This is a genomic window from Colwellia sp. MB3u-55 (assembly GCF_014076785.1).
GTDB lineage: Bacteria > Pseudomonadota > Gammaproteobacteria > Enterobacterales > Alteromonadaceae > Colwellia_A.
Genome location: NZ_JACGUS010000072.1, coordinates 1 through 57671, shown reverse-complemented (window position 1 = coordinate 57671; position 57671 = coordinate 1). Strand labels below are relative to the sequence as shown.

47 protein-coding genes (1 of these 47 running past the window's edge) are annotated in these 57671 nt (G+C 37.9%); 20 read left to right on the top strand and 27 right to left on the bottom strand.

Features of this window, described 5'->3' with window-relative positions; genetic code table 11:
- The 3 genes from recB to H4J66_RS03555 all read right to left on the bottom strand — a co-directional run.
- Positions 1 to 2425: the 5' portion of an exodeoxyribonuclease V subunit beta gene (gene recB / locus H4J66_RS03565; protein ID WP_182170689.1), read on the bottom strand. 1142 nt of this gene lie to the left of the window's left edge; 2425 of the gene's 3567 nt are visible here — the first part of the coding sequence; its start codon is at positions 2423 to 2425; its stop codon lies beyond the left edge, outside the window.
- Positions 2422 to 5889 (bottom strand): exodeoxyribonuclease V subunit gamma, encoded by a 3468-nt coding sequence (gene recC, locus H4J66_RS03560; RefSeq protein ID WP_259368632.1) that lies wholly within the window; start codon positions 5887 to 5889, stop codon positions 2422 to 2424. The genes recB and recC overlap by 4 nt, the downstream gene beginning before the upstream one ends.
- Before the next feature lie 101 nt (positions 5890 to 5990).
- Complete coding sequence (locus H4J66_RS03555; protein WP_182170684.1) at positions 5991 to 6320, bottom strand: hypothetical protein; 330 nt, start codon at positions 6318 to 6320, stop codon at positions 5991 to 5993.
- A 276-nt stretch (positions 6321 to 6596) separates the two neighbouring features.
- Between H4J66_RS03555 and H4J66_RS03550 the strand changes: the two genes are divergently transcribed.
- Positions 6597 to 7631: a succinylglutamate desuccinylase/aspartoacylase family protein gene (locus H4J66_RS03550; RefSeq protein WP_182170681.1), complete on the top strand. Its 1035-nt coding sequence runs from the start codon at positions 6597 to 6599 to the stop codon at positions 7629 to 7631.
- A 114-nt stretch (positions 7632 to 7745) separates the two neighbouring features.
- Here the strand turns inward: H4J66_RS03550 and H4J66_RS03545 are convergent, their stop codons facing one another.
- Both H4J66_RS03545 and H4J66_RS03540 read right to left on the bottom strand, forming a co-directional pair.
- Positions 7746 to 8366 carry a LysE family translocator gene (locus tag H4J66_RS03545; RefSeq protein WP_182170678.1) on the bottom strand — a complete coding sequence of 207 codons (621 nt, stop codon included), beginning with the start codon at positions 8364 to 8366 and terminating at the stop codon, positions 7746 to 7748.
- Between the two features lie 54 nt (positions 8367 to 8420).
- Positions 8421 to 8831: a hypothetical protein gene (locus H4J66_RS03540; RefSeq protein WP_182170675.1), complete on the bottom strand. Its 411-nt coding sequence runs from the start codon at positions 8829 to 8831 to the stop codon at positions 8421 to 8423.
- 331 nt (positions 8832 to 9162) lie between these two features.
- Here H4J66_RS03540 and ccoN point away from each other — a divergent pair, with 331 nt between their 5' ends.
- The 11 genes from ccoN (at position 9163) to ttcA (ending at position 19387) form a co-directional block, all read left to right on the top strand.
- Entirely contained in the window at positions 9163 to 10587 is a 1425-nt protein-coding gene (gene ccoN / locus H4J66_RS03535; RefSeq protein WP_182170672.1) for a cytochrome-c oxidase, cbb3-type subunit I, read from the top strand.
- A gap of 10 nt (positions 10588 to 10597) precedes the next feature.
- Complete coding sequence (ccoO, locus tag H4J66_RS03530; RefSeq protein WP_182170669.1) at positions 10598 to 11242, top strand: cytochrome-c oxidase, cbb3-type subunit II; 645 nt, start codon at positions 10598 to 10600, stop codon at positions 11240 to 11242.
- 5 nt (positions 11243 to 11247) lie between these two features.
- Positions 11248 to 11442 carry a CcoQ/FixQ family Cbb3-type cytochrome c oxidase assembly chaperone gene (locus tag H4J66_RS03525; RefSeq protein WP_070377255.1) on the top strand — a complete coding sequence of 65 codons (195 nt, stop codon included), beginning with the start codon at positions 11248 to 11250 and terminating at the stop codon, positions 11440 to 11442.
- Positions 11435 to 12397: a cytochrome-c oxidase, cbb3-type subunit III gene (gene ccoP / locus H4J66_RS03520; protein WP_182170666.1), complete on the top strand. Its 963-nt coding sequence runs from the start codon at positions 11435 to 11437 to the stop codon at positions 12395 to 12397. Before H4J66_RS03525 ends, ccoP begins: the two co-directional genes overlap by 8 nt.
- Positions 12398 to 12560: 163 nt before the next feature.
- Entirely contained in the window at positions 12561 to 13055 is a 495-nt protein-coding gene (locus tag H4J66_RS03515) for a FixH family protein (protein ID WP_182170663.1), read from the top strand.
- Positions 13056 to 13145: 90 nt separating this feature from the next.
- Entirely contained in the window at positions 13146 to 15554 is a 2409-nt protein-coding gene (locus H4J66_RS03510) for a heavy metal translocating P-type ATPase (RefSeq protein WP_182170661.1), read from the top strand.
- Between the two features lie 29 nt (positions 15555 to 15583).
- Positions 15584 to 15796: a cbb3-type cytochrome oxidase assembly protein CcoS gene (gene ccoS / locus H4J66_RS03505; RefSeq protein WP_182170658.1), complete on the top strand. Its 213-nt coding sequence runs from the start codon at positions 15584 to 15586 to the stop codon at positions 15794 to 15796.
- Positions 15797 to 15801: 5 nt separating this feature from the next.
- Positions 15802 to 16479, top strand: a complete 678-nt coding sequence (locus H4J66_RS03500) for a sulfite exporter TauE/SafE family protein (protein WP_259369049.1) — start codon at positions 15802 to 15804, stop codon at positions 16477 to 16479.
- A 38-nt stretch (positions 16480 to 16517) separates the two neighbouring features.
- Positions 16518 to 17237, top strand: a complete 720-nt coding sequence (gene fnr / locus H4J66_RS03495) for a fumarate/nitrate reduction transcriptional regulator Fnr (protein ID WP_070376707.1) — start codon at positions 16518 to 16520, stop codon at positions 17235 to 17237.
- Between the two features lie 149 nt (positions 17238 to 17386).
- Positions 17387 to 18313, top strand: coding sequence for a universal stress protein UspE (gene uspE, locus H4J66_RS03490; protein WP_070376706.1), 927 nt, complete (start codon positions 17387 to 17389; stop codon positions 18311 to 18313).
- A gap of 111 nt (positions 18314 to 18424) precedes the next feature.
- Entirely contained in the window at positions 18425 to 19387 is a 963-nt protein-coding gene (gene ttcA, locus H4J66_RS03485) for a tRNA 2-thiocytidine(32) synthetase TtcA (RefSeq protein ID WP_182170655.1), read from the top strand.
- A 108-nt stretch (positions 19388 to 19495) separates the two neighbouring features.
- Here ttcA and H4J66_RS03480 read toward each other — a convergent pair whose 3' ends face one another.
- The 13 genes from H4J66_RS03480 to H4J66_RS03420 all read right to left on the bottom strand — a co-directional run bounded on the left by H4J66_RS03480 (position 19496) and on the right by H4J66_RS03420 (position 35145).
- Positions 19496 to 20344 (bottom strand): glucosaminidase domain-containing protein, encoded by an 849-nt coding sequence (locus H4J66_RS03480; RefSeq protein ID WP_259368636.1) that lies wholly within the window; start codon positions 20342 to 20344, stop codon positions 19496 to 19498.
- Positions 20345 to 20401: 57 nt separating this feature from the next.
- On the bottom strand, positions 20402 to 21190 hold the full coding sequence (locus H4J66_RS03475) for a hypothetical protein (protein ID WP_182170649.1): 789 nt from the start codon (positions 21188 to 21190) through the stop codon (positions 20402 to 20404).
- An 83-nt stretch (positions 21191 to 21273) separates the two neighbouring features.
- The gene (locus tag H4J66_RS03470; protein ID WP_220463190.1) at positions 21274 to 21837 is read right to left on the bottom strand and encodes a DUF1415 domain-containing protein; all 564 of its coding nucleotides are present in this window, start codon (positions 21835 to 21837) and stop codon (positions 21274 to 21276) included.
- Complete coding sequence (locus H4J66_RS03465) at positions 21830 to 23608, bottom strand: ABC transporter ATP-binding protein/permease (RefSeq protein ID WP_182170646.1); 1779 nt, start codon at positions 23606 to 23608, stop codon at positions 21830 to 21832. The genes H4J66_RS03470 and H4J66_RS03465 overlap by 8 nt, the downstream gene beginning before the upstream one ends.
- Before the next feature lie 403 nt (positions 23609 to 24011).
- Complete coding sequence (locus H4J66_RS03460; RefSeq protein ID WP_182170643.1) at positions 24012 to 25505, bottom strand: methyl-accepting chemotaxis protein; 1494 nt, start codon at positions 25503 to 25505, stop codon at positions 24012 to 24014.
- A 17-nt stretch (positions 25506 to 25522) separates the two neighbouring features.
- Complete coding sequence (locus H4J66_RS03455; protein ID WP_182170641.1) at positions 25523 to 26272, bottom strand: ABC transporter substrate-binding protein; 750 nt, start codon at positions 26270 to 26272, stop codon at positions 25523 to 25525.
- Between the two features lie 153 nt (positions 26273 to 26425).
- Positions 26426 to 27160: an ABC transporter substrate-binding protein gene (locus H4J66_RS03450; protein ID WP_182170638.1), complete on the bottom strand. Its 735-nt coding sequence runs from the start codon at positions 27158 to 27160 to the stop codon at positions 26426 to 26428.
- A gap of 9 nt (positions 27161 to 27169) precedes the next feature.
- On the bottom strand, positions 27170 to 27850 hold the full coding sequence (locus tag H4J66_RS03445) for a TorF family putative porin (RefSeq protein ID WP_182170635.1): 681 nt from the start codon (positions 27848 to 27850) through the stop codon (positions 27170 to 27172).
- 407 nt (positions 27851 to 28257) lie between these two features.
- Complete coding sequence (locus H4J66_RS03440; protein ID WP_182170632.1) at positions 28258 to 29589, bottom strand: HAMP domain-containing sensor histidine kinase; 1332 nt, start codon at positions 29587 to 29589, stop codon at positions 28258 to 28260.
- 47 nt (positions 29590 to 29636) lie between these two features.
- A complete protein-coding gene (locus H4J66_RS03435; RefSeq protein WP_182170629.1) occupies positions 29637 to 30305 on the bottom strand; it encodes a response regulator transcription factor in 669 nt (222 codons plus the stop codon).
- A complete protein-coding gene (locus tag H4J66_RS03430) occupies positions 30299 to 33358 on the bottom strand; it encodes an efflux RND transporter permease subunit (RefSeq protein WP_182170626.1) in 3060 nt (1019 codons plus the stop codon). The genes H4J66_RS03435 and H4J66_RS03430 overlap by 7 nt, the downstream gene beginning before the upstream one ends.
- A gap of 36 nt (positions 33359 to 33394) precedes the next feature.
- On the bottom strand, positions 33395 to 34498 hold the full coding sequence (locus H4J66_RS03425; RefSeq protein ID WP_182170624.1) for an efflux RND transporter periplasmic adaptor subunit: 1104 nt from the start codon (positions 34496 to 34498) through the stop codon (positions 33395 to 33397).
- A 65-nt stretch (positions 34499 to 34563) separates the two neighbouring features.
- Positions 34564 to 35145, bottom strand: a complete 582-nt coding sequence (locus H4J66_RS03420) for a TetR/AcrR family transcriptional regulator (protein WP_182170622.1) — start codon at positions 35143 to 35145, stop codon at positions 34564 to 34566.
- A gap of 144 nt (positions 35146 to 35289) precedes the next feature.
- Between H4J66_RS03420 and H4J66_RS03415 the strand changes: the two genes are divergently transcribed.
- The gene (locus H4J66_RS03415) at positions 35290 to 36348 is read left to right on the top strand and encodes an alkene reductase (RefSeq protein ID WP_182170619.1); all 1059 of its coding nucleotides are present in this window, start codon (positions 35290 to 35292) and stop codon (positions 36346 to 36348) included.
- Positions 36349 to 36404: 56 nt separating this feature from the next.
- On the opposite strand, the gene H4J66_RS03410 is transcribed toward H4J66_RS03415, so the two are convergent.
- On the bottom strand, positions 36405 to 36698 hold the full coding sequence (locus H4J66_RS03410; protein WP_182170616.1) for a hypothetical protein: 294 nt from the start codon (positions 36696 to 36698) through the stop codon (positions 36405 to 36407).
- A 109-nt stretch (positions 36699 to 36807) separates the two neighbouring features.
- Between H4J66_RS03410 and H4J66_RS03405 the strand changes: the two genes are divergently transcribed.
- Complete coding sequence (locus H4J66_RS03405) at positions 36808 to 37563, top strand: ElyC/SanA/YdcF family protein (RefSeq protein ID WP_182170613.1); 756 nt, start codon at positions 36808 to 36810, stop codon at positions 37561 to 37563.
- A 186-nt stretch (positions 37564 to 37749) separates the two neighbouring features.
- On the opposite strand, the gene H4J66_RS03400 is transcribed toward H4J66_RS03405, so the two are convergent.
- Together H4J66_RS03400 and H4J66_RS03395 are read right to left on the bottom strand one after the other, a co-directional pair.
- Positions 37750 to 38511, bottom strand: a complete 762-nt coding sequence (locus H4J66_RS03400; protein WP_220463188.1) for a Nif3-like dinuclear metal center hexameric protein — start codon at positions 38509 to 38511, stop codon at positions 37750 to 37752.
- 31 nt (positions 38512 to 38542) lie between these two features.
- Positions 38543 to 39289 carry a class I SAM-dependent methyltransferase gene (locus H4J66_RS03395; protein WP_182170610.1) on the bottom strand — a complete coding sequence of 249 codons (747 nt, stop codon included), beginning with the start codon at positions 39287 to 39289 and terminating at the stop codon, positions 38543 to 38545.
- Positions 39290 to 39360: 71 nt separating this feature from the next.
- Between H4J66_RS03395 and gloB the strand changes: the two genes are divergently transcribed.
- The 4 genes from gloB to H4J66_RS03375 all read left to right on the top strand — a co-directional run bounded on the left by gloB (position 39361) and on the right by H4J66_RS03375 (position 44845).
- Entirely contained in the window at positions 39361 to 40191 is an 831-nt protein-coding gene (gloB, locus tag H4J66_RS03390) for a hydroxyacylglutathione hydrolase (RefSeq protein WP_310650618.1), read from the top strand.
- Positions 40192 to 40283: 92 nt separating this feature from the next.
- Positions 40284 to 42002: a LysM peptidoglycan-binding domain-containing protein gene (locus H4J66_RS03385; protein ID WP_182170607.1), complete on the top strand. Its 1719-nt coding sequence runs from the start codon at positions 40284 to 40286 to the stop codon at positions 42000 to 42002.
- Positions 42003 to 42212: 210 nt separating this feature from the next.
- A complete protein-coding gene (gene asnB, locus H4J66_RS03380; protein ID WP_070376687.1) occupies positions 42213 to 43877 on the top strand; it encodes an asparagine synthase B in 1665 nt (554 codons plus the stop codon).
- 167 nt (positions 43878 to 44044) lie between these two features.
- Positions 44045 to 44845: a hypothetical protein gene (locus tag H4J66_RS03375; RefSeq protein WP_182170604.1), complete on the top strand. Its 801-nt coding sequence runs from the start codon at positions 44045 to 44047 to the stop codon at positions 44843 to 44845.
- Between the two features lie 68 nt (positions 44846 to 44913).
- Here H4J66_RS03375 and H4J66_RS20595 read toward each other — a convergent pair whose 3' ends face one another.
- From H4J66_RS20595 to H4J66_RS03355, 4 genes are all read right to left on the bottom strand, one after another.
- Positions 44914 to 48696 (bottom strand): AAA family ATPase, encoded by a 3783-nt coding sequence (locus tag H4J66_RS20595; RefSeq protein ID WP_182170602.1) that lies wholly within the window; start codon positions 48694 to 48696, stop codon positions 44914 to 44916.
- On the bottom strand, positions 48693 to 50003 hold the full coding sequence (sbcD, locus tag H4J66_RS03365; RefSeq protein WP_182170599.1) for an exonuclease subunit SbcD: 1311 nt from the start codon (positions 50001 to 50003) through the stop codon (positions 48693 to 48695). The genes H4J66_RS20595 and sbcD overlap by 4 nt, the downstream gene beginning before the upstream one ends.
- Positions 50004 to 50037: 34 nt before the next feature.
- On the bottom strand, positions 50038 to 50553 hold the full coding sequence (locus tag H4J66_RS03360; RefSeq protein WP_182170596.1) for a shikimate kinase: 516 nt from the start codon (positions 50551 to 50553) through the stop codon (positions 50038 to 50040).
- 277 nt (positions 50554 to 50830) lie between these two features.
- Positions 50831 to 53992 carry a TonB-dependent siderophore receptor gene (locus tag H4J66_RS03355; RefSeq protein WP_182170593.1) on the bottom strand — a complete coding sequence of 1054 codons (3162 nt, stop codon included), beginning with the start codon at positions 53990 to 53992 and terminating at the stop codon, positions 50831 to 50833.
- Positions 53993 to 54461: 469 nt separating this feature from the next.
- On the opposite strand from H4J66_RS03355, the gene H4J66_RS03350 reads away from it, so the two are divergent.
- Together H4J66_RS03350 and H4J66_RS03345 are read left to right on the top strand one after the other, a co-directional pair.
- The gene (locus H4J66_RS03350; protein ID WP_182170590.1) at positions 54462 to 55952 is read left to right on the top strand and encodes a M28 family peptidase; all 1491 of its coding nucleotides are present in this window, start codon (positions 54462 to 54464) and stop codon (positions 55950 to 55952) included.
- Positions 55953 to 56262: 310 nt separating this feature from the next.
- Positions 56263 to 56448 carry a hypothetical protein gene (locus tag H4J66_RS03345; RefSeq protein ID WP_182170587.1) on the top strand — a complete coding sequence of 62 codons (186 nt, stop codon included), beginning with the start codon at positions 56263 to 56265 and terminating at the stop codon, positions 56446 to 56448.
- A gap of 68 nt (positions 56449 to 56516) precedes the next feature.
- Here the strand turns inward: H4J66_RS03345 and H4J66_RS03340 are convergent, their stop codons facing one another.
- On the bottom strand, positions 56517 to 56990 hold the full coding sequence (locus H4J66_RS03340; protein ID WP_182170584.1) for a glycine zipper 2TM domain-containing protein: 474 nt from the start codon (positions 56988 to 56990) through the stop codon (positions 56517 to 56519).
- Between the two features lie 30 nt (positions 56991 to 57020).
- On the bottom strand, positions 57021 to 57623 hold the full coding sequence (lpoB, locus tag H4J66_RS03335) for a penicillin-binding protein activator LpoB (protein WP_070376678.1): 603 nt from the start codon (positions 57621 to 57623) through the stop codon (positions 57021 to 57023).
- Between the last annotated feature and the right edge of the window lie 48 nt (positions 57624 to 57671).

Below are 57671 nucleotides of genomic sequence, written 5' to 3'. Positions count from 1 at the left end.
TATAACAACGTTTTTCTGCTCGGGTTACAGCAACGTATAATAGCCGAATTGCTTCAGCGTAAGCCTCATTAGCCATTGACTCCTTAGCATGGTCTGAGCCGTCTAAACTTAATTTGAGCTGGTGGTTTTCATCATGATACTCAATAAAGGTCACCGAGCTTGCACCGAACTTAAGTGGGTCTTTATGACGGGTGGCAAAAGGAACAAACACCACAGGGTATTCTAAACCTTTTGAGCCATGCTGGGTAATAATGCGTATTAAATTATCATCACTTTCTAAACGTAACTCGGCTTCAATTTCTGGGTCGTCAACCCGACTTTGTTGTTCAAGCCAATAAAGTAATTCTTGTGGTTGACGGTGTCGTTGACTGGCTGTTTGCAGTATTTCAAATAAATGCAATAAATTGGTTAAAATGCGATCTTGGTTTTCATCGGCGATACAAAAATGATCATGCATTAATTTTAATGCCATCGAAATAAAACCTTTATACAACCATTCATTACGTAGTTGCTCAAAATCAAATTTCAATGCTTGCCAAGCTAGTTCATTTTCTTGTAATTCACGATATTTTTCAGGATGATAGTCGAGTAAATCACAGGCAATGGCAGCACTAAAGTAGCGTTCATTTTCAACAAACAAGATCCCTTTTAGCAGCTGTATTAATTGCTCTGTTTGCTCACTTTTCATTAAGTTAGCGCGATTACTCATAAAGACTGACGCTAAATTAGCCTGTTCTAATGCTTGTTTTATATCACGTGCTTCAGCGCCATCACGCACTAAAATAGCAATATCTTTTGAGCTTAATTTATCGTTATTTTCGTTTGTAGGCGCGGCAAGTAAATTGATAATTTCATTGGCACACCAAGTGGCCATCACTGGGCGAAAACTTTGAGCAACCGATTTTTTTGCTTCTTCATCAACAAAATGCACAAATTGTAAGGCGTTATCGGTAACTGTTTTATATTTAATAAGTGCTGGCGGTGAAGCTTTTACCGGAACATAGGGAATATCGTAACCAAACACCCGACTATTCCCTTGAGTAACATCAACTTTATCAGTGATCGCTTCGCCGTAAAATAAGCGGTTATAGCCAGCGATCATCGCTGGTGTTGACCGCCAATTCGTATCCATTAACCACTGGTGGTCACAATCTTTTCGGGCAGATAAATATGCAAAAACATCGCCCCCTCGAAAACCATAAATCGCTTGCTTGGGGTCGCCTATCATGTATAAAGCGGCCGTACTTTGGTGATAATATATGGCTTCTAGTATCGAAAATTGTAAGGGATCGGTATCTTGGAATTCATCGACTAACGCCACCGGATATTGTTCAAATAGGGTTTGTGCTAGGACTTGTGCGTTATTGCTTTTCGCTTGTAAGCAATTGGCCAAGGTTGAAATAAGATCGTCAAAACTTAAAATATTGGCGGTGCTTTTTTGTTCTGTGATATTGGCACGTATTTGATAAATACCTTCGCGGACAATAACCAGTGCCTTGGCTTTTTCAATCTTTTTAGCCAGGGATTTCAATTCAGCTTTAACCATTTTTACGGGTTCAAATACCGCTAACAGTTCAATTTTACCTACCGAGCGCGCGTAACGCTTGCCATCAATAAAACCATCTGGCATTTTTTCATCCGCAACACGCAGATCTTTAGCAAGTCGATGTAACCATTGAATTAATGAGTCAAGCTCTTGTTGACGTTTTTCACGTTCACTGCCTTTTTTAACATCAATAAGGTACTGAGTCAGCAGTGGTATGTTGTTCTCAAGGTTATAAACCGCTTGCTGTACTAATTCGGTAAATAACTGCTCTATTGCAGCAACATTGACGACATCAAGCGCATTATGTTTACTAATGGCTTTAGAAAATTGGCTGAGAAAATTTAACGGATTTGGCCAAAACTGCATCACTTGCTTGAAGTGTTCAGGGCTATCTTTTGCCAATACTCGATACCAATCTTGGCAAGCTTGTAGCACTAAATCTTGGCAATTAGTTTCCATTTGCGCGTTAAAGGCGACACCACTAGCAAAGGCATGTTGGCTTAATACCCGTTTACAAAAACCATGTATGGTTAATATTGCCGCTTCATCTAAATATAACAATGCTTGGCGCAAACGTATCTTTGCCGACTTTTCATCAATGTGCTGACTTATCGCGCTAAAGAACTCATCGCTGACAATTAACTCGTCCCAATGGTTAAGCGCTTGGCGAATAAAACTATCGATACGGCCACGTAGTTCTTCGGTCGCATCTTTGGTAAAGGTCATTACCAGTATTTGTTCAACGGGTAATTGCTTTTCGAGTAATAGCCGTAAATACAAGCGAGTGATATTAAAGGTTTTACCGGTACCGGCACTGGCTTCAATTAAGTGCTTACCCTGCAACGGGATCTGATGAGCAATAAGATTATTCATCTTCATTTTATTTGCTCCTGAGCTTGCCACATCGGTTGATAAAGTGCGATGAATGTTGATTGGTACTCGGAAAATTCAGGACATTGCTGCCAGAAATAGTGCATATAAGGGTCTTGTCCTAGGGGTTTTACCACGCTAAGCATACTGCCACTGTCAGACCATATTTTTTCAAAACTACTTTGCGTAAAAGCTTTAGCTTTAAAGAATTTTTCAATCAATTCAGTATTAAGTAATAAAGCTTGCTGTTGCCCTTTAATATAGGTCTCAACAATAAAAGCGAGTTGTACGTGGGCATTGTCTATTTTACTAAAACGGTACTGTGTTGGTTTTTGATTTTTGGTATCAAAATAAAAACCTTTAGTGACATTCACCTGCGCAAGCATATTTTGCTCTTCGGTTAAATGAGCCGCATTTAAGTTCGAGGTATTTGCTTGCCAGCACTGCATAATAATTTGATGTAGATAAAGGCCAAACAAGTCTTTGCCTTTTGCCGAAGAGCTGCGATAAAACATTAAGCTGTCCGCTTGCACCGGGAAATTAGCACTGAGGGTAAAATGACTGTTATTGGTAAGCACCACATCAAGCTCGGTATTGATAAACGTTATCGGTAAGCTGTCGTTGGTTAATTGGCTTTGACTTTGAATGAACTCACTAAAGGTTTCACTGTCATCACGCCAGCGCTCTAGACTATCATGGGTACTGGGTAAATCAGGAAAAACGCCACTCACCCCTGCCGCACTTACCGCAGAAGAGATCTCATCTTCGCTGCTACCCACGAGATAAAGTGCTAACAGCTGTTGGCGTAACAAATAACTCTGCAAGAAGTTTTCACTGAATGGCTCAGTATCATCAAGTTGTGTTTCGTGGTTTTCAAAGAACAACTGTAAGTGTCGTTGAGCAAAGGCTTTTGCCGGATGCTGAAAAAAGCGGATCAGTTCATTAATATCGACAACTTGCGGCTCATCATCAACAATGCTCGTATGTGGCAACAATAAAACATCGCTTTGTTGGTTTTTTTTAGCTGATTTAAGTTTCAACCAATTAGGGTCAAAGCTTTTAAATTTGCCTAAATAATTATACTCGCTGAATGCTTGCATCGGTAATTGTTTAATATCTGAAGATCGATCACCATTATCATTTTCTTCATTGCCAACCTCAGCATTATGTAATTGCCAGCCATAGCCTGCTTCTAAATATTCCATCAATTCTTTGAGGACAACCGAAGGCTGTTTTTCATTATTATTACGAATATTACGGCCTTGATAGCTTAAATATAATGCCTTTCGCGCTGATATAATGGCTTCTAAAAACAAGTATCTGTCGTCACCACGACGCGATCTGTCACCCAATTCGCTTTTACTACTCGCCATAAGATCAAAACCTAGCGGTTGGCGTTGTCGAGGAAATTCGCCATCGTTCAAGCCTAAAATAGCAATCACTTTAAAGGGAATACTGCGCATCGGTAACATCGAGCAAAAGGTGATTTGCCCAACCATAAATTGCCGACCGGGATCGGGCTGACTAAAATGATTTGTCAGAAAGTCACGTACCACACTCAAACTGATATTGGGCTGATAATTAGCATGTTGACAGTATTCGGCCAAAGAGCCAATTGCTTGGTCAATAACGTTAAAGGCCATTTCGTCGGTTACTTCAAAAAGACTATTTAACATCGTTAATAAAAATTGTTGCCACTGATTGGCTGATTTATCTTGGCCAAGTTGCTGAGAAAAATACTGTAATTGCTCGATAATCAACATTAACTTACCCAGTAAAATGGCATCGTTGCCCTCGACATGGGGTAAATACAGCTGTTCATCTACGTATATTGAACGGTCAGAAAAAGCAAAGCCACGCATTAATCGCGACAAACCTTGTTGCCAGGTAAAAGCATTATTAACTTCGAGGCTATGCAAGACCTGTTGCTTATGTTGCTGGTCAACGCCCCAGTGCACACAAGCTTGCTCAAGCCAAGCAGACATTTTGTCTAGCTCTTCAAGACTGATTGAAAATTTATTTTGCATGGCAGGTAAACGTAACATGCCAATGATTTGGGAAACTTGAAAACGACTATCGGGTAAACTCAGTAATTGGGTAAAAGCGGCCACAACGGGCTCTGCATCTTTGCTGACCCGGTCGGCAATAGAACAAGGTAATGGCGGGATTTTATCCGCTAAGTCTTGCCAGCCTCGTGCAAATACAGCACTAACATAAGGGGCGTATTGTTCAACTTGTGGGCACATCACTAATACATCTTTGGGTGTTAAGGTTTTATCATCATTGAACTGATGCAGTAACCAGTCGTGCAAGCCTTGCACTTCACGTAATGCGCTGTGTGCGCTGGTAAAAACAATCGAGTTATCTTGTTGGTTTTTGGCGGTGCTTCTTTGATCAGTTAACGTCAAAATGTCTTGTTGAACTTGCTGCAAAACCGATATATTTGCTGCTCCATCACTTTGTTCAACCGCATCAAAAACTTCAATATTTACCGTTGAATAATCGTTAAGCAAGGCCATAAACTCGCGGCCCTGTTGACCTAAATTAGCCAGCAAAGGGTTACCAACATTTACGGTAATGTCATCGTGCCCGACGACCCATTTTGAGAGTAAATTAATCGCTTGTTTTTCTGATTGTATATCGCCCCAATAATCAAAACAGGGATTAAGATGGAAAAAATGTACATCAAGATGTTCACTTATCGCTTCAATAAATGATAACCACATTGGCGCCATCGCATTGATACCAAAAAAAGATAAGCGCGGTGGCAATAAGTGCTTTTTGCTAACAATATTTTTAATGGCTTTATTGACTAACTCAAGTGGATTATAACTTTGCTCTTGCGTTAACAATTGCCATAATTTTGCTTGCCATTTTTCAACGGCTAACGCTTGTTCTTTGTTAACAAAACTTTGGCTGCTCTTACCTTGATGCCAATCATTAATCCACTGCGGCCTAAAAATCAAATATTGCTCATATAAATCAGCTAATTGACAAGCAAGTTGATAGCGTTTTAAGGTTTGCTGTTCGGTAAAGATTCTTGGCTTGTCTTGCTTTATTTTTTCAGATTCACCAACAGATCTATTGGCTAAATCATCTTCATCAATAGTTGCCCCTAACCAGTATTGGCTTGCACTGGAAAAATCAGGGTCTTGTATAACAACAGCACTGCCAAGTAATTGATCTATTCGCCATGAAAGCACTTCACGAGAGAACGGCGATTGGTCGGGTACATCTTCATCGCTGGCCATGCTTCTGACCAGTTTCCATAAAAACTGTGACGGCAAGGCATAACTGATATTCATGCTGATACCGCGTTGCTGGGCTAACGACATATTAAGCCAATGCTGCATACCGGCATTTTGCACAACAATCATTTCTTGGCTGAAAATAGGAAGTGGTGAAACCTGTTGGATTTTATCGAGAAGTGCTAATAAACTTTCCATTTTATTAGCCGGATAAAGATAGAACAATATGAAAGCCTTAGGTGCAATATTTTCTGCCTAAATTTAAGCATAACAATACCAATAAAGCTATAAAAATCAGCTAAGTTATTGTGGTAAAACAGCTATTTTTATTGAATAAAGTCTAGATGCCTTTGAAAATATTCACCTAAAAAAGGCACTGAATATTTTTCACCTAATATTGCATAATAGATAGCCATTAACCAGATAACAAATACAAAAATACTGACTGCCCAACCTATAAGAGGAATAAAAGACAAAAGCGTAAAAGTTAACACTAGGCCTAAAGATTGTTTTAAATGAAAAGTAGAAAAACTTGACCGATTACCACTATACAGCAGTATCGCAATACACCAACCAATAACGGTAAAGTAACTGATCACCGCGGCAAACTTTGCCATGTCGAAATTCGATTTACTCGGTATATGAAAATTTCCCATAGCCAAATACTCAAATGAAGTCATACATTAAGATTAGTTAAAAAAATGCCTTTCAACAAACATATAAACGATTAACTTTTATTAGTTTGCCTTAAATAAACACTTTCCATAAAAATATTTGATGTTTTCCTTATCATTATTGACCTTAATCAACAAAGACTTACCCCAAGTTGTGACATGCTAATTCATTGTACCGCCTTAGATAGACACTTTTCTGACAAAGTTAGATATCTCTACTGACTACCACTTACACAAACAGGATATTGGGCATAGCTAATGGACATAGATTTTGACGAAATCACCTATTTAAAAAATCCAGGTTCTCTTTTACTAAAAGCCGATTGTATACAGTTTTTAATGACATTGACCGGGCCTACAGTGATTGATATTACCGGCAGCGATCAAGGTAAATTTCGGGTATTTACCACACTATTGCATGGCAATGAACCTTCTGGGTTAATTGCCATGCATCGTTGGTTAACGGCTAATGAGCAACTCCCTGTGCCAACAACCAATGTCCGCTTTATTATTTGTTCGGTTGAGGCCGCTAATATTTCGCCGTTATTTAGTCGGCGTTACCTTGATGGCGGTAAAGACATTAATCGATGTTTTTCTGGTGATAAAATTCCAGATTGTGGCTTTTGTCAGCGAGCTTTACTAATAGAGAAAGCTATAAAGGAGGTGAATCCAAAACTTCTCGTTGACTTGCATAATTGTGCTGGGTCTGGACCTGCTTTTGCTGTAGCACCGATGATAACGCCAGAAGTATTATCAATAACGTCTTATTTTTGCCAGACCCTTATATTATCGGGTTTGCAATTGGGAACATTAATGGAACGAAAGTTTGATTGTCCAATGATCACGGTAAAATGTGGCGGTAGTAAGGACGAACAGTCCCATCATGTTGCTTACCAAGGTTTAAAACAGCTGACCTTAAATAAACAAGCTAAAACCTTTCAACAAAATAGAGCGGTTGATATTATTTATCGACCATTACGCTTGGAGTTAAAACCACACACCCCTTTAACTTATGGCGATCACGATGAGGGCTTTAGTGGTGTTTGTATAAAATCAAATATTGAACAACTTAACTATGGTATTTCTCGAAAAGATCAAATGTTAGGCTGGGTTGATGACAAAGGACTTGATAATTTTGTTCTCATTGACGAACATGGAAATAATGTTATTGATGGCCATTTTAGCTGTCGTAAAAACATTTTAAGCTGTGCCGTTGATTTACGCATTTTTATGGCAACAGAAAATAAAAACATCGCTTTAAATGATTGTTTATTTTACGTGATAAAAGTTTAGTCAATGCCCCTAAGATTAAAGGATAAGGTTTGTTTGGAGCTGGATAATAAAAACAGTGCCCTAATAAATAGGGCTAAATAGTTCCAAAAGTGATGATGCTCTTTTTGACAAAGACTAACCTAGTGCTAACCAAAACCCTACCCCGGCCATAAGTGTTCCTGCTATTCGATTCATAAGTTTGACGTTATCTCCCTTCGAGAGAAAAATTCTCAGCGTTTTACCACCACTTGCATATAACATCATACAAGTAAATTCTGAAACCATGATCACACCAACTAAAACCATTAACTGAGGAGTTATTGCCAATTGAGTATTAATAAACGGTGGTAGAAGTGAAACCATAAAAGCCCACCCTTTAGGATTTGAAATAGCGGTGAACAAACCTTGATTAAATAAGGTAAGTCGACCTATATTCGCAGGCTCTTGGGCACTGCTTAGCGACATTCGCCCCTTTGATAACCACATTTGAACACCAACATAAACCAAATAGGCTCCGCCGATATATTTTACTACAGCAAAGACATCAGGATATTTAAGCATGACTGAAGCAACACCAACAACCGCTGCAATAGCGACAGCAGCAACACCAATCAGTTCTCCAAGCATCATCCACAAGGTTCTTTTTACACCAATACTCATGCCGAGTGTTAGGGCTAATGTCATACACATACCAGGGGTAATACTGACAAAGAAGAATGTTGGTATAAATATAACTAAAGTGGTGTAATCAATCATCAGGGTAATTATTTAAGTAAAGTTTGGCGTAGCTTATCAGAAGATATAATTGAACTAAAAGCGACTCGACTGAAAATCGATAAAAAAGCTTGTTTGTTGTTTATCATTATTCTCTGATTTTTTTTCTACTGTTAGCCATAACCGCCAAACCATATTATTTTCAGAGCAGCTACCTAACATTGTTTCTGCAACAAAATAATTTTGCTCAGTGGTGATGTCTTTACTAAAGAACAAGGGTATTTTACCCATAAACATTGTTTTTCCTTCCATGTAGCCAACGACACTATATAAATCTTTAGGGGAAAAGTTATCATTAAGCAAATGATCTTTTTTAAGTTCAACCCGTATACTAAAAGGGTGTTCTGTTAGCACTTTCCCAACATTAAACTTAACTGAAATCTTGCCAAAAATGGTTTTCGCTTCACAGATGCTTTGCGAAGTTAAACATTCAAATGGCAAACTCACTTGTTGAGACTTTTTTGGGGCGTCACAGCTGACAATGCTGACTAAAAAAAAAGCGATAAATAGCCTTTTATAATTTAAATTTTTAATGGGACAGTCTCTCTTTGATGCTTTATGTATATTAATCGTACTAAGCTTTAAAATATTATTGATCTACAACAAATTTCACTGCATATTCTAATGACTTTTCGATGCAATATTATTACTATATACGTGAGATTTTTTATCGCTAGATGAAGTTTATATTTTCAATTGTAACTTATCATTTGCGCTTAGTTTTTTTAATCATAAAAAATCGTTTTACGTTAACAATTATAACTGCGGAAACCATAACATGTCTCAAAGTAATGCGTCATCAGTAGACTACAATTTTGATGTTGTACGTCAATTTACTGTAATGACAGTAATATGGGGAATTTTCGGTACCCTTGTTGGTGTTCTAATTGCAGCTCAATTAATTTGGCCTGCGTTGAATTTCGAAACACCTTGGTTAACCTACTCCCGTCTTCGTCCACTTCACACTAATGTAGTTATTTTTGCATTTGGTACAAGTGCCTTATTTGCTACCTCTTATTATGTGGTTCAAAGAACCTGCAAAACAGCATTGTTTGGTGGCAAACTTGTTTCATTTACCTTTTGGGGCTGGCAATCAGTTATTGTGCTCGCTGTTATCACGCTTCCTATGGGCTACACCTCAAGTAAAGAATATGCTGAATTAGAATGGCCAGTTGATATTTTAATTGCCATTGTATGGATAAGCTACGCTATAGTCTTCTTTGGGACACTCGTTAAACGTAAAACATCGCATATTTATGTTGCTAACTGGTTCTTTGGTGGTTTTATACTAACTGTTGCGGTATTACACATTGGTAATTCAATGGTAATTCCTGTTTCTATGATGAAGTCTTACTCTATCTACTCAGGCGCTATTGATGCGATGATGCAGTGGTGGTACGGACATAACGCCGTTGGCTTCCTATTAACCGCTGGTTTCCTAGGTATGATGTATTACTTCGTGCCCAAACAAGCTGAACGTCCAGTTTATTCTTATCGTTTATCTATTGTGCATTTTTGGGCATTAGTTTCTTTATACATTTGGGCTGGCCCACATCACTTGCATTACACGGCACTACCTGATTGGGCTCAGTCTGTTGGTATGGTGATGTCTATCGTATTATTCCTGCCTTCTTGGGGGGGGATGATTAACGGTATTATGACGCTTTCTGGCGCATGGCACAAACTTCGCCATGACCCGATCCTTCGTTTCTTAATTGTTTCATTGTCTTTCTATGGTATGTCTACCTTTGAAGGTCCTATGATGGCAATTAAATCTGTAAATGCACTTTCTCATTACACTGACTGGACTATTGGCCATGTGCATTCTGGTGCTTTGGGCTGGGTTGCTATGGTGTCAATTGGCGCTATGTACCATTTGATTCCGGTGCTATTTAATCAAGGTCGCATGTACAGTATCAAATTGATCAACGTACATTTCTGGCTACACACAACAGGTATTGTTCTCTACATAGTTGCTATGTGGATTTCAGGTGTCATGCAAGGGTTAATGTGGAGAGCGGTTAATACCGATGGTACGTTAACTTATAGCTTTGTAGAAAGTTTAACTGCATCATATCCATTCTACTTTATGCGTTTTGTTGGTGGTCTATTCGTTGTGGCTGGTTTCTTATTGATGGCTTACAACATGTTCAAAACTATCTATGCTGAAGACGAAAGTCTAAAGCCCGTAGCCATAGATTAGGAGGCTAACGATGAAAAATAAACATGAAAAATTTGAAACAAATGTTGGTTTGTTTGCTATTTTCACTATTCTCGCAATAAGTATTGGCGGCTTAGTTGAAATAACACCGTTGTTCTTTCAAAAAGCAACGACAACACCGGTTGACAACCTCAGACCTTATACCGCTTTAGAAATGGAGGGTCGTGATATTTATATCCGTGAAGGTTGTAATGTATGTCATAGCCAAATGATACGACCTTTTCGCGCTGAAACAGAGCGATATGGGCACTATTCAGTTGCTGGTGAAGGCGTATGGGAACATCCATTCTTGTGGGGTTCTAAACGCACAGGTCCTGACTTAGCTCGTGTTGGTGGTCGTTATAGTGATGATTGGCATCGTGCACATTTACTTGACCCTCGCTCAGTAGTTCCCGAGTCAAATATGCCTTCGTTTAGCTGGTTAGCTGAAAACAAGTTAGATGGCAAGTTAACCGAGAAGAAATTAGCTACTTTTAATTTCTTAACGCGTAATCGCAGCCATAAAGATGAAGAAGGTAATCGTATCCCGTTATATTCAGCTGCAGATTTAGCCGGTGCTAAAGAGGCTGTTAAAGATAAAACGGAAATGGAAGCTCTTATTGCTTATTTGCAATCTCTTGGTCATGCGTTGAAATAATGATGATAGATTATGGCACCCTTAGAGGGTTAATAGCTTTACTAATATTGGCACTATTTATTATTATTGTGGTTTGGTCTTATTCTAAAAAGCGTAAAAGTGCTTTTGATGAAGCTGCAAACTCTATCTTCGAAGAAGATAAAGAAAAGACTGAGCTTAATGACGTGAATGGCAAACAGGAGACTAATAAAAATGTCTAGCTTCTGGAATATATGGATTTGGGTTTTAACCCTGGGAACTTTAGTCGGTTGTTTTTTACTACTTCGCTATTGTTTAAAGAACTTTGCAGGTGTTCCTGAAGGTGAGTCAATGGGACACACTTTTGATGGCATCGAGGAATTGAATAATCCACTGCCGCAATGGTGGAGTACATTCTTTTTATTAACGATCATCTGGGCATTCGGTTATTTAGCACTCTATGGTTTAGGTAATTGGACTGGATTTATTGGTTGGAAAAGCTCTAACCAAGGAATTTTGAATCTTGCTGAATCTAGAGAACAGATACTAGCCGCAAAAGAAAATGGTTATTTAGTACAGTATGATCGTGAAATTGAAGCCGCTGATTTGAAATATGGTCCAATTTTTGATGCCTATGCTGCACGTACTATTAAAGACTTAGCTACTGATGTAGAAGCTTTAAAAGTAGGTCAACGCCTATATTTACAAAATTGTTCTCAGTGTCATGGTTCAAATGCAAGTGGTCTTACCGGCTTCCCCAACCTAACCGATAATGACTGGTTATACGGTGGGGACCCACAATCGATTAAGCATACACTTTTATATGGCCGTAATGCTAATGGTATGATCGCTTGGGGCTCAGCATTAGGTGATCAAGGCGTTAAGGATGTTACCGCCTATGTATTGAGTTTAAGTGGTCGTGAAGTTGACGTTGCAAGTGCTGCTGCCGGTAAAGAAAAGTTCGCTCTATGTGCAAGTTGCCATGGTGCTGACGGTAAAGGTAGTTTAGCTATGGGTATTGATTTAGGAGCGCCTAACTTAACTGACAACATCTGGTTGTATGGCGGCTCTCCACGTGCCGTTGAGTCATCTATTAAAAATGGTCGAGCTGGTGTAATGCCCGCATGGAAGGACATTTTAGGTGAACAAAAAATACATCTTGTTAGTGCCTATGTGTATAGTTTATCGCAAAAATAACTGCGCTTAATTAGTCTCAATTTAAAAGCCTTGCTGTATTATTACCGCAAGGCTTTTTTATATATTCCAAGCCAAGAATAGTTAGTAAATTGATGGTTTTTTAATAGTTCCCAATAGAAAAAAGTCGTATAATATGCCTACCTTTATTGACTGAACTTTTAACATGAAAATATCTTGGTATAAAGAGCCTTGGGCTTGGTTTGTTTTTATTCTCCCTGCTACCGCAGTTGTTGCTGGTATTTCGACTTACTTTATTGCTAACCATAATCCCGACCCATTAGTCGTTGGTGATTACTATAAAAAAGGTAAAGCAATTAACTTAGAAGTCTCTAAAGTAAAGCTTGCCCAAAAATTAGGAATGCGCTTTGCATTAAAACTGCAAGATAACGAATTAATTATCAAACCTACCGGTATTGATAAAATATTCCCAGTGTTAAATCTTAACTTTTATCACCCTACTCTTGCTGATAAAGATTTCTATTTAGCACTCACGCCTGACGGTAATGGCTATTTTAGGCATGTCTTTGATGAACCAGTAAAGGGAAAATGGCGTTTAACTATGACTCCTTTTGAGAATCACTGGAAAATTCAAAATACTATTTTCTTACCTCAAAGTGAATTTATCGATATTATTCCTAATGTTAGAGAAGCTAACTAAACGCCGGTAGTCTCTATTAGCTTAGGTGTTGATTAGTCTCACCTAAGCAACACCTCTATAAAAAACCAATTATTTGCTTGGCCTCAACATATGAAAACACTTTGTTATCACTGCAGTGAAATTGTTCCTAATGGGTTAGATTTATCAATAAAAATTGAGAAAACCATGCAGCCGATGTGTTGTATTGGATGTCAAAGTGTTGCTCAAGCGATTATTGATAACGGTTTAGGTGAATATTATCGTTTTAGAACAGCCCCTGCTCAAAAAGGTGAACCACTAGTTCCTGAGCAGTTACAACGTAACAAGTTACTTGATGATGACAGCCTACAAAGTGAATTTACTTATAAAAGTGATGAATATAACGAAGCAATTTTAACAGTTGACGGTATAAGCTGCGCGGCATGTGCTTGGCTTATCGAAATGCAACTTATCAAGATAAATGGCTTAATTAAAATTAACGTAAATGCCACTACACAACGTGCAACAGTTCGATGGAATAATAGTGAGGTTCAACTCAGTGAGCTTATTAATCATATAAGTAATATTGGTTACCAAGCCCTCCCTTTTAAAGCGAGTACCGCCGAGCAGCTTAATAAAACCCAAAGTAATAATTATATTAAACGCCTAGGTATTTCTGGTATTTTAATGATGCAAGTCATGATGATCGCTTTTGGCTTATACTTTGGCGCCTTTTCAGGTATGGATGAGTACAACTTAATCTATTTACGCTATGCAAGCTTATGCTTGACCTTACCTATTGTTACCTATGGCGCATTCCCCTTCTATAAGGGAGCTATTAATGCTTTAAGAGTGAAGCGTTTATCGATGGATGTTCCTGTTGCTATTGCGATTTCACTCGCATTTTCGGCCAGTGCATGGGCAACAATCACTCAGCAAGGTGAAGTCTATTTTGAGTCTGTATCAATGTTCACTTTTTTACTACTTATTGGTAAATTTTTAGAATTTAGAGCAAGAAGTCGCGCAGCGGAAGTTTCGGCTAACTTGCTTAAATTAATGCCGATGATAGCGACAAAACTCATTGATGATAAAGGAGCAGAAAAAGAAGTCATACTACCAGCAAAAAAACTTTGTCCTCTCGATATTGTACTAATAAAACCCGGCGAAGTGGTTCCCGCTGATGGCACAATAATTTCAGGCAGCAGCCAATTAAACGAAGCGATGTTGTCGGGTGAGCAGTTACCATTAAATAAATCAATAGGCGATACGGTCTTTGCTGGCACCATAAACGGTGACGGTAATATCAACGTTGAAGTTAAACAAGCCAGTGAACATTCTTTTTTAAGCCAACTGATCAGATTAAGTGAATCATCTCAAGCGCATAAACCCAAATTAGCAAAATTATCAGATAAAATCGCTCAATATTTTGTTGCAGTTATTTTGCTAACCGCTGTAGGTACTGCATTTTATTGGCAACAACATTTACCTGAAGAAGCTTTTTGGATCACCTTATCGGTACTAGTAGCTACCTGCCCTTGCGCCTTGTCATTGGCAACCCCCACCGCATTAACCTGTGCGACCACACGCTTAAACCGCGAAGGCATCATGATAAAATCTGCACATGTTATGGAAACTTTACCAAAATTAACCACGATTGCCTTTGATAAAACAGGTACCTTAACTTCTGGTGATTTTTCTATTAATGAAATAAAGCGCTTTAATAATGAAAAGCTTAACTATAGCGAGCAGCAGGTTTTAGCTATAGCAGCAGCGCTTGAGTCTTATTCTGAGCATCCTTTAGCCAAACCGTTTAAAGCCTTTCGTGATTACTCCTACCACACTGAAGCCGTTGAAATTAAATCAGGTGCTGGTATTCAGGGGAAAGTGAACGGTCAATACTTTCAAATGGGTAAGCCTAATTGGTTACTTAGCGAAACAAAGATGTTGGCAGAATTTGCGACGGCTTCTTGCCTATTGATAACAGACAACCAATTAGTCGCTGCTTTTTATTTAAGCGATGAAATTCGTAATGATGCCCAAACGCTGTTAGATGACTTAAAGAAAAGTAATCTTTATACCATCATGCTATCGGGTGATAACCCTGCTGGCTGTGAAAAAGTTCAGGCATTATTACATTTAGACGAGTTACATAGTACTTTGACTGCGGCTAATAAGATGGAGATAATAAAAAATCAGCCTAAAAACTCAACCGTTGCTATGGTAGGCGATGGTGTCAATGATACCCCAGTATTTGGCGCAGCCCATGTCTCGATTGCTATGGGTAGTGGCACAGATATAGCTAAAAGCGGTGCAGATGTTATCTTACTCAATAATCGTTTAAAGTCGATAACAACATTAAGACAGGTTGCCAACAAAACTCGTCGCATTATTTGGCAAAATTATTTTTGGGCATTCGGTTATAATGCTATCGTATTGCCGCTTGCTGTTTCAGGCTACATTACCCCCTATATAGCGGTTATAGGTATGTCTGCTAGTTCGATATTGGTTATCACTAACTCATTACGTTTATTGAAAAAGTAAACGAAAACTTATAATAGAGCATAAAAACCATGAGCATTATTTATATTTTGATCCCCATAGCGATAATACTAACCTCTATCGCTATTTATTTGTTTTTCTGGGCAGTAAAGACTGAGCAGTTTGATGATTTAGAGAAACAAGGGATGAGTATCTTGTTTGATGAAGATGAAAATATTACCACAAAAAAGACCACTGAAACCCATAGCGAAAATACAGCTAAAAATGATACGGGTAGTAAATAATAACCATGTTGAGTATTGATTATTTATCAGCATTCATCATCGGCTTGTTAGGTTCGGGACATTGTATCGGTATGTGTGGTGGCATAACAACGATGTTAACATCTGCTATATCGCCGCAACAACAAGGCTGCGATAAATTTAAGCTGGTCGGTGCATATAATGTTGGCCGAATTTTTTCTTATAGCTTAATTGGAGCAATAGTTGGATTTAGTAGTTCTATTGCCATCAAAAACATTGGCGTTCCATTAGGTTTTTTTCGGTTATTTGCAGCTGTATTTTTAATTTTATTAGGCTTGTATTTAGGCCAATGGTTAATGTGGTTATCAAAAGTTGAAAAAATAGGTAAGTTCCTTTGGCGCTATCTATCTCCGTTAAGTAAAAAGTTTATTCCCATTAATAATGCTAAACAAGCGCTAGCATTAGGAGCAATTTGGGGATGGTTACCCTGTGGTTTAGTCTACTCAACATTAACTTGGTCCTTAGCCAGTGGAAGTGCTCTTAGTGGCGCTCTAATAATGACCAGTTTTGGTTTAGGTACTTTACCAGCCTTGTTAAGTCTTTCACTTGGCTCTTTTGGTATAAAGTCGTTGTTAACTAATACGAAATTCAAGAAAATAATGGCGCTAATGATAATTACATATGGTATATACAGTTTAATGTTTGCATATCAGCAATTGTTTTAATATGATCGATAAATTAGGGATAAATCATTTAGGTTAATATGTATAAAAAGCCATGTTCTACATCTCAACATATCCATTGTCAAAACTGTAGTATCAGCGAGCTGTGTTTACCTTTCTCTTTAAATGATAAAGAACTTGATACACTAGACAGTATTATTGACCGTAAACGCCCTATCCATAAAGGCGAACAAATTTTCCAAGATGGCGATAAAATGCAAGCTTTATACGCTATTCGCTCTGGAACATTCAAAACATTTACAGTAAATGAACAAGGTGAAGAACAAATTACCGGTTTTCATTTAGCGGGTGATTTATTAGGTTTTGATGCTATTGCTGAGTCAGAGCACCCTAGTTTTGCAAAAGCCTTAGAAACATCTATGGTCTGTGAGATACCTTACAATACTTTAGATTCATTATCGAATACGATGCCTAAGCTAAAAAAACAAATTCTTCGCATGATGAGTTCCGAGATCCGCGCCGATCAAGAAATGCTAACGCTACTTAACCGCAAAAATGCTGAGCAACGCTTAGCGACTTTTATTTCAACCTTAGCTAGTCGCTATCATGCACGCGGTATGTCACTGACAGATTTTCGCCTAACGATGACGCGCAGTGACATTGGTAATTATATTGGTTTAACGGTTGAAACCATCAGTAGGTTGTTAAATCGTTTCCAAAAAAATGAATTAATCACAGTAGATGGAAAGCTCATTACAATACTTGATATGGTTAAACTTAACGAGTGTGCTTCGCTGTAGTTTATCGCTTTTTTAAATAATTATAGATAAATGCTTAACATTAAAGATGTTAAGCATTTTTTTTATTGAAATATTATGATTTAAAGCAAATAATATCTATTAATTATGGTCTATTATTAATATTATTTAATAAGTAGGGAGTAAATATTATGGATAAGTATAAAAAAATATTAGCCGTTATTGATCCAACCACTGAAAATCAAAAAGCGTTGAAACGTGCGATTGAATTAGCACGACATAGTGGCGGACAGATTACTGCATTTTTAACTATTTATGATTTATCTTATGAAATGACCACCATGCTTTCTGGTGAAGAGCGAGAAGCAATGCGTCAATCGGTTATTAATGATCGTAAACTATGGTTAGACGAAAAGATTGCAGAAACTGATCACGAAGACATAACCATAGATACCTGTATTATTTGGCATAATCGTCCATTTGAAAAGATCATCAAAAAAGTACTGACTGAAAACTTCGATATTGTCATCAAAGGCACCCATCAACATGACAAGCTAAAGTCGGTGATTTTTACACCAACAGATTGGCATATCTTAAGGAAATGTCCCTGCCCAGTATTACTGGTTAAAGACCATAGTTGGCCAAGTAATGGTAATTTACTTACCGCACTCAATATTGGTAGCGATGATGATGAGCACAAAGCGCTCAATAATAAGTTAACCCAAGAATCAATAGTGTTTTCTTCACTTATTAAAGCCAATGTACACTTAGTGAATTCTTATCCGGGTACACCAGTAAATATTGCCATTGAAATTCCAGAGTTTAACGCCTCTGAATATAACGACACGATGTTTAATCATCACAAAAGTGCGATGAAAGACCATGCTAATAGCTTTAATATTCCACTCAAAAATACCCATGTTAAAGAAGGTTTACCTGAAGATGTTATTCAAAGTATTTCTAAGCACATTGATGCTGAATTAGTCGTGTTAGGCACTATAGGTCGAACAGGGATTTCAGCAGCACTTATCGGTAATACTGCAGAGCATGTCATTGACCGCCTTAACTGTGATGTTTTAGCGATAAAACCTGATGGTTACCTCTCTCCACTAGCTTAATATTGAAATATGTAAATATCCATTAAAAAGCCGAGGGTTTTCTTGGCTTTTTGCTATACTACGCGCCGTAAAATTCATACTTTTTTATTTTAAATATCTCTAGGGAACACTATGAGCGCTCAATCAGCGACACCAATAACATCTTTAACACCCAGCCAAAAAATACAGCTGAGTAAACTTGAGAAGCGCTTAAGACGACATGTTGGCCAAGCTATCGCGCAATATAATATGATAGAAGATGGCGATAAAATAATGGTGTGCGTATCAGGTGGTAAAGACAGTTACGCCCTACTGGCTATTTTAATGTTGTTAAAAGAATCAGCGCCTATTCATTTTGATATTGTTGCCGTTAATCTTGATCAAAAACAACCCGGTTTTCCTGAACATATCCTTCCCGAATACTTAGAAGCTTTAGGTGTTGAATATAAAATTGCGCAAGAAGATACCTACTCCATTGTTAAAGATAAAATACCTGAGGGGAAAACCACCTGCAGTTTATGCTCTCGTTTACGCAGAGCTATTTTGTACAAGGTCGCTGCAGAAATAGGCGCAACTAAAATTGCACTAGGCCATCATCGTGATGATATGGTTGAAACACTAATGCTAAATATGTTTTATGGCGGTAAATTAAAATCGATGCCAGCAAAATTGGTCTCTGATAATGGTGAGCATGTTGTTATTCGACCGTTAGCTTTTTGTAAAGAAGCAGAACTCATCCAATATGCACAACTAAAAGCGTTCCCAATTATTCCATGTAATTTATGTGGCTCTCAACCTAATTTACAACGCCAAAACATTAAGAAAATGCTACAGGACTGGAATGTTAATCATCCGGGACGAATTGAATCTATGTTTACTGCTATTCGCAATGTGGTTCCATCACATTTGTGTGACAGTGAACTTTTTGATTTTAAAGGGATTAACGCTGACTCAGGCATTATCAATGGTGGCGATATCGCTTTTGATGATGAACCTATTATTGCCGCTCAATTAACAAACAGCGTCAATATTGAAGAGAATTCAATAGCCAAAACTTCACTAAGTAACAGTCTGAATATTATAGAAATAAAGTAATATCTACCTGAATTAACAGCAAGTATCTAAGCGATAACAACACCAGTCAAAAGGTACTAATGTTATCGCTCGCCATCATTATCTAATGCGTAATAGAATAAGCCGCGCCTAAATAACCTTAGGCTTTGGCTTTGACAATATTTTATCAAAATACACTTTATTATGGCGGATCATTTCTGTTATTTCTAAGACATAATCAGTGCCTCTAATAGAATAACGCAGCAATCCCGTTGCTAGTATTTGTGGCGATAGTGGTTGTTCTTGAGCGCGCAATTGCCCTCTAATTGAACGAAAAACACCATAAGCATGATTGGTATTAATATTGTGTAAATAACGCTGTACCGCATGCTCTAAACTATTAAATGCTGCTACTTCATGTTTAGCACCGTAATCTCTTCCTCTTGGCACCATGCCACAACCTTTTTTATAGCACCACATTCCAAAAAAGTTCAAACCCACTCGAGCAAAACGAGAAGTGCCCCAGGCTGATTCATTGGCTGCCTGCACTAATACTAATTCAGCAGGTACAATATCAATACGCAACAATAGTTCATTAAGCTGCTGTAGCGGAGAGTGTTTTTTATTAACTTTATATTTGTTAATTAATCGCTCAAGTAAAGCTTGTTGATCTGCTAAAAGATTTTCCTCAAGGAAAAGTGTTTCTATCATCAAGGAGACTTCTGCCCTTAACATAAGAATATTGCTATTCTCCTGCGCTATTGCTGGATAAATATAACGGAAAAACTGACGTTTTTTCGTTTTAACATCGCTTATAGAAGCAAAGTTGGGGATCTTAACGTTATGAAGCGGTTGCTCAACCACTTTTACTTTTGCCTTGACTACAGGAGCGATAACAACGTTTTTTACTTCCGGCGTGGGAAGAACAAAAGTTGGCGCTAAAAAAGTGAAGGGCGCAATAAGCGCAAGAAAAAATACACTTATTAACACAGTTCTCATCAAATATTGAATAATCATAATAGCCTTTTTGTTAACAATAAGGTTTTGCACAGAACTTTACGCTGAAAATGTATCACTCGTTTGCTGCCCCATTGCATCAGTGGCTTGTAACTGCATACCAAAAATTTCTCGGTATAAAATACCTTTAACATTATAAAATAGTGGCGCTATAAATGTTAATGCGACTAAGAAAAGCATAACACCAATCACTGAAAATTGTGTTTTAGCAAGAATGGCTAAGGGGATTAAAGATAAAAATAAAGTTAAAAAGAGTAAGCTATAAATAGCGAGTAACTTAAACCACTGAAAACGTGTAACTTGTAAACTCAAGGTGATAGCTTTTATCGGTGATAATTTTTTATCTACCACAAGCGGCAGTACTAATGACAAGGCGACCGCTAAATAAATGCCTGGAAAAAAAAATAAACTCATACCTAAAGTTATTAATACTGACGTTAACAGCGCACAAACAGCAACCCAACTGCCTCGTTTTAAGAAAGCAAAAATTAATTTACTATTGGTTTTTAAGCCAACGGCATGAAAAACGCCCATCATCTCGACACCAACTAAAAAAGGATAGATAACCATAGTAACAACAATATTTAATAATGTTGTTGATTGTGGGTCTTTAATCACTTGTTCAATACCGCCCATGGTATTACTGATCAAAAATGAAACAACAATCCCCAAAATAAGCGTAAAAAGTAATCCTAAATTAATAGCGATTCGCGAGCGAAGTGTTAATTGCCACGCCTCTTTTAATACTGAAGAAACATCAATAGTATATTCACCCTGCAAAGACTTTTCTATGCTACCACCAATTTGTACTACTTTTTTTTCATCCACGAAAATGACTACCTTTGTGTAAATTTTGCAACATTATAGCAAGTTGATTTGCTATTGGAAAATAGCATAAATTTTCACCTGAATTACTGGTGTAATTTAGCAATACGTTTTAATATATTTTGAAAGTAATCAGCACCTTTCTCTTGGGCTAAGGCAATATTATTATCAGGTATTTGCTGTGGATTTTTATACACAGATAATACCTTTTCCATACTCGCTTCACGTATTAAATGAAGCGTGGGTAATGGCGAACGGTTGGTATAATTAGAGGCTGCGTTGAACGGCTCACCTTCAAAATAATAATCAGGATGAAAACTGGCCAGTTGAAAGATGCCTTCGTAACCTAAGGTGAACAACAATTCATTAGCCTCATCAAGTAAATCAAGGTAGCTTTCAAAACCTTTAAACCCTTCATTAAAAATCAATAAAGTCGTTTCTATGTTGGAGTCAGCAACGAGTCTTTCAAATTCTATGGTTAATTCTGCTAAAGCCGATTCGACCTTTTTTGCTGGGCAAACTTGATAATGTATAGTGTTATTAACAAACTCTTTTTTTGCAAAAGGGCAAAAATTCAAACCAATAATTATTTCTTCTAGCCACAGCTGAGTTTGTGAAATTTCAACGGCATACATTTGTTTATCAGGCATTTTGTTGCAGTTGCCACATTGTTGCGTAATGACCCTTTTTAGTGAGTAGCGTTTGATGATCACCCTGCTCTATTATTTCCCCTTTGTGCAGGACAATAATATTATCAGCATCAATAATAGTGGATAATCGATGAGCTATCACTAAGCTAGTGTGATCTTTAGCCACCTCTTTGATTGCTTTTAAAATAGCTTGCTCTGAGTGACTATCAAGTGACGACGTTGCTTCATCAAAGACCAAAATAGCAGGATTTTTCAAAATGGTCCGGGCAATGGCAACCCGTTGCTTTTCGCCGCCAGAAAGCTTTAAACCACGCTCGCCAACGACGGTATCAAAACCTTTTGGTAACGAGGTAATAAAGTGACTTAAATGCGATAATCTTGCGGCTTCTTCAACTTGTGCATTACTCGCGTTTACATTGCCATATTTAACATTTTCAAATAAACTTTCATTAAATAACACCGTATCTTGTGGCACGATGCCAATATTCTTTCTCAATGAATGTTGCGTAATATCAGTAACTGCTTCTCCGTCAATTTTAATACAGCCTTGTTGGCAGTCATAAAAACGAAAAAGTAGTTTCACTAAGGTCGATTTTCCTGAGCCACTCTCGCCAACAACAGCGACTTTTTGACCCGCTTTAACCTCGAATGATACATTTTTTAAAATGGGTCTTTGCTCATCATAAAAGAAGCTAACGTTATCAAATTTAATAGCACCATGGCTTATCACTAATTCTTTGGCATCTTGTGCATCAACAACCTTAGGTACTTTTTGCAACAAGGTAAACATTTGCTCAATATTTGCTAAAGAACCTTTTATTTCTCGATAAACAAATCCTAAAAAGTTTAAAGGGATAAACAATTGCATCATAAAAGCATTAACCAGGACAAAGTCTCCTAAGGTCATTTGTTGATGAGTCACTTGATAAGCCGCTAACGCTAACATTGCCGTCATCGCTAGCGACACGATAATGGCCTGACCACCATTTAAAGCAAACAATGACAAACGGTTTTGCATTTTTGCTTTTTCCCAATCAGCTAACTGACTATCGTAAGCTGTTGATTCATATGATTCATTAGTAAAATATTTAACCGTTTCATAATTTAACAGACTGTCTATTGCACGAGTATTACTTGATGAGTCAGCTTTATTTGCGGCTCTAATGTAGCGCGTGCGCCATTCTGTTGCGTAAATCGAATAAGCGATATAGCTGGCAATAGAGACGCCAGTGATCAGCGCAAACCAAATACCATAATTCACCCATAATATGGTAATAACCATGATTATTTCGAGTAAGGTTGGCACAATATTAAAAACCATAAACCGCATTAAGAAGTTAACCCCAGACGTACCACGGTCAATGTCACGCGAGAGTCCACCTGTCTGTCGGTCCAAATGAAAGTCTAAGTCAAGTTGATGCAAGTGCTCGAAAACTTTCAAACCAATGCGGCGGATCGCTCGTTCAGTAACACGGCCAAATAAGGTGTCGCGTATTTCTGCCAGTAGCACGATAGTTAAACGCACCAAACCATAAGCGGCAACTAAAGCAAAAGGCACAATGAAGATATTATTTTCTTGTTGTGCGTCAAGTCCGTCAACGATATCTTTTAAGATAAAAGGCAGATAAACACTGGCTATCTTAGTCAAAACTAAGCATAACAAGGCAAAACCAATGCGCACTTTAAATTCGAGTAAGTAAGGAATAAGTGATTTTAGCACTCGCCAATTAATGGTGGAATTTTCAGGTGACGAGTAGGAAGATCTGCGCATTAAGGGATATTACTCTGGTAGGAATTAGGCAAACTTTAACGGCTTTAATCACTTAAAGCAATCAAGAAAATAAGCCCATAGTCAACACAAGCTCTGTTTTTTACTTAATTGAAAAAGCGCTGCCGCACTATAGCAGCTATAAACTGAGTCTATTAAGCACATCTCTGCAAATTTTATCCATAAAGCCACTTTAATCATCAAGCGTATTTGAAATAAACAGATAAAAAAAACTGATTATAATTTGTTGTTAGCAAATTATAATCAGCATTTAAGGGTCTCTAAGAGCGAAGGAGAACACCATAGTTATTAAAAGTCCCACCCCCTTCAAATAAATGATTAAAGTCTATCCGTAATAACGTCACACAACGGTAAATTTGCGTTACCGACAATTTAATTCCGACCGTTAAGCTTTAAATTGTTGCGTTAATTTATTGAGCTCATCTGAAGAACTTTGCATAAGCTGAGAGTTTTTTGTCATCGCATTTAATTGTTCTAAACTGCTATGACCTGCGCTAACAATTCTATTAACGTTGCTGCTTAACTCTTCTGCCACAGTACTTTGTTCTTCAACCGCTGAGGCTATTTGCGTTGCCATTTCAGTAATTTGTTCTGTAGAGCTTAAAATGCTACTAATAGACTCACCTGAACTGAGCGCATTTTCAACCGATGCCTTACTTTTAACCTGGCTATCTTCCATAACATGAACCGCTGATTTAGCACCTGATTGTAAACGTTCAATGGTCTGCTGTATTTGTGCAGTGCTTTCTTGAGTTCGACTGGCCAAAGCCCTAACTTCATCTGCAACCACAGCAAAACCACGCCCTTGCTCTCCTGCACGAGCTGCTTCAATAGCAGCATTTAACGCTAATAAGTTTGTTTGTTCAGCAATACCGCGAATGACATCTAATACTGAAACAATACCTTTAACATCATCCTCGAGTGCACCAACGACCTTAGTGGCTTCATTAAGGTGATCAGATAAGCCATTTATCGACTCAATAGACTCTTTAATAATAGTGGATACTGCTCGTGCATCTTGGTTTGCTTGATCTGCTGATCCTGCAGTTAATTGTACGTTATGGGCAATCTCTTTTGCTGATGCTGACATTTCTGTAATAGCAGTCGCTACTTGGTCAGTTTCCGACTGCTGATTCTCTAAATGCCCACGACTGGCCTCAGAAGCTTGATATACATTTTTTGACACCTCTGAAGTCTGCTTTACCGATAATTGAATTGACTGTACAAGCAGTTGAATTTTGTCTACAAAGACGTTGAATGACTCTGCAACAAGGCCTATTTCATCTTCACGTTTAACGCGTAGTCGCTGCGTTAGGTCGCCTTCACCGCGTGCAATATTCTCTAAAGCATTGGCAACTTCACTTAAAGGCTGCGTCACTAGTTTAGCAAATAAAAAGTAGATCGCTGAAATTAAAAATACATCAAGCAAGACCCCTTTAACAATGATACGAGAAGCCAAAGATGACAACTCGACATCTATCGAAGAACTATCAATAAACAAAGTAACATTACCAACACTGGTACTTTGACCGTCTTCAATATGTTGTAACTTAAAAGTGATCGCTTCGTTTGTTTTCTTTCCTTTTGATTGAGATATTGTTTTTTTATCTTCATTGGTTATTTCTATTAAAGCGATATCTTCTGATTGTTGCTCAGAGTTTAAAATACCCATCATTTGATCTTCTTCATAATTCCAAACAGCAGAAGGCAAATTAAGTTTTAATCGAGATTCGACCAAAGAAAGTTGATTTATTTGCTTATTTTTCAGTAGATTACTTTGTGCCATATAATCATACACACCAAAAGAAATGACGAGTGTGGTGACAATAATCAATGCTGAAAAAATAAGTTTAAATGATATAGATTTAGTAACGTTCATATTATTTTTATACCTTTTTACTGCCAGTCTTGTAGACCATATTTATCTAGAATATCTTTTAACTGTCCAGATTCTCTAAGTGTTTCTGTACCTTTCTCGATTAATTCAATGTACATTTTACTGCTCGGTTTTACAGGTGAACAAGCAATATAAATAGGTGCTTTCTCAGTGTTAGTCCCTGCGCTTTTTAGTGCTTTATTAAAACCAAGTTCTTTTAATTTTGCATTCGCTACTGGAACCGATTCAACGACAACATCAATTCGGTTGTTAACAAGTTTTTTAAAGTTTTTCTCCAAAGCATCGGTTCCTGAAACATCTTTAAAAACATCTGGTCGACTTTTTATTAACGCATCAAACTCTTTGCCATAAGCATAACCACTAATAACACCTACTTTCTGAGTTAATAGCGAATCAAAACCGGTAAACTTCCAAGTTGATGCATTATTAACATAATATCCTGTACCATCCATTCCCCAGTGCACGGAAGGAAAAATAAAGTCGGGTGCATCTTCAGGATACGCTCCCACAACGCAGTCAAACTTACCTTCACGAACCGAGTTTACCGCCCTTTCCCATGGCATTACCTTATAATCAACAGTATGTCCTGCTGCTGTAAAAATTGCAGTAGCCATATCAATCATATAACCTTGCTTGTCACCACTTGGATCGCCATTCATCGGAAACCAGTCGTCCGCACGAATAGTAACTGTCGCTGCAGATGCTGGCAGTGAAATGATGATAGTAAGTAAACCAATAATCAGTTTCATCGTATTAACCTTGTTAAGTGTATAGTTGAGTGAATTACGCACACCTGCTTTTAATCAAGGGTTATCATATTCATTAAGAACAAAGTGCGTAAATACAACAATCTATTGTGTTAGCCTAAAAAACTATTCTTTATGTATAATTAACATAAAGTCCTATTCATTCAAATATTTTTTCATCACCGCCGTAATATCAATCTTCTTTAAACCTTCATTATAGATAGCTAACCATTTTTTACCTTCGGTACTATTTTTAAAGGCTACAAATAATTCCTTTTCTGTCAACAATTTAGCATTAATTTGCACTTGTTCTTGCGCTTTTTCTAAGTCTTTGCTATTCGCTAGTAAGTAACTAAAAACATTGGTATCGATAACAGCAGCATCGATTCGACCACCCGCAACTTTACGAATGTTGGTTTCATCAGAGGTAGCGGTTTGCGCTTTTATTTCGCCACTAGCAATTAATGCATCAACTTCAGCCGTATTAACATAATCTTGCACTACGCCAATTTTATATTGCGTTAAATCTTTAACTGCAGACCATACTATGGGTTTTTTCTTGTTTTCAATTAATCCTAAAGGCCCCTTCCCCATCGGATTAGAAAATGAAAACTCATTTGACTCATAGTAATACTCAGGAAAGTAACCTGCATATTTTGAGTCTGGTTGCGATGCATGTTTTACAGCACGGCTCCAAGGGAAAAAATCAACCTTCAACTCATGTCCCATCGCCTTAAACGCAGCTTTAGCTAAAGCAACTGAAGCACCTTGTTCATTTAAAGCCTTTCCTGAATATGGCGGCCAAGTTAACGAGGTTAGGTAAACTGTGTCGCTAAATGCGGGTGTGCTAAAAGACAAAATTAATATAAACTTTATGACTTTATTAAACATGGCTATCTCCTAAAACTGAAATGTACGAGCAACGGAAAGCAATAGTGTGGTATCGCCATAAGTATCTAAGTCAGTGCCGTGCAGCCCTAGTGAAAAATCAAAACCATTGGTACTAAAGTTACTGGTGACTTGCCAGTGATTATAACTGTCACTACCGGGCTCCCATTGCCATTTGTCATCATCTAAACTACTCGACCTATCAATACCCACTAATAAAGTTAATTCATCATTAATAGTAAAGGTATGATTTAACATAACAATGTAATGACCTGCCCCTGTTCCAAAGTAATCCCAAGCATACCAAAAGTTTAAATCGGTAGCGCCGAAATTCCATTTAGTATATATCTCAGTATAGTTACCGTCAGAACTATAGCTTGCGCCGTTATAAGTATATTGAGCAACGCCAATATCAAGATTAACGGTATCATTTACCGCCGTGTAATAACCGAGATAAACATCTGCTTCTATATTCGTATCATCACCAAAATCAACATTTGATGCCCACCCCCCCGCATACCAACCATCCGCACCAGACCAGTCAAGACTTCCTTGAAGTGCTGGGCCCTCATCTGTTTGGCTAACACCATTAAAAAGATAATCGCTTGCTACTGTAACGGTTGATGACCAGTCAGCGAACGCAGATGAAGACATGGTAAGTAAAGTTGTTACCAATATTAAATGTTTTTTCATTAAGTTAATCCTATAAAAGACATCTATAAAATTATAGTCACTGATCGCTTAATAACAATCTTTTACTGATATTATTTAGTCGATGAGCTAACTCAACTCATTGATGGTGAAGAACTTGTATAGTGATTACGGCAATAAATGTTAGCAGATAACAGATGAAAGATGGTTGTAGAGCAGTAAAGGCAAGTAAATGAGTTGTTTAAGTCGTATTGGCATTAGGTAATTACTGTATTAATGCTACTTTATGTTAGTTTCAATTGATCATAGTTAGTCGGTATCGATGTTATTGTCTAGTCATCAATTCCGCGATAAATAGGGTGTGATAAGTTTGTGTGACTTTCCCTAGAGGAGCTTTATCTACAACGCTAAGATATTAACCCATCTTGATAAAGATGAAGTTAGTTAAATTAAATAGGGTGTCGAAAATCAACAGTCGCTTTACGACCACCACTTGCATCATTATTTTGATATGACCAATGCATTTTATTGACGATTTTATCAACTAACCTTAAACCTAAACCATAACCGTAATCAGCACCACTGTGATCAAAGTCACCTTCACTTATATTAATATTTTCAACAATAACGAGGCCTTGGCTACATTGAATAATAACTTCGCCTGCTGCTGTATATTGAAATGCATTGCGAATTAAATTGTTGAGGATCAAGCGACAAGGTGTTTCAAGTACCTTAATATGGGTAGGCGTCAATTTAAGTGTTATTTTAACTTTTTTACTTTGTAATAAGTACGCATTGTCTTCAACCAAGTTGTTAATCATCAAATTTAAGTCTATTTCGACTAAAGCTAATGTTTGTTGATTACTTTGCTCTATAGAGTTTTCCTGGCTAAGCCATAATAGTGTTTCTGTGGTGTGTTGCATATTGAGTGCTGCCCTACTGATACGGGCTAAAGACTGTTCACCTTTGTCTTTATTATTTTCGCTAGAGAATATTCGGGTTAATAATTCACTGTTACTTTTAACAACCGCTATCGGGGTTCGTAACTCATGGCTTGCATGGCGTAAAAAATCTTGTTCTTTATCAAGCATAGCACTGAGCCTTAATAGCGCTTTTTGCTGTTGAACTGCAATCGCCGTTAACTCATAGAATTCAAAATTTGGTATGTCTTGCTCAACATTTTCAAGGGTTAAACTTTCAACCCAATCACCAATACGGTAAAAGGGTCTTAACGTTCGTTTGAGCAATAACTGGACAGAGAAATGCATTACTAATAAAAAAATTAATGCGATTGGCCACGTTAGCTGGAACATTTTGCTGATACCCATTTGGCTTAAGGCATCATATTGTTTAATATTTATTTTTCGAACTAAATAAAAAATTTTACCATCAAATAATGGCTGTGCAATAACAAAAATAGCTTGCTCTGGCCATGAAATAAAAGTGTCTTCACTGAATAGTCGAATGTTATCCATCGCCATTTTTTTAACATTTTCAAAGGCAGCAAAGTGCTCTCGTATTTCGATGGGAAGACTTTTCCAATCTAAGAAACCTTGAAAGTGAATGTTATTAGGCAGTGGGTGGTCGATATTTTTTTGATATTGACGTGCAAAATCGTTACTTTCTAAATGAAGATCCTGAAAGTTAGCTTCATCAAGCCCATGAATAAAATAAAAGTTAATCACTAAGGTGTAACTGAGCACGATAATTAAGGCAATCATGCTTTGTACTTTTAAAACGTATCGACGTAGGGTTTGTGGTTTTTTCTTAGATTTACTCATATCAATTATTAACTATAAAGTCGCTATTATAATGTTCATTAATCTCATCATGCACGAAAAACAAAACCTTGTCCCGCTACCGTATGAATAAGCTTACTTTCATTGATGGTATCGATTTGTTGTCTCAATTTAAATAAATGGACTTTCAAACTATCACTGTCTGGGAGTTCATTTCCCCAAACAGCTTGCAACAGTTGTTTTTTTGAAACAACCTCAGGCGATTTTCGCATCAGTACTTCAAGGATTTTCCAACCTGTTGGTGACAATTGTAATGTACGTTGTTGCCGTTTTAATGTTTTAGCGCCAAAATCAACGTCAAGACCGAAGAGTGATAGTCGGTTCGTTTGACCACTGCGGCGATTTGCTAACACCTGAATACGGGCAATAAGTTCTCTCATTTCAAATGGTTTAACCAAGTAATCATCTGATCCTGCCGCAAAGCCAGCCAGTTTGTCATCTAAGGTATCTCGAGCGGTCAACATCAAAATCGCCGTACTATTTCCTTGCTCACGCATTTTTTTACAGACGGTTAAACCATCCATGCGCGGCATATTCACGTCGAGAATCATCACATCAAAGTGGTGATTACTGAGTAATTCTAAGCCAGCAATACCATTGGCTGCGTGATCACAGGTTATGCCTTCTAATTCAAGATAATCAATAATTGTCGTTGCTAAATCAAGATCATCTTCAACTAATAGTATATGAACTAGCATCGACTGATCTTAAAGAAACTAGCATATAAAACGGGCACGACTGCTAAAGTTAAAATCGTACCAACACCTAAGCCGAATGCTAATACGGTTGCCATACCATAAAACATTGACATTGGGTCTATCAATAACGGTAATAACCCCATGATGGTGGTCACAGTTGTCATCGTTATTGGGCGTAATCGTGTTAAACACGAATTAACAATGGCTTGATAGTCACTTTGCCCTGTGGCTCGTTCAATTTCAATTCGGTCAATTAAGACAATCGCATTATTAATAATAATACCTGCCAAACTATAAATACCTAAGGTGACCATAAATCCAAAAGGTGCATTCATGACTAACAGGCCAACAACCGTCCCTATTAGTGATAAGGGAATAGTCAGTACAATAATTGACGCTCGGCGGAATGAATTAAATTGCATAACCAATAAAATGAGCACCAAACCAATAACCATCGGCATACTCGCCCCAAGAGCTTGTTGTGCTTCTTTGGACTGGACAATAACACCATCGTATTCAATTAAATGGTTAACGGGTAAATCTTTTTTTAATGCTTGAATGTCGCTGTCAATAACAACCTGCAAATCTTCGGCTGTCATTTGAGTATTACTGGCTTCAATCGTGATAGTCGTAAACATATTCTCGCGTTGAATTTTTGCATACTGATTAACAGGAATAAAATCTGCCACTTGAAATAAGGGCACTGAGGACCCGGTTTGATTAGAAAATATTGATACCGTACGCAACCTATCTAGATTAAAACGCTCTTCTTCTTCTGCGCGAAAAACCACAGGAATAATATCATCGCCATCACGATATTCAGTAACATTAGCGCCGCTAAAATATCCTTGTAAGGCCGTAGCTACGTCAGAAGAAGTAACACCAGCTCGACGGGCACGATGTTGATCAATTTTAACTTGCATCTTAACAATACGATTTTCCCAGTCTGTACGCACATTTTTAGTATAAGGGACCGCTTGTAAAACGCTCATAATTTCTTTAGCTTTTTCATATAAAATGTCTTTATCGGGACCTTTTACTTGAATACTTATCGTGCTTGAATCTGAAGGACCAGCAAACATCCGCTTAACGCGTCCAGACACATTGGGGAAGTTTTCAATAATACCGTTATGCAGTTTATTAACAAAAGTATTAATTTGTGTCTCATCTTTAACATTAATGACGACAAACCCCTTATTATTAGCGGGATCTTCTGGATTAAGTGTTAATACAAAACGCGGGCCGTTAAAACCAGAATACCCCGAATAGTTACTGATCTCAGGAAAACTCGTCTTATCATCTAACCAAGTAAACACCTCTTGCATTTGACGATTAGTTTCTCTTGCCGAAGTCCCATTAGGTAGGTCAATGTACATCATCACCTGAGTTCGGTCAGAGTCGGGAAAAAATTGTTTTTTTAGCAAGCCGAAACCACTTAAAGATACGATTAAGGTGACGACCATCAAGGTCATAAAAATTGTTTTATGTGCTAAAACCCAATGAAGGAATTTTTCATATATTTGATAAAATTTTGTTGAATTTTCAGTGGGTTTATCTGTTGCCGCCGACCCCTTGTTATCAGCTTTGATAAAGAAATAACAAAGCGTTGGAGTTACACATAAAGCTAAAACCCAACTGGTCATTAACGTTATCAGTATAACTAAGGAAACCGAGCGAGTGAATTCACCCGCTACATGCTCGGCAAGCATTAAGGGTAAGAAAAATAAAATCGTGGTTACCGATGAACTGAGTAATGGCATGGCAAGTTCTTTACCGCCCTGGCACATAGCATCAAAGCGGTCTATGCCTTGTTCAATTCTTCGTTTAAAGTCTTCAGCGATAACGATGCCATTATCAACCAATAAACCCAAGGCAATGATCAGTGTTGCTAAGCTCATTTTCTCTAACGTCATACCAGAGAATTTCATAATAGCTAATGTGGTTAACATCACAAAAGGTACAATTGAGCCAACAATTAAACCGGTACGTAAACCTAAAAAGTAAATAACAACCAATAATACAATCACCAGTGTTTGTATTACATTGATTGAAACCCCTTCAATAGATTTCTGTACTTGATCCGCTTGATAGGTAGCAATATTGATTTTGTAACCTATTGGTAAAGTATTTTCAATATTGGTGACCATATTTTTAACTCTTGGCGCATATTCCAATAAGTTATATTTTTGCAGCATGGAAACCCCAAACATAATAGCGGGCTCACCATTGAAGTAGGCGGGTTTATCTGGCGGATCGATAAAGCCTCGGCGCAGGCTAACGATATCTTTTAGCGCGATGGTATCGTCAGTCCCAGTGATTCTGATATGAGTGTTACCTATTTCTTCCAGTGAAGAAAAATTACCTGTTGGCTCAACCACAATGGAACGTAAACCCGTATCAATCTGTCCACCTGGACTAATAATATTTTGATTTTGCAGTTCACTAATAATGCTACGCGGTGAAATACCCAATTGAGCGAGTTTAGCTGTTTTTGCTTCAAGGTATATTCGTTCAGCTTGTACGCCAATGATATCAACTTTTTTAGTCCCGGCAACATTGTATAAATTGTCACGAATATGTTTAGAAATATCATACATCTCACCTAAGTCAAAACCGTCAGCGGTTAAGGCTAAAGTGACAACAGAAACGTCACCAAATGAGTCATTAACAAAAGGGGGACTAGTCCCTTCTGGCAAATTCAATTGCGCTTGTTTAACTTTATTACGTAAGTCTTGCCAAATATTATCTAAATTAAAATAGCGATCGTAAATTTCGACGTGAATGACCGATTGCCCAGTCATAGAGGTCGATGTAAGTTTTTCAACTTCAGGGATTTTTCTAATTTCTTTTTCAATGGCACGCGTGATTAATTGTTCAACACGTTCAGGGGCCATGCCAGGGTATGAAGTGGTAACAATGGCTTTGCGTATGGTTATTGTTGGGTTTTCTTGTGCTGGTAAGGTTAAATAAGCAAAAACACCGTTGATCAATAATAAGGCAAGTACCATTAAAATGGACTTTCGGTAGGTAAAAGCAATTTTAGTTAAATTCATAAAAGTCTCTAAATTTCAAGTTATACGGGAACGTGATTAATTAAAACGCTTTACATGCTTATCAAGCAACCGAACCGATTGGCCATCACGTAAAAACGAGACACCGGCAATCGCAATAATTTCTCCTGACGATAAGCCAGCAGAAACCAAGACTTCATTGTTTAAAATACTTTCTGTTTGTACCATACGTTTTTGTAAAATTTGTTGTTCAACGTTATAAACAAATACATACGACTTTTGTCCTTCATCTGCGGCCAGTGCTGCAATAGGGAGACGAAAAGCTTTACCTTGATAACCCGTTCGTCCAATACCTTGAAAGGTAAAGTCAACTTCCGCAGTCATGCCTGCTCGTAAATTTTTTGTTTCAGAATTAATAAGAATAGTCACTGGAAATGCATTAGCTGCAGCGGCGCGCGAACTAATTTCTGCGATAGTGCCTTTACTGTTTAAGCCGGGAAACGCCGGATAATGAATATCAATTTCGCTTCCTTTAGATAAATCTCTGATCATCGTTTCAGGGACCACTACTTGCACCTCTAAACCATCATCACCTTCAATTTGAAAAATGGCTTGGCCCGGAGAAATTTGCATAGAAGGTTCGCTAAGACGTTTCGTTATTTTACCATTGTAAGGAGCCGTTAATATTGAATCACTTAAATCTTTATTGGCGATATCAAGTTGAGTTTTAGCAATGTTTACGGCACTACTTGCTGATTCAAAAGCTGCTTTGGCATTATCAAAGCCAGATTTTGACACTAAACCTTTGGCAGATAGCTCGGCGTAACGTTTATATTCATTTTCAGTTTCAGACAGTGCAGCATAGCTTTTTTGTAGGTTTGCTTGTGCAGATTGACGACTCAAATTAAAGTTTCGTTGGTCTAAACGCGCTAGGGCATCACCTCGATTAACTTCATCACCGAGTTTTACTTTTATCCATTGTATTTTTCCACCAACCTCAAAACTTAAATTAGCTTCTTCAACCGGGTAAATAGTGCCAGACAAACGACGCACTTGGTCAAATGAGGTTTGCTGAACTTCTTGCCATGCAATAGGGCGAATAACTTCTTCAAAAGGCTGCTCTTCTTTACCACACCCTGAGAGTACCGTGATAAAAGAAAAAGCTAATAAAAATAAACGCATACAAAACTCCATGAAAAAAACTGCAATAATAAAGCTATTATAGCGGCTTTAAAGTTAACGACAGGTTAATTATTAATACTATTAAATAATTGCTCCGCTAATGCTTTCAATGTCTCTTGATCTGGATTTGATTGAGCAAAAGTGCGTAAACCATAAATCCCCATGATTAAAAATTGTGCTAAGTGTTCACTCTTTTTATTTAATGATAATTCTTTCGCTGCCTGCGCTTGCGAAAACTTATCAGCTAGTGATTGTTCCCATTGCAAAACATTGTCGGCAATAACAGCTTGCACTTCTTGATCTTCTTCTGTTGATTCGTAAAGGGTTTTAATAAATAAGCAGCCTTTCGCGGGATCACCGCTAACACACTCAGTGACCATATGGTCTAAATATTTTTTTAATTGTGCAAGAATTGTTTCGTCACTTAAAAAAAACTGTGAAAATTCGACATTACGGTCAGCTTTATACTGCTCGATAGCAGCTAGCAGTAAACCGCGTTTATTCTCAAATGCACAATAAATTGAACCTGGGTGTAAACCTGTCACTTCTTTTAAATCAGGCATACTTGTCTTGCTATAGCCTTTATCCATAAATAAGCTCATCGCTGCCCTTAGTACTTTTTCTCGGTCGAACTCAGCATTTCTCATGATCATCACTTTTCATTTATCTGCAAGATATCGACATGATACTTAATTTTGAACGATCATTCAAAAATAATACTTGAATGATCGTTCAAATAACGTTATCTTGAACGCATATTCAAGAAAGAAATCAATTAATAGAGATAATTAATGACTGATAATTTATTCCAAGCTTATGCACTAAATAACACCATAACTTTAAATAACCGCATATTAATGGCACCATTAACCCGCTGTATGGCTGATGATAACTTAGTGCCTACGATAGCAATGGCAGAATATTATGGCCGCAGAGCAGAAGCCGGTTTAATCATTTCTGAAGCAACGATAATCCGTCCTGATGGTCAAGGTAATCCAAATACACCGGGGTTATTTACCCAAGAACAAGTCAATGCTTGGAAATTTGTCACCAAAACAGTTCATGATAAGGGTGGTAAAATATTTGCTCAACTTTGGCACACTGGCCGAGTTGCTCATCCTCACTTCTTTGAACACAATAATAATGGCTCTAGTGACGTTTTAGCGCCATCAGCGGTAGGTGTTGAAGGCACGGTACCGAGAATGCGCAATTTAAACTATCAAGTGCCAAAAGCTGTTACTCATCAAGAGATTAAGCAATTAATAGCAGATTTCGTTCAAGCGGCAAAAAATGCTATTGAAGCAGGTTTTGACGGTGTCGAGATTCATGGTGCTAACGGCTATTTAATTGACCAGTTCCTTCATTACGACAGTAACCGTCGCACCGATGAATATGGCGAAACACCAGAAAACATGTCACGTTTTCCGTTAGCGGTTGTTGATGCGGTTATTGCCAGCATTGGTAAGAATAAAACAGCATTAAGGATAAGCCCAGGTGCCCATTTCTTCATGTCTGGGGATGTAAGGGACCGCCAAGTATTTGATCACTTACTTAACGAACTTGAGCAGCGTGATCTGGCATTTTTACATTTAGGTATTTTTGATGATTCTATGGTCTTTGATTATTTAGATGGCCAAGCATCAAGTTACATTCGTGCCAACTATACTAAAACATTGGTGGGTGTAGGCAGTTATACTCCCGATACTGCCAGTGCTGCCATTGCCAATAATAAGTTTGATTTAGTCGCAATCGGACGACCTTTTATTGCTAATGCTGATTACGTCGCTAAAGTGCGAGCGGGCGAAGGTTTAGTTGAATACAATGCCGAAATGTTAACAACATTAATTTAAATAATAACGAAGCGAAGCATAACTTGCTTCGCTTTTATTCGTCGCTTACCCTAAATTTAAATCGCTAAAAAATGTCCGTAATAAAGCCGTGATCCAACCAGTGACTCTAATTCTACACTGCTAGGAAAAGTAGCCCACTTCTTAGCATTTTCCTCAACCGCGGCTTCATCTAACCAAACTAATTGCCAACAAATTTCTTCATCATTATCGGTCTTACTTAATATACTATGTGATATTAAGACAGCTCTTTCCTTGTTCATTTCTTCAAACAATAACTGACTTAATTCAATCACTCTTTGTTGATTTTCTTTACTAACAGAAAATACGGCAACCTCATAACAATATGACATCTAAACTCTCACTAGGTGATCAATCAATGACTTCACTTGGTATATCCATCAATGATGATTATAATCTCGAATAATTTTTCAAATATACAACGAGCTAAGATTAATTACTATGGATCTATTTTTACTTAAAAAAATTATTAGCGCGCTTATCATGCCGTTAAGTATCGTCATACTATTATTGGTATTAGCTATTATTTTTTATCAATATAAAAAGAGATTCAGTTATAGCTGCTTAATCTTGGCGACCTTATTATTAACGCTAGGTTCATTAGGTCCAGTTGCTAATCTCGTTATGGCGCCGCTAGAAAGCCAATACTCCGCGTTCACACGTTCAAGTAAACCTGTTGATTATATTATTATTTTAGGCTGCAAGCACACCACCGATGCTCAATTACCAGCGACTAGCGAACTAGGTATTTGTTCGTTGCAACGACTCGTTGAAGCGATGCGTATCCTGCGTATTCACCCTGAAGCGCACTTAATTACCTCAGGTTATGCCGGCAATGACGAAACAAGTAATGCCGAGAAAGTTAAGCAAGCCGCGATGCTATTGGGTGTTGCTGAAAGAAAAATAATTGTTGAGGGATTTGCGCAAGATACCGAAGAAGAAGCACAATTAATGGCGCCAAGGGTCAGTGGAAAAAACGTTGTCTTAGTAACAAATTCTGACCACATGCCCCGTGCAATTAAGTACTTCCAACGAGAAGGCATTAACCCCACCCCCGCCCCCGCAGGTAAATGGACCAAAGGAATGAATGACGAAAAGCATTGGCAAGATTATATCCCTAAGCCAAAAAGATTAGAACAAACGACTCATGCCTGGTATGAGAGCATAGGCCGCTTAGTTCAGTGGTTAAAGAGCTAGCAGCGGCTTATATTGTTGTAATGTTGATACTGAAATAAATTCAGCATGACGGTTTCAGTGTCCGGTCTTTGTGTTATGAACGACGAGATCCTGAAATAAATTCAGGATGACGGATGGGGGGCTCATATGACGGATGGGCCGTATTAGGATGACATTTGGGTTAAGCATTTCGGCTGGGTATATTCTCTACGCAGGGTTATCAATATCAATAAAAACTGTCGGTATTGATAATTCTTTTTCAAGATGTTTTGCCAATGCTTTAGCGCCATAACGCTCGGTTGCATGATGGCCAGCTGCAAAAAAATGAATATCCATTTCGGTTGCAACATGGGTCGTTTGCTCTGAAATTTCGCCACTAATAAACGCGTCAATGCCCTGCTCTGCAGCAAGCTCGATATAATTTTGTCCGCCACCACTGCACCAAGCAACTGTCTTTATTTTTTTATTAGACGGTGGTGTAATATGCAAGCAATCTCTCGCTAGTTGCTGGGAGATACGTGTACTCAGTTCATCACCTGAAATATGGTGCGAGAACTCACCACGTACAGCGACACTTAAAGGATTGCCTACTTCTAGAGGTTGGACATTATTTATTTCAAATAATTGAGCAAGCTGAGCGTTATTTCCTAATACCGGATGAATATCAAGTGGCAAATGGTAAGCAAATAAACTTATATTGTGATCAAGCAACGCCTTAATTCGTTGATATTTCATGCCACGAATAACATAAGATTCATTTTTCCAAAAAAAACCATGGTGTACCACTAAAGCATCTGCTTTTTCATCAATAGCTTTGGCAATTAACGCTTGTGTTGCGGTTACACCCGTGACAATTTTATGGATTTGATCACTGCCCTGAACTTGTAAACCATTAGGGCAAAAATCTTTAATCTGTTCAGGCTTTAGCAAGGCATTTAGGTGCTGCTCTAAATCATTACGATGGATCATTACTGTATTCTCTTTGTTAGGAACTTAAAAGTTAGTTAATTTTATGTGATGAATTCATACTGGGCACTTCTACTTGCTTAAACTTCGGACTTATCTTCCATTTAGGCTTAATAGGCGTTAACGGGTGAACACGTTTTTTGGCCACTAATACATAGATAGACCCTAAATTAGGTAAAAAGTCACTGGCGATTTTTTGCCAAATTTGAACAATTTTACCTTGGCTTAACCGTCCCGATAAAGAAGAATAAATAACTTTTTCATCAACTAATATTTCATAGCCCATTAAGTGTAGCCAATCTTTCACTCGCATTGCCGAAAAAAAACGTTCGTTCCACGGGGTGCTATGTTTACGATAAGGAATAAATTTATTAAGTCCCGCTAAACTAAAAGGGTTAAAACCAGTAATAACTAGGTACCCATTAGGGATCAATACTCGGTTTGCTTCTCGTACTACGTGATGAGGGTCAAGTGAAAATTCTAAGGCATGGCTAAGTAAACAAACATCAATGCTATGTTCTAAAAAGGGTAAATCATCTACATCAGCAATAATATCGCCGGTTTGTTTGCGCTCGACTAAATTCATTTGATGTTTAATCGTACAATCTGAACTGTCAATATAACCACTGAGTGCACCAATTTTTAATAGATGATAACCAAAAAGTTTTGGCCACCACGGCGCTAACACTTGTTCAATTTCTTTAACTATCACCTCGCCATTTGGTAAAGCTTGCCAAGATTTTGGGTAATGGGGTTGTCGATAGCCCAAAGCAGGTTTCATCAGTTAGATACGCCTTTTTAGTTCGTTTACGGGTATACTACTTACTCTACCTTCATTGAGGACGATTTAACGTGGAAAGTCAAACACTAAAGCCAATTTTGATAACGGCAATCCCCGCTTTTACTGACAATTATTTTTGGGCTATAACCTCGCATGACGTAAACGTGACCGATAATGAAACGCTAAAACCGGTTGCTCTGGTCGATCCCGGAGATGCTAAGCCTTGTATTAAATATTTAGAGGAAAATAATTTACAGCTTTGCGCTATTTTAATTACCCATCATCATGCTGATCATACCGGTGGTGTTGCTGAGTTAAAGAACTATTGTAAAAATAAGAACTGGTCTCTTACTGTTTACGCGCCTGAAAATGAAAAGATAACCAATGTTGATGTGCGGGTAATAGCAAAGCAAATCATCGAGATTCCTGCGCTTGAAACTTCTTTTGAAGTCATTGACCTTGCTGGGCACACCTTAGATCATATTGGTTATTATACTGGTGATGCTGTTTTTTGTGGTGATACTTTATTCTCAGGCGGCTGTGGACGGATATTTGAAGGCTCACCCAAACAGATGTTGAGCGCTTTAACCCGTTTAACCGACTTACCCGATCGAACACATGTTTACTGCGCGCACGAATACACTTTAGCCAATTTAAAGTTTGCTTTAGCGGTTGAGCCAAATAACACTGAACTCGTTCACTATTATAATCAGGTACTAGAACGACGAGCAAAAAATATTCCCACCATCCCTAGTTCTATTTTACTTGAGAAAAAAATCAATCCGTTTTTACGTTGCCAACAACAAGAAATCATCGAAAGCGCTGTTGATTATAGTGGTAAAAATTCAATAAATACCTTAGCAACCTTCACCGTTATTAGGCAGTGGAAGAATGAATTCTAAGCCAAGAACACTTTGACTAATATAATAGCCACGCTTGAATAAGCAGGCTAAATAAGTGAAACTAACCTTAAGTAAAATAATATAGTGCCTACATGAAATTTATCTTAAAAACATCAAACAAATCACCTGCTAAAAAATATACTTTTGCAAAAGCTCTACCACTATCATTTTCTCTTGCTTTCTCGGTCATGCTAATGGGTTGTCAAGCGACGTCAGTGCAAAGTAGTAATGGCGCTCAAGCAACAGATATTGACCAACGGATGATAGCTAGCACTGCTGAAATTAATCAGGCGATATTAGCCGATGAAAACATTGATATTATTCATCCGGTTGCGGATGTAGAATTTACCTTAACTGACCCAGAAATTGTTGATGATATTTATGTATCCGATGATATCTGGCAACGTATACGCACTAAATTTACCTTTAAAATTCCAGAAGATAAACGCCTCACGCAGCAACGCAATTGGTTTGTAAAACATCCTGAATATCTTGACCGTGTAGCAAAACGTGCTGAGCCCTTTATTTTTTATATTGTGCAAGAACTTGAAAAAAATGATATGCCGCTAGAAATAGCGCTTTTACCTATCGTTGAAAGTGCTTTTGATCCCTTTGCATACTCACATGGTCGTGCTTCAGGTATGTGGCAATTCGTTCCAGGAACCGGCAAGCGATTCAATATGAAGCAGAACTGGTGGTATGATGGACGCCGTGATGTCATTGCATCAACACAAGGTGCGATTCAATATTTAAAATATTTAAACAAATTTTTTGATGGTGATTGGTTATTAGCGCTCGCTGCATATAATTCTGGTGAAGGTCGTGTAAAACGCGCAATGAAAAAAAATGCTCGTAAAAATCTACCAACAGATTTTTGGTCTTTAGATTTACCCAGAGAAACTAGAGCTTACGTACCAAAATTACTTGCGTTGGCCGATGTAATAAAACGTCCTGAAGATTTCAATATTAAACTTTACGAAATTGAAAACAAGAGTCAGATCACCAATATTGATATAGGATCGCAGTTAGATTTAGCAAAAGCGGCTAAATTAGCTGATTTATCTTTGGCTGAACTACAACGCTTAAACCCTGGATTTAATCGTTGGGCAACTGACCCTGATGGCCCTCACAGTTTATTGATACCTAACCATAAAGTCGCTAATTTTGTGAAGAAGCTTGCTGAACTTCCCCAGGAAGATCGTTTAGCATGGCAGCGTTATAAAATTAAAGATGGTGATAACTTAGGTGAAATTGCCCATAAATTTAATACTGATATCAAGTTAATTAAACAGGTTAATAATATTAGAGGCACACAAATTCGTGCGGGCAAACACTTATTAATTCCTGTGGCGACTCAGTCGCTCGACAGTTATGTCTTTTCTCAAAAGCAACGGACGGCGACAACTAAAAACCGTCAACGAAGTGGAGAGAAAACAACACACCTTGTCGTAGCAGGCGATACTTTATGGGATATAGGACAAACCTATAAGGTCAGTAGCCGAAGTATTGCAAAATGGAACGGTATGGCGCCACGCGATGTTTTAAAGCTTGGCCAAAAACTGGTTATTTGGCAGAAAACCGCTGTGGCTGAAGACAATTTAGCCAGCACAACGTCTTACCAGCCGCCAGAGCAGGCAATCATGCGAAATATCACCTACAAGGTAAGACGTGGTGATTCTTTCGCACGTATTGCCAATAAATTTAGGGTCTCAATTAGTGATATCGAACGCTGGAACAGTTTAAATCGCAAAAAATATTTACAACCTGGTCAAATGATAAAATTGTCGGTTGATGTGACTAACAATATTTAATCAATAACATTTGATGATTAATAAAACGCTATTGACTGCAGTCTTTAGCGTTTTTTTACATTAAAAACGACTCTTTATAACCATATCTAAGTTATTCAGCAAAATAGCACTTGATAATATTTTTATAGCTGTCACAGTGGCCTATCGTATGAGCGATTAATTTTATACGTACCTCACAATTTGTTAATAATTTAAAGGAGTAGCGCTTCAATGTGTTCGATCTTTGGTATATTAGATATAAAAACAGGTGCAGACGCACTTCGTCCGAAAGCCCTAGAATATTCTCGTTTATTACGTCACCGTGGTCCTGATTGGTCTGGTATTTACAGCAGCGAACATGCTATTTTAGTGCATGAACGTTTATCAATTGTTGATACTGAGCACGGTGCTCAACCATTATATAACGAAGACAAAACAAACATTCTCGCTGTAAATGGTGAAATTTATAACCATAAAGCCCTAGCAGCAAACTTAACGGTAGATTACCAATTTCAAACTGGCTCAGATTGTGAAGTTATCCTGCCACTATACAAAGAATTTGGTGTTGAATTTATTGATAAACTTCAAGGCATGTTTGCTTTTTGTTTATACAACGAAACTGATAACTCTTACCTTATAGCACGCGATCATATCGGTATTATTCCACTTTACACTGGCTATGATGAAGACGGTAACTTTTATGTTGCCTCTGAAATGAAAGCATTGATGCCAATTTGTAAAACAGTGAGTGAGTTTCCTCCTGGCCATATTCTTGACAGTCGTGTTGGCGAATTACAAAAGTATTATAAACGTAACTGGCAACAATATTCTGCGATTAAAGATAATACCACCAGTAAAACAAAAATTCGTGAAGCGCTAGAAGAGTCGGTTAAAAGTCATTTAATGACTGATGTACCTTATGGTGTTTTATTATCGGGTGGTTTAGATTCATCGCTAATATCAGCTATTACGCAAAAATTTGCTGCTCGCCGTATTGAAGATAATGACTTAGCTGAAGCTTGGTGGCCAAAGGTTCACTCCTTTGCTTGTGGTCTTGAAGGCTCGCCAGATTTAATTGCCGCGAAAACAGTAGCAGACAGCATAGGGACTATTCATCACAGCGTGGTGTTTACTGAGCAAGAAGGTATAGATGCCTTACAAGAAGTTATCTATCACTTAGAAACTTATGACGTCACCACTATTCGAGCTTCTACCCCTATGTACTTGATGGCGCGTAAAATAAAAGCCATGGGTATAAAAATGGTACTTTCAGGTGAAGGCGCTGATGAAATTTTTGGTGGTTACTTATATTTCCATAAGGCGCCTAACGCACAAGAGTTTCATGAAGAACTTAACCGTAAGTTAGACCGATTACATAAGTTTGATTGCTTACGTGCCAATAAATCTATGTCAGCTTGGGGTATTGAAGCCCGAGTGCCATTTTTAGATAAAAACTTTATGGATGTTGCGATGCGCATCAACCCAGAAGATAAAATGTGTGGCAACGGAAAAATGGAAAAAGCAATTTTACGTGAGTCGTTTGAAGGTTATTTGCCTAAAGAAATTTTGTGGCGTCAAAAAGAGCAATTTTCTGATGGTGTTGGTTATTCTTGGATTGATGGTTTAAAAGCACATGTTGAGTCTCAAGTGACGGATCAGCAACTTGCAACGGCTAACTTTAAATTTCCAGTGAATACACCAGACAGTAAAGAAGCCTACTTTTATCGTACTGTTTTTGAAGATAAATTTCCACTTGCCTCAGCGGCAGACTGTGTTATCGGTGGTAAGTCTGTTGCCTGTAGTACTGAGGAAGCATTAGCATGGGATGAAAGTTTTCGAAATAATGCTGACCCTTCAGGTCGAGCGGTAATGAGTGTTCATAACGATAGTTACTAGCATTTATCCTTAAAATATTATAAAACCAATAAGTCTGACTTATTGGTTTTTTTTTCAATTTTTTATCTCATCAAAATAATAATATTAATTTGAATACATAGAATTATAATTGTGTAGAATAACCAATTAGATAAAAATGATATAAATAGTACTAACAGGAAAATATTTTGACTAAGCAAATCGACCATAACATGCCAAGTATCACACCTGATAAAGATCAGGTCGAGGCATTCAAAAACACTCGAACTTCTTCTCCCGCTTCAACTAATTCGGTTGATAATACATCGCCTCAACCCAAAGTTGTCAAGCCACAAAAAACACCTAGTACGCCACAAATAAAAATAGCTAAAGCGGCTATTATTTTTATCTATTTATTTATTGCGGGTGCTGGCTATTGGCTTTATCAACAAAATATTAAAACAAATGCCATTATAGCTTCAGCAGAGCAACGCATTGCCGACTTAGAGAACCAACTTTCCGCTACAGGTGAAGAAATGGGTGAATCTGCAGTAGAGATGAAAGTACGCATAGAAACACTCGGCAAGACCAGTGATAAACTTTGGGAAGAAATGGACAAGCTTTGGGCTTCTGCTTGGCGTAGAAACCAATCTCAAATAAAGACGTTACAAAAAGATAATAAATTATTGACTGACTTATCAGTAACTCAAGCTAAAACCGTTGCAGCAACAAACGCCACAATAAACGACGTTAATAATAAGCAAGTAGCTACTGAGTTCTCAATAGACGCATTAAAAGAAAAGTTGACTGAAAATATTAAAAATTTATCACTGGAGTTATCCGCTATAGAGTCAAACTCTCAACGTCGTGATAAACAACAAATAGCCCTGGCAAGCCGCGTAACTCAACTCAGTGAGCAGAATAAAAAATTATTATTAAAAGTTGAAAGTTTAGAAGCACTAAGCAACATACCCGCAAGAACAGCACCTCCTTTCTCTGAAGGTTCTTAACACAATAAAAATAAGCAAGAGTAGGTTAATGACTATTTAACAACCTACTCTTGCCTATCCCCTGTCGACTAAAATCTAAACTGACTCTCCAGTTCACTTACACCTAAGCCACTGCATTTTTTAACTTTTATTTGCACAGGAATACGTTCTTTAAGCGTATCTACATGACTTATAACACCAATCATTTTACCACTAGCATTTAAACTGTCTAACGCATCAAGTGCTACTTCGAGTGTATCGTTATCAAGTGTGCCAAAACCTTCATCAAGAAAAAGAGAGTCGATACTTGTTTTGGCGCTGACCAAATCAGACAAAGCTAACGCCAACGCCAAACTCACTAAAAAACTCTCACCGCCAGAAAGTGTTTTGGTGTCCCGTACGCTATCCGCTTGCCATGTATCAAGGACTTCAAGAGTTAATGCCTCAGATTGTTGACACTTAAGTTGATAGCGAGCATGTAAGCGCTCGAGCTGTTGATTCGCTAAATAGACGAGATGAGCAAGCGTTAACCCTTGAGCAAACTTTCTAAATTTTGCGCCATCTGCCGAACCAATTAAGCCGTTTAAATGAGCTAAATCATCGACATCTTTTTGTAAAGCCGTTATTTTTTCAAGTAAACCTTGTTGTTGTTGGCGTTGAATATCGTCTTGTTTTAATGTTTGCCCTAATTGTCCTAGTTTTATCTGCGCTTGTTTCAACTGCTCTTTACATGCTGCCAATTTTTCCGTGATCGCCAAGGTGCTAAAATCATTCACACCTGCTTGTTGAATCGCAACTTGATCAATAGTCAATTGTTGAAGTTGTTGCTGATATTGTTCGAGTAGTGTTTGTGAACGCTGTTTTTCAAGGGTAATACTGTCTGACACTTGCTGAAACACATCTTGTTTATCAGGAGGTAATAACGCATTGATAAAATCAACTTCTTGCGAAAAATCACTTTTAGATAAGGCGTTTTGCCACGCTGAAGTCAATAATTCAACTTCTTCATTCAGCTGTGTTAATTGCTGTTCTGCGCTTTTTAAAAGACCTTGTTGGTGTTGGTGTGTTTGCATGCATTGCTGAAAAGTTTGTTGTAATTTATCAAGCTCATCAGCTATCGCCTTACGCTTAGTGGTGATGTCAGCTCTGACTTGGCTAATGGTTTTTTCTGCAAAAAGAGTAAAGCGTTGCTGTTGAGCTTGTTTTAGTTCACTAATCACTTGTCCCTGAGTTTGTCTAACATGTGCGAAGTCGTCATTGAGCCCATTATCGTGTATTTGTGCAACCGCCAACTGTTGCTTTAAGCCGGTAATAACTTGCAAGAACTGTTCTTGTTGTTGCAACGTCTGTTGATAGTGTTTTACTTGTTCGCTTATTTCAGTAAACCAAGTAGAAAAAATTTCATGACTGGCTAGCGCTTCAGTGTTTTCGTTAAACAACGCTGCAAATGATACGCTACTTTGCTCGGTATTTACCTGCTTGGCTATGGCGGTAATATCGGCTTTAAAAGCAGTAAGCCCTTCGGCCTTAATTTGTTGCTTTTGTGTGAGAAGAACCGTTAATTGTTGTAAACTGACTTGGCTATTTTCTTGATTGTTTATTAGCAGTAAAGCTTGGTTTTCAAGCGTTGACTTATCTTTTTCAGCAGCGACTATTTGCTGCTGACACTGCTGTAAATGTTGTTCAGCCTTTTGAAGCCTGAGGTTTGTGTTAACAAAATCTTCTAGCTTATTTCCTCGCTCACCAATAAAAGACTCAATAAAGGCTAAGTCTGCTAATGGACAATCTAGATCAAGTGGCTGTGCTTTTGAGTGCCATTGACTCAATAAAACTTGTTGCTCTGTTAATTTTTCTTCTAGTTGTTTATCAGCAACGCCAAGTTCCGCCTTCAGCTGAGCTTGTGTTTCTGCTTGAGCCTTGCCTTGCTGCTCTAATTGTTTTAATTGTTGCGTTAACTGCTCAAATCTTTGTTGGTATTCAGACGATCCACCCTCGACTAATGATGAATATTCGTCAATAGCGGGATGCTCATTTGAACCACATAATGGACACGCTTGCTCGGGCTGAAGATTTTTACGATGTTCATTTAACGATAAAATAGTTTTTTGTTGACCGACAATAAGCATGACATCATCACGCATTATCTGCACTTGTCGATATTGGTTTCTTAATTCAAGCACTTGTTCAGTAACACGTTGATATTGCTTTTTCTTTTCTGCGTTATCAGCACTAGCATTAGCGACTTCGTTTGTTAAAAAGTTAAAGCGACGAGCGCTTTCAAGGGCAGTTATTTGCTCTGCAATTTTCCCCTGTCGTTGTTGTATCGTATTTTGTAGTGCTGATCGGTCATTCATCGACACTTGCGCTAAGACGTCAGCTATTTCTTGTTGATATTGTTCAAATCGCTCAATAAGACCATCGCGCACACTTTGCTGTTTGTTGATGAGATTTTGCTGGGTTTCTTGTTGAACATTTAATTGTTGATGTTGTAAATGCAACCCTTGTTGGTCTCTCAGGATTTGCTGTACTTCATCTTCAATAAGCAATAAGTATTGATACTGACTTTGCCATAATGGCAGCTTCTCGGGCAAAAACTTCAATACCTGATTATTGCTAATAAAGCCTTCATTTTTAATAAACTGTACTTGATGTTGTTCTTGCTCGTTAGCTAACTTGTCGCAATTATTTTTTGATAACTGTTGAGCATGCGCTAACTCAACTAATTTATTGGCTGATTCTTCTTCTTGTTTAATCCAATGAAAAATTTTGTTATCAAGGGGGATCACTTCTTCAATGATCAGATTTTCAATGCGTTGATCGGCTAAATGTTGAATGCCCTGCTCTTTCGTTAAGGCTTCATAGGCTTGCTGAGCCATAGTTGTTTGCTGTTCGATATTTTTACAGCTAATTAAAAGTTCATTGTTACTGACCACTAATGATTTTTGTAATTGTATTTTTTGCTGATGTTGCTCGAAAACAGGTCGCAATTTCTCAGCCGGTTTAGCTAAAGCTAATAAGCGTAGGTCATCTTGGGCGTCGCGCTCTTTTTGTGCTACACGATCAAGTTGGCTGTTAACCACATTAATACTGTTATGGTTTTCAAGCGACTTCTGTTGCCAAAGATATGCTTTTTGCCACAAATCATGTTCAGTAGCCACTCGTTGTTCATCATCACCAAGTGTTTCAAGTTGTTGGGTCAACGAGGTTAACTCTTCTGCCGATAATATAACGGTACCTTGACTCTGCGCTTGTAATATTTTTAAGTCGTTACTGGCATTTTTATGGTTGAGATAGACTTGCTGTGAAACCTGTCCATAAATTTCAGTACCGGTTAACTCTTCTAAAAGTTCAGCTCGTTCGTTGCTTGGGGCATTTAAAAAAGCGGCAAACTGTCCCTGTGAAAGCATCATAGACTTGGTAAAACGAGAAAAGTCTAAACCGGTTAAACTGGCTATTTCATTGCGCACTTGCGAGACTTTTGTTGCTATTATTTGATCATTATCTGCTGTCGACATTGAAATTTCAGCAAGTTCCGCAATCGGTTTCTGTAAATTCCCTTCGACACTATTTTTAGCGCGTCGTTGACTCCAAAAGGCTCGGTAAGCTTTACCTTTCACTTCAAATTCAACTTCAGCTAAACAACTCGCCGTATGGCGGGTCATTAATTGGTTTTGCTTATCTGAAATATTTAAACGGGGTGTTTGATGGTAGAGCGCCAAACAAATAGCATCTAATATGGTGGTTTTTCCAGCGCCTGTGGGTCCTGTAATGGCGAATAAGCCACTATTGTCAAAAGGTGCTTGGCTAAAATCAATTTTCCACGCACCTTTAAGTGAGTTGATATTTTCAAATCGTAAACTTAATATTCTCACTTGATTTCACCGGTAACTTGAGGTTTTTCACTGTGCTTTTCACCTGTGGTATTTTGCTGTTGCACTTGCTCTAGCGTTTGTGCAAACATTTTTTCAAGTCGATCTTTTTGGCTTATCTCTGTGTCTGTTTGCCAATTTTCTTGCTGCAATCGCGTTGAGAACACCTCGGCTAAAGATAATTCATTTAAGGTGATTTTCTTTTGGCTTTCTGGCATTAACTGCCTAGATTTTTTACTGCGTCGCACCAACAAGACCTCTACCGGTAATTCTTCGACAAGCGCTTCAATGCGAGGGGTTAAATCTTGTAAATATTCAGCACTGTTAATCTCAATATCAAGCCAAATTTTTTGTTCTTTCTCTAATGAGGTCTTCGAACTATTGAGCTCGCTAACAAGCTTATTGATATCTTCACTGAGCTGTTCTAATTTACTTTTTACCATCAACAAAGGTTGAAAACAGGGAATATCTTGTTCAATAACCTGACTCAGTTTTGCTTGTTCAAATTCTGCGATTAAGACTTTTTTAGTTTGACTTGCTTCATCAAAGCTTAAGGCTATTGGTGATCCGCAATAACGAATATGCTCAGATTTAGCAACCCGTTGACTGCGATGGATATGGCCAAGCGCTATGTAATCGGCTTGTGGAAAAGCATTGGCAGGAAAAGCTTCCAAGGTGCCAATATAAATATCGCGCACCGACTCACTGCTGGTCACACCAACGGTGGTTAGATGCCCAGTGGCAATAACCGGTAATTTTTTTTCATCATTGACTAAAGAAATATCTTCTGCATGGGTGAATAGTGTTTGATAGTGTTCACTAATCGCTTGCTGCAATGACTGTTGTTTATCTTTAACAGATTGCCCCGCACTGCTGCTAATAATATCGCGCGGGCGAATAAAAGGAATAGCACACAATATCGCCCCGGGTTGACCTTGTTTATTGTTAAGCGTAATTACTTGCTGATTTATCTTATCGCTAACACTGGTGATCACCTGACATGATAAATGTGACAATAACTGCTTCGACTCACCAAGCATGGCAACAGAGTCATGGTTACCCGCCAGAATGATTAATGGGCAGTTTTTTTCATGCATATTAACAATAAAATCAAAGTACATTTCTCGGGCATAGCTAGGTGGTGTACCCGTATCAAAAATATCACCCGCAACAATCACTGCATCAATGTCATGTTCACTGACTTGTGTAAGTAACCAATTTAAAAATTTTTGATGCTCTGCAGCACGACTTTTACCGTAAAAGTTTTGGCCTAGATGCCAGTCAGAAGTATGGAGAATACGAAATTTCATAAAGTTATCTTAAGGTTTCAAACCTAGGTGTGAGTTATTTGTTATGGGTTGTGATAGTTTTTTTCTTACCGACAAAGCGAGTATAAAGTTGCTGGTGAGCTAGCTTTGAAAAAGTATCGGTGCGTGTATCATAAGCCTTTATCCAATCAATAAGCATGGCTAAATTATCATCCTGAGCTTGCTTTGATGGATATTTATGCGCTTCCCACGGACGATTTTCAGCATAGGTAATGCATGTATTAATCGTTATATCTAAGTAGATAATTTCGTTAGCAAACGCTTTTTTATTAACATGGTCTGTTGCACTATTATTAATCAGTAGCTCCAGTAAGTCACTGTAGCAACCTTCTATTACCCAATTTTCATGTTGTTGAGTAAATGTGTCAATTTCAATGGTTGAATCTGACAGGCATTTTCTTTGCGGTGGAGATGTTGCCAGCCAGGCGAGCGTATCAAGATCTAAATGTGCTAAGCCTTGTTTTGCCGCTATTTTTTTGGCTAAAGTCGACTTACCTGCTGCAGCATTGCCAAAAATAAGAATTTTTTGCAAGTAGCTCACCTTTTGTCATATTATTATCAAAGGTAGTGTACCTGAACTGATGATAAAAAATTAGCGTTTTAATGCAAAAAAAAACAAGTTGATAGCGTTTATCCTTACTAACAACCAGCCATGATTCAAATGCGAATAAAGCTTAAGCGTATAGGCCTAAGCCAATAAAAAAGGTTATCGGCTTAACTTGATTCTTAGCAAACAAGTACCTGAATAAAAAGAGCGGTACTCTCGTAACGCCCTTTATCTACTTGCTTAAATATGACGGCTTAAATGACTAAAAGCGATAAGAAGCATTTAAGAAAAAGCTACGTCCATATAAATCATATCCCGATGAAGTCACCATGTTGCCACGGTTTGAGCCAGCGGTTAAATCAACCAACTCTGGCGCTTTATCAAAAACATTTTTCATCCCTGCTGTCACTAAAAAGTCATCACCGGTATAAGTGACAGATGTATGAACATAAACCGCACTATCGGCAGAACAAACAGGCACGGTTTGCGGTTTACCAACTAAGTCTTCATTTTTAATAAAGACATCACATTTAGCCGTATCTCTGACATCATCAGCTGATTGAGTACCCGACATATAATTTGCCATGATCATCCAGTTCCATTCATCCATTGAAAAATTCAAGGTTGACACTAAACGATGCTCTGGCGTACCAAAATCTTCTAACAAGTCCTCAGACGATTCACCTTTGAATATAGTGACTTCTCGTTCAGTTTGTAAGGTATATTGGTTGTCCCATGTCATTCTTACATTATCAAAGTTAGTCACGAACCGTGTATTAACATCAACACCTTTCGAGGTCTCTTCACCAATATTAATAAACGAGGTATCAATTAAATTTGGAAAGTTAATCACGGGTGCATTACCACTGTTTCGTGAAATACGTGGGCAAAATGAGCTTTCCATATTAGGAGAGTCAAAACAACGCTTTAAAATAGTCGCCGCACTAATTGTTCGAATGGTATCTTCAACGACTAAGCTAAAGTAAGTAACCCCAAAGTTAAACTCGTAATCCCCTTCAAACACCGGTGTCCACTTAAATGTTGCGGTAATATTTTCTGATGTTTCAGGTTTTAGGTCTCTAGCATTACCGCTTGAAGAGGTTGGGATACTGGGTACACCACTTAAACCAATTTGAGTAAAGTCAGCACCTTGAGCACTACAGTTATCTAAAATTGTTTGTGAGCGATTTTCTTTAGAGGGATCATATTGGCTATTTGTCGTTAACGATTCTGAGACCATACAAGGATCAGCACTACCACTTACACCTCCAAATTGGTTAGCAAGAAATTGCTCTCGTAAATTTGGTGCTCGAAAAGAGGTACCATACGAGGTGCTAAATAGTAAGGTTTCAGAAGGTTTGTAGGTAACACGTGCGCGATTGGTTAATTCACTGCCAAAGTTAGACTCATCGGTATAACGAAGCGCCGCTTCAACTTCAAATAAATTTGCCCAGTTTTGATCGACTGCAATTGGTAATGATATCTCCGCAAAAACATCACTCACATCACGAGAGCCAATGGTTGCCCCTTCGGTTAATGGATTCTCTGCCGCGACTAACCCTGTTGAACCTAGCATATCACCCGCAGAATCTATGCGATCTTTTCTGTACTCAAGTCCCATGGCAACCGTTGCAGCCGCACCTTTTTCAAAATCAAAGACGTCACCGGTAACAAAACCCGAGAGCATTGATTGCTGAACGGTTGTTGTATTAATACGCGTGCCGATTAAAAAGTCTTTTTCTGCTTGTGTAGCGAATGTACCACCACCGTAGCTACCGCCATTAAAGATAGATTCTGCAAAAAAGTCGACAGGAACACATTCATTGGCAGTAATAAACCCAATCCCAGCTGGGGCATTAATTCCACAAATAGGGTTACCGGCATTATCTAGACGCAATGTCCCTAAACTTAATGCTAGGTTAGTTTCATTCATTACGGGCTGAGTTTGATCACCAACACCACGGTCGTATGAAACAAACACCTCATAACTCCAACCCTTATTAGATAGCCAGTCACTGGTAAAGTCACCACGTAAACCAGTAACAAAGCGGAAGTGATTTAATTCAACCTCTCGTTTTTGTGGCAAGTCTTCTAAAGTCATGATGTGAGAAACATCATAATCTGGAAACGGGTTTAGTGGGTTATCAACTAAATTCAATGAGCCATCAGGGTTAGTGACTAAATTACCATTTGCATCTTCGTGGGGGATATTAGCAGCTATTGTTGGATAAATTTGTTCAGTAGAAGCTAAGCTGGTTAGGTTACGATGGAAATAATAGCCTTCATAAAATATTTCTTCATCACCACCAAAAAAATCAGGTGAGTAGCTACCATTTACTGCAAGAGTAAAACGGGTTACTGGTTGAATTAAATCGGCTTCCATACGGTCAACAGCATCAGAATGTGCCGGTGAGTATATACGGCGATTAAATTGATCTGAACTGGTAATATCAACGTTAGGATCATTTGGAATGGGTAAACCAAAAGCCGAACTAAAACCCGGAATACCAACATCAGATGAACCTGGGGTAGTAAAAAAACCAATACCGGATGGATGCGGATAGGTCATCACTGGCGCGTTTGGATCATCAGCATTGTAACCGGTAATATCTAAGATAGAATTATCCCAAAAGCGGCTTGAGCATACCGAGGTTCTTTTGCCGTTGTCGTCTTCAAAGATTTTACGAATACAATCGGTACGGTCTTTTACGGCAATACGATCGCGTTCATAATAAGATGCAGAGAGGGTAAATTTTGATTTCTTACCTTCAAAGCCAGTAATAAATGAGAAATCTTTTGTAGCGCCGCCACCGTGTTGCGTATCAGAAATATTTGCTGAAACTTCAAAGCCGTCAAAACTTTCTTTGAGAATAATATTAATAACACCCGCAACAGCATCCGCGCCGTAGATAGATGAAGCTCCTTCGGTGATCACTTCAATACGCTGCACCATATTAACCGGGATCAAACTTAAATCAGGTTGTGATGGAGCACCTCGCACACCTGAGGAGCCCAATCGTCGACCATTAATAAGAATAAGGGTTCGCTCTGGGCCTAAACCACGTAAACCAACATTAGAGGAACCGACACCACCACTTGGCGGTGCTTCTGATGCATTAGAGCCACCAGAGTTAGAGTTATATGAACCATCGAATTGTTGACCATTTGCCATTGATGTATTTTGTAATAAATCAGCGACTGTCCTAACACCAGCTTTCATTGCATCTTCAGCCGTGATGACATGAATAGGAGAAGCATTTGAAAATTCTGCTTTTTTTAAGCGTGAACCCGTAACAGAAATTCGTTCAACTTCTTTTTCTGCGCCAACTTCTTCAGCAAAAACAGGCATTGATAACATTGAAGTAGATACACCAGCAAGTAGTGCGTATTTGATAGCTTTCGCTATTGGGGATGCCTTTGTCATAGTATTATCCTTTAGTTAATTATATTTATTTTTATAATTATTCAGTTAATTCCTTAAAACTGATCACTCAAGTACAACTTCGTAATATCCTTAACTAAACGTAACTTAAGTTAAACTGAACAAACTAACACTAGCCTAAACGTATAGAATTCATACCAAAAATAGTAAACAGATTTAAAAGGTTTGCTTTTTCTGTAAACTTTTAGCCACACATTGATAAATAAAATCGCTCAAAAAGTGAGTAATAATTTAATTGATAGCTTCACCACTGATTTATATTAAAAATTCACGGGTAAAGTTTTAATGAATCATTAAAGAAATTCTTATATCTACATGATCTCTATCTAGTTACTTTAAAACATTAACTTTTTATTTTTTCTCCTGATCATATTTATTGAAAACAAACTTGACTGATTATTCCCCAAGCGTTATGTATAGTTAAAACAATAAAAGAAAATAAAATAATATTATGAAAATTATCCCTTTGCTGCTTATGCCAGCTTTTTTAATCAATTGTGCTTACGCGACGTCTATTTTTAATAGCGACATTGAGAACTTAATTGCCACATTAAAAGCGCCCACCCCAGTTATTTCAGACTTAAAGCAACTAACAGATGAAATAGGCGCTCGCTTAACGGGTACTCAGGCTAATAAAAAATCGGTTAATTGGGCGCTGAAAAAATTTCATGAAGCGGGTGTTACCGCTAAAAAAGAAAGTTTTACTATGCCAAGAGCTTGGTCTGAGAAAACGATTAGCGCTAAAGTTTTTAATGGCCAAATAAATTTTTCACCTCGTATTGTTGCTATGCCTTTTACTAAAAAAACCCATTATCGAGGCCTTAGCGCTAAAATCGTCAATCTGAATAAAGGTAGTTTGGCAGATTTTGAAAAAATGAATATTGACGATCACTTAGCAGATAAGTGGTTACTTATTGAAACTGATATTTTGGATGATGAACGCGGCATTTCAGGTCTTTTTCAAGAGTATAACAATGCGGTCATTATCGAAGAACAAGCGTTAGCGGTCAAAGCCACAGGTATTATTTATATGTCTTCTCGGCCAAAAAATCTCTTGTACCGCCACTTACCTAGCTCAGGGGTTAATAATAAATTAGCCATTGTTGTTATGGAAAGGGAAAGTGCCCTGCGCACTCAACGCCTACTGAACTCAGGTGAATCACTAAAATTAACAGCGAAAATAAATATATTAGGTGAAAAGCCTTATCAAGCTAATAATGTTGTTGCTGAAATAAAAGGTGACACCTATCCCGATGAGATTGTTTTAATTGGGGCTCACATTGATTCTTTTGATTTAGGTACCGGCGCTCTTGATAATGGCGCTAATGTTAGTCTAGTGATAGATCTTGCTCGTCAAATCACTAAGCTTGCAATAATACCTAAGCGTACTATTCGCTTTGTACTCTTTAACGGCGAAGAACAGGGGATGTACGGTTCTTGGGGGTACACTCAAACACATAGAGACGAGTTAGATAATCATGTTTTAGCCGCAACCATAGATATTGGCACCGGTGCTATTACGGGCTTTTTTATTAATGGTCGTGAAGAAATTAGAGCAACCATCGACAGTGTTTTGCATCCCGATGCAGAATTGGGTTCATTTAGCCAAATAATTGATCCGGTTGTTGGCACTGACAATTATGACTTTATGATGCAAGGTATCGCAAACCTTGTGGCTAACCAAGCAGACGCTAACTATGCATCTAATTATCATGCTCAATCAGACACCTTTGAAAAAGTAGACCAACAACAATTAAAATTGAACGCCGCTATTATGGGGGCAACTATTTTAGGTATTGCTAACCTTGACCAGATCCCTTGGCAACGTCAAACCTCAGAGCAAGTGGTAAAAATGGTTGAAAAATATAACCTTGAACAAGCGATGAAAACCTTTGGTTTACAACAAAGCTGGCAAGAAAACAAACGTGGTATTCAACACTAAAGCTAGTTAACTTGTTTTAAATACTTTTCGCCGCTCGATAGCAATATCTAGCGGTTTTTTGTTGATAGAAGAAAAAAACTCATTCAACGACAATAGAAAGCGGCTATATCGATGATATTGTCTCGAATTAAGGAAGCGGATAACCTTCATCTATTAAGTTATAAACTTGATAGCCAGCCAAGTACTTTACTACGAACTAAAACCTCTTTATTTACTCTAGTGTGCTTTAAGCACCTTTTTCTAAAATAAAGGTCATTTTTTTATTAAGATTATCTATACTCCATAAAAATGTTATTAAAGGAGTAATAATATGAAGAGAATGCCAACTGCTTTGGTAAAAACCTGGTTATTTCTGCTTAAAAGTACAGATCCCAAACTCGCAAGACAAAAATTCATTGCTTATCAAAAAATCAAAAAATTATTTGGTAGTGCTGACCTAGCACAGTTATATTTTGAACGAGATAAGGATAATGACATCGAAGTCGTTATTATTTAAACAAAAAAAATGAGCAGTTGCTAACACCAACTCACTTTTTATCAAGCCTGCTATATTTATTTGAATATTTACATTTGTTTATCAAGCCGTACGGAGCCATTTTCCAAATAAATCAGCCGGATAGCATCATTACGTTGAAAAATCATTCTTGAATCTAAATACTGTACGACCATAAACTCCTTACCCTGATCAGTTTTTATCATTAACTCAACTAAATGAAGCGTCTTACGGTGATATTGTGGGTTTTTATTATTGGCCATAGAGCCACCTAATAAAGCACCAAGAACAGTAGCAACATCACGGCCACTACCGCTACCAAATTGATTGCCAATCGCACCACCAATAAGCGCACCACCAAAAACTTTCCAGCCTTTTTCTTTATCTTCAATAAGTTCTACTTCAGTAATATTTCTAACCGATTGTACTTTTCCAAAGAGAACTTTTTCGACAGGTACGGCTTTGTTTCTGTCATATTGTGCATTCACTATTGGACTTAATAAAATCGTTAATAGGCACAAACAAGAAAATAGCTTTGTTATCATGATCTCCCCCTAAATAGTAAATATCGGCTCTTACCAACCCACTGATGCTTTAACTTTAGTTTTGCGAATTTCAGTTTCGTCAGCCCATTCAACTAAGCCACTTTCTAAATCCATTAAACGTAGTGTAAATTTATAATAGACATCAGACTTGTCTTTGTTAGATTTTACAATACTTGATAAGTTCCCATAAAGCATATACTCAGCGCCAACTTGCTTACCAAATTGCACAGCTTTATTGGTGTCAACCATACCACTGTCTTGTTGAAATTTTATTTGTTCACGAGCCGCTTCTACTCGCGCCATATCAACAAAGCGAAACTTGCCTGAACGTAGTAATTTTGTTGAAATTGAATCAGTAATTGATTCAGTATCAATATGTTCGCTGGTTTTATTTTTAAGGCGCTCAACAAACATGATCGGACGTTTATTTTGCGTTAACGTACCTACAACTGGCGACAATAATAACGAGTCAGTCATTTCTCCAGCAACTTTTTGTAAGTCAGTAGAGCCAAAGTTGATATCGGTCGTCTCAACCGCTGTCGCATCACCGTAGCGAACCACTGACTTTTGCGCACAACCCGCCACAAGGGTAATAGCTAAACCAACAGTAGTAGCAATCATTAATTTTTTCATAAGTACTTCCTTAATATATAACGTAATAAATTTTAATATTTAATATTT

Bases quoted from the DNA above. Each gene is read 5' to 3' on its own strand.
- H4J66_RS03405 (WP_182170613.1), top strand. From the start codon at position 36,808: ATGGATCTATTTTTACTTAAAAAAATTATTAGCGCGCTTATCATGCCG.
- H4J66_RS03410 (WP_182170616.1), bottom strand. From the start codon at position 36,698: ATGTCATATTGTTATGAGGTTGCCGTATTTTCTGTTAGTAAAGAAAAT.
- H4J66_RS03425 (WP_182170624.1), bottom strand. From the start codon at position 34,498: ATGCGTTTATTTTTATTAGCTTTTTCTTTTATCACGGTACTCTCAGGG.
- H4J66_RS03355 (WP_182170593.1), bottom strand. From the start codon at position 53,992: ATGACAAAGGCATCCCCAATAGCGAAAGCTATCAAATACGCACTACTT.
- H4J66_RS03550 (WP_182170681.1), top strand. From the start codon at position 6,597: ATGGACATAGATTTTGACGAAATCACCTATTTAAAAAATCCAGGTTCT.
- H4J66_RS03430 (WP_182170626.1), bottom strand. From the start codon at position 33,358: ATGAATTTAACTAAAATTGCTTTTACCTACCGAAAGTCCATTTTAATG.
- H4J66_RS03510 (WP_182170661.1), top strand. From the start codon at position 13,146: ATGAAAACACTTTGTTATCACTGCAGTGAAATTGTTCCTAATGGGTTA.
- H4J66_RS03545 (WP_182170678.1), bottom strand. From the start codon at position 8,366: ATGATTGATTACACCACTTTAGTTATATTTATACCAACATTCTTCTTT.
- H4J66_RS03400 (WP_220463188.1), bottom strand. From the start codon at position 38,511: ATGATCCATCGTAATGATTTAGAGCAGCACCTAAATGCCTTGCTAAAG.
- uspE (WP_070376706.1), top strand. From the start codon at position 17,387: ATGGATAAGTATAAAAAAATATTAGCCGTTATTGATCCAACCACTGAA.
- H4J66_RS03480 (WP_259368636.1), bottom strand. From the start codon at position 20,344: ATGAGAACTGTGTTAATAAGTGTATTTTTTCTTGCGCTTATTGCGCCC.
- H4J66_RS03340 (WP_182170584.1), bottom strand. From the start codon at position 56,990: ATGATAACAAAGCTATTTTCTTGTTTGTGCCTATTAACGATTTTATTA.
- H4J66_RS03345 (WP_182170587.1), top strand. From the start codon at position 56,263: ATGAAGAGAATGCCAACTGCTTTGGTAAAAACCTGGTTATTTCTGCTT.
- sbcD (WP_182170599.1), bottom strand. From the start codon at position 50,003: ATGAAATTTCGTATTCTCCATACTTCTGACTGGCATCTAGGCCAAAAC.
- ttcA (WP_182170655.1), top strand. From the start codon at position 18,425: ATGAGCGCTCAATCAGCGACACCAATAACATCTTTAACACCCAGCCAA.
- H4J66_RS03415 (WP_182170619.1), top strand. From the start codon at position 35,290: ATGACTGATAATTTATTCCAAGCTTATGCACTAAATAACACCATAACT.
- H4J66_RS03515 (WP_182170663.1), top strand. From the start codon at position 12,561: ATGAAAATATCTTGGTATAAAGAGCCTTGGGCTTGGTTTGTTTTTATT.
- H4J66_RS03460 (WP_182170643.1), bottom strand. From the start codon at position 25,505: ATGAACGTTACTAAATCTATATCATTTAAACTTATTTTTTCAGCATTG.
- fnr (WP_070376707.1), top strand. From the start codon at position 16,518: ATGTATAAAAAGCCATGTTCTACATCTCAACATATCCATTGTCAAAAC.
- ccoN (WP_182170672.1), top strand. From the start codon at position 9,163: ATGTCTCAAAGTAATGCGTCATCAGTAGACTACAATTTTGATGTTGTA.
- H4J66_RS03440 (WP_182170632.1), bottom strand. From the start codon at position 29,589: ATGAGTAAATCTAAGAAAAAACCACAAACCCTACGTCGATACGTTTTA.
- H4J66_RS03395 (WP_182170610.1), bottom strand. From the start codon at position 39,289: ATGAAACCTGCTTTGGGCTATCGACAACCCCATTACCCAAAATCTTGG.
- lpoB (WP_070376678.1), bottom strand. From the start codon at position 57,623: ATGAAAAAATTAATGATTGCTACTACTGTTGGTTTAGCTATTACCCTT.
- H4J66_RS03350 (WP_182170590.1), top strand. From the start codon at position 54,462: ATGAAAATTATCCCTTTGCTGCTTATGCCAGCTTTTTTAATCAATTGT.
- ccoP (WP_182170666.1), top strand. From the start codon at position 11,435: ATGTCTAGCTTCTGGAATATATGGATTTGGGTTTTAACCCTGGGAACT.
- asnB (WP_070376687.1), top strand. From the start codon at position 42,213: ATGTGTTCGATCTTTGGTATATTAGATATAAAAACAGGTGCAGACGCA.
- H4J66_RS03465 (WP_182170646.1), bottom strand. From the start codon at position 23,608: ATGCGCAGATCTTCCTACTCGTCACCTGAAAATTCCACCATTAATTGG.
- H4J66_RS03450 (WP_182170638.1), bottom strand. From the start codon at position 27,160: ATGTTTAATAAAGTCATAAAGTTTATATTAATTTTGTCTTTTAGCACA.
- H4J66_RS03470 (WP_220463190.1), bottom strand. From the start codon at position 21,837: ATGCCTGATAAACAAATGTATGCCGTTGAAATTTCACAAACTCAGCTG.
- H4J66_RS03555 (WP_182170684.1), bottom strand. From the start codon at position 6,320: ATGGGAAATTTTCATATACCGAGTAAATCGAATTTCGACATGGCAAAG.
- H4J66_RS03435 (WP_182170629.1), bottom strand. From the start codon at position 30,305: ATGCTAGTTCATATACTATTAGTTGAAGATGATCTTGATTTAGCAACG.
- H4J66_RS03385 (WP_182170607.1), top strand. From the start codon at position 40,284: ATGAAATTTATCTTAAAAACATCAAACAAATCACCTGCTAAAAAATAT.
- H4J66_RS03420 (WP_182170622.1), bottom strand. From the start codon at position 35,145: ATGAGAAATGCTGAGTTCGACCGAGAAAAAGTACTAAGGGCAGCGATG.
- ccoS (WP_182170658.1), top strand. From the start codon at position 15,584: ATGAGCATTATTTATATTTTGATCCCCATAGCGATAATACTAACCTCT.
- H4J66_RS03500 (WP_259369049.1), top strand. From the start codon at position 15,802: ATGTTGAGTATTGATTATTTATCAGCATTCATCATCGGCTTGTTAGGT.
- H4J66_RS03455 (WP_182170641.1), bottom strand. From the start codon at position 26,272: ATGAAACTGATTATTGGTTTACTTACTATCATCATTTCACTGCCAGCA.
- ccoO (WP_182170669.1), top strand. From the start codon at position 10,598: ATGAAAAATAAACATGAAAAATTTGAAACAAATGTTGGTTTGTTTGCT.
- H4J66_RS03445 (WP_182170635.1), bottom strand. From the start codon at position 27,850: ATGAAAAAACATTTAATATTGGTAACAACTTTACTTACCATGTCTTCA.